Genomic DNA, 57,671 nt, shown 5'->3' on the forward strand with positions numbered 1-57,671 from the left:
CGCCCTGCGCATCCGCGCCGGTGACGGTTGTGGTAACTTCGACGTGGACATCCTCGAGTTCTGCGTGACGCCGGACAAGGCACCGACCCCGATCTGTATCCAGACGCTGACGGTCACGCTGATGCCCACAGGTTCGTCTGGGGAAGGGACCCCAGACGATACCTCCGGTGGCGGTATGGCGGCCATCTGGGCTACGGACTTCATCGCCTCTGACGTCACGGACTGCTTCGGCAACGTGATCGACAAGTACAGCATCTACACCGAAGAAGAAGCTACGGAAGCTGGATTCGCTCCTGCCGTTGGCCGCATCGGTATCGACCTGACGTGTGAGGACTTCGGTGAGGACGTGAACGTACGGGTGTACGCCATCGACAACGCGGGCAACGCCGACTACTGTTCGGTAGTACTCGAAGTCCAGGCCTTCCAGGACGGACTGTGTGACGGTAACAGCGGAATGCTTACCGGTGCCGTTGCCACCCAGGACGACGATCTGATGGGCGGTGTTGAAGTAACCGTAACGGGGGCTAACGACATGGACGAAATGGTCGTAACCAACGCGAATGGTCAGTATGCATTCTCCAACCTCGAGTTGGGTGGAGACTACACCGCGCAGCCGGCCTATAATGCCGCCTTCGATTACGGCGAAGTAACCGTAACGGACATTGTCGCGATCACCAGTCACATCCTTGGCACCGCCGAATTGCAGACGGGATATGACTACGTGGCGGCGGACGTAACGCTGGACTCCGACGTGAATATCTTCGACCTGGTGGCCATCCGCCGGGTAATTCTCGGATTGGATGATGAGCTGAATGCCCTGGGACTCACCTGGCGCTTCGTGGAAGCGGACTACAACCTGACGCCGGGTAACTGGATGACGGTATTCCCGGAGGTGTACAACGTGAACAACCTGCAGGGTAACGTCACGGATGCGGACTTCGTAGGTGTTGAGCTGGGTAACGTACTTCGTTCCGGCGGCCGTGCGGCCCTGGAGCTGACGGTAGACGACGCCCAACTGGCCGCGGGCCAGGCGCACACGATTGAGCTGAGCAACGGCGAGCTGGCGGGCTTCCAGGGTACCCTGGAACTGGCCGCAGGACTCGAGCTTTTGAACGTAACCTACGAAGGCGAAGGCGCTCTGAACCTGAACCGCGCCGGTGAAGGAATGATCGCCATGGCCTTTACCGGACGTACGCAGATCAACCTGGAAGTACGGGCCACCGAAGACTTGCGCTTAAGTGAGGTACTCCGGATGACGGATGCCATCACCTACCGGGAGGGTACGGCCGCCAACGGCGGCGCGGGCGAACTAAGCCTGCACTTCGGGGTAGACTTGGCACCTGCGTCCGCGCAAAACAAGTTACTACAGAACACGCCCAACCCGGTTTCTGAAACCACCGTAATCCGTTTTGAGTTGGCCCAGGCGGGCCCCGCAACCCTGACGCTACGGGATGCGGCCGGACGCCGGTTGCTGGTGCGAGAAATTGATGCCGTGGCGGGAAGCAACCAGCTGGAGCTGTCGCGCAAGGACCTTGGTGCCAGTGGGGTAGTGACCTATACCCTGGAGTCGGGCGACTTTACGGCCACGAAGAAGATGGTGATTCAGAAATAGGTCCCGATTTCGGGGCGCAATTTTTGCTCACCACCACCCTAATTATTTAGGTCAATGTTTACATGAGTAGCATTGGGCGGCACCAGTTTTGGTGCCGCCTTTTTTTGTCCCAAAAGCTAAATGACTGTCGTGCGAACATTCGTCCAAAGGATTTTAGGACTCACTCGGGCATCCCGGTTTATCGTCGGATGAGGGGGAGAAGAACTATGCTGTTATCAGCATGCGAGGGGTAAATCATGGCCGGGTATATTCCGAAACCGCAGTTGGTAAACCGACTCACTTCCCGCATCTTTGCGCAAAACTACGCGGATACTGTGGCAACACCCCAAGTGATCATTATTGGCGCCGGCGTCGCCGGCCTGACGGCCGCCATTGAACTGGAACGAGCCGGCCACCGTCCGCTGATCCTCGAGGCGGACGACCGCCCCGGCGGCCGACTGAAAACCGACCAGCACGAGGGCTTCCTCCTCGACCGTGGTTTCCAGGTGCTGCTGACGGACTACCCAGAAGTGCAACGGTATCTGGACCTCAAGGCGCTGGATATCGGCACCTTCCGTCCTGGCGGACACGTACACACCCGCCAGCAACGGTTCCGGTTTGCCGATCCCCTGCGGGAACCCGCCCAGCTCTTCCGCTCCACGCTTTCCCCGATCGGGACCCTTTCGGACAAGACCAAACTGGCCCAGCTGTCCCTTTCGTTACGGGCGACGAGCAACGAGGATTGCTTTCGGGGATACGAAGAAAAACCCACTCAGGATTACCTCTGGGAGCTTGGCTTCAGTGAACAGATCGTAGAGCGCTTTTTCCGCCCCTTCTTCGGCGGCATTTTTCTGGAGCTGGATCTGAGCACTCCCGCCGGCCTTTTTCGCTACATCTTCAAGATGTTCAGCCAGGGAAGCGCCGCCCTGCCCGCCGGGGGCATCGAAGCGATCGTGCACCAGCTGGTTGGAAAGCTGGAACACACCGAGATTCGTTGTGGTGTCGGAGTGACCGCGGTGAACGGGGATACAGTAACGCTGGACGACGGCAGTACGATTGCCGCACCGGGTGGCATCATCGTCGCTTGTCCCCCAACGAAGGTGCTTCCGCGCCTGGCGGGAAGCCCGGTGGAATGGAAGTCAACCACCAATTTGTACTTCTACAGCAGTCGGCGCCTCCGCGAAAACCGCCTGATTAACCTCGTCTCCGATCCGACCAGTCTGATCAATACCTTTTGCGTACTGGATGAAGTCGCCCCCAGCTACAAGATGGAAGGGCAGGGAGGTTCCCTCATTTCCGTCACCCTCCGCAGGCCACTGGACCGGGAATCCTCCATCGGCCAGGCCGAACAGGATCTCCTTCGACATAGCCGCTTGCCCAACGACGCCCTGCGCTTCCTGAAGCGGTATGACGTCCGGCAGGCCCTACCGGACCTCTCCCGGGTCGCCTTCCGCCAGGACCCCACCCACGGACGGGTGATGGACCGCATTTTCCTGGCCGGCGATCACCAGCTCAACGGCTCCCTGGATGCGGCCATGCGCAGCGGCCGCCTGGCGGCCGAGGGCTTATTGCGGGTGTAATCTGCACTACCGCAACGGGCAGACACTGCAATCAGTAGATCATGGCACCTGCACCGGCTGAGCCGAGTATTCTGCTTTGCACCTGCGCTCCGTCGCCATAGTTTCAAATTGTTCCGCGATACATCGGATGACCCTTCGCTTTACTCAGGAGACAGCCGATGAACGCTACTTCCTTCTTCTCTCTTCCTTCTTTATTCTTCCTCCCCCTTTACCTCCTACCCACGATCCCCTAATTCCTCCTCCGTCTCCTTAAATTTCGCGACCGGCCTGCGGAGCAGACCTCTTCCGGAAACTCCGGTTCTTGGCCTATATCCTTAGTCCTTAATCCTACGGCCTAATTCCGTATCTTCCCTCCATGGCTACCACCTGGATACGCACGGATTTTGGAACATTCCGGCTGTCGGCTTCTCACCGCGGACTTACCGAGTTGCGGCTGACGGAGAAACTGCCACCACAAAATTTGGTGTCTACGAATAATGAGCATTTGGCCACCGCCGTGACGCAGCTTCAGGAATATTTTGCCGGGAAGCGCGAGCAGTTTACGGTGGCCTTTGACTGGTCCGAAGCGACGGAATTTCACCGCGGGGTATGGAGCGAGCTGGTCAAAATCCCCTACGCCCGTACGGTAAGCTACCAGTACATCGCCGAGCGGCTGGGCGATAAAAACGCCATCCGGGCCGTGGGACAGGCCAACCGCCGCAACCCGATCGCCATCATGGTGCCCTGCCATCGGGTCATCGCGAAGTCGGGGGACCTGCAGGGCTATTTTTATGGCCTGGATTTTAAGCGTCGGCTGCTTGCCCTGGAAAATCCCCGGAGTTTCGGGGAGCAGGGCAGCCTTTTTTGAAGGAGCGGAGGTGGGCGCGGAGCGCAGGTGCAGTGAAGACTGGTGATGCAACCCTTTTCCGTTTTTTTCATTCTGTCGGGGAATACCGTAACATTGTTGCTGCCTAACCAAGATTTCCTCATGCTACGTGATGAATTTCATCTGCCCCCGACGGGCATCTATCTCTGCGGAAACAGCCTGGGTCCCCAGCCGAAGGCCGCCGTCACTAAACTGGAAACCGAGCTGACCTCCTGGCGGGAGCGCGCCGTTGAGGGTTGGTGGAAGGGACCGGACGGGGGCTGGTTGGGCTTTCACCGCCGACTGGAAAGCGATCTGGCGGGGATCGTCGGCGCCCGTCCCGCGGAGGTGACCGTGGCCAATGCCCTCACGGTAAACCTGCACCTGCTGATGGTTTCCTTCTTTCGCCCGGAAGGTAAGCGGCGAAAGATCATCATGGAGAAGGGAGCCTTCCCCAGCGACCAGCACGCCATCATCGCCCAGCTGAAATTCCACGGTTTGGACCCCGCAACGGACCTCATCGAAGTTGGCCCGCCGGAGGGAGAATCCGCCATCCGGACGGAGGATGTCCTGGCCGCCATCCACAAGGCCGGCGATTCGCTGGCCCTGGTGTTGTGGAGTGGGGTGCACTACTATACCGGACAGTTTTTTGACCTACCCGCCATCGCTGCCGCCGGCCGGGAGGTAGGGGCCCGGGTGGGTTTTGACCTGGCGCACGCGGTGGGTAACGTGCCGCTTTCCCTGCACGACTGGGGGGCAGATTTTGCCGTTTGGTGCTCCTACAAGTACCTCAACGGCGGTCCCGGAGCACCGGGAGGAATGTTCGTCCACGAGCGTCATCACGGGAACGAGGATTTGCCCCGCTTCGCCGGATGGTGGGGGCACCGGGAGAGCGACCGCTTTTTGATGCGCCGCGAGTTTCGCCCCGAGGCCGGCGCTGCGGGGTGGCAGGTGTCTACCGTACCGGTCTTGGGCATGGCGCCCCTGCTGGCTTCCCTGCCCATGTTCACCAGGGTAGGGGGGATGAAGGCGCTGCGGAGCCGGAGCGAGGAACTGACCGCCGCGCTGGCTTCCGATTTGGCTGAATTGCGGGTGGATGGCGCTCCCCTGCGTATCCTGACGCCTGCGGATCCGTCCGCCCGGGGAGCCCAGTTATCCATCTACGTGCCCGGCCACCGGCCGGAACTGGAGGGAGCGCTTTCCGAGGCCGGTCTCATCTGTGACTACCGGGAGGATAACCTGGGGGGAAGCGCCGGTGGTGTGCTGCGGGTTGCCCCGGCCCCGCTCTACACGGAGTTGGAGGAAGTGAAGCGGGTGCCCGAAATTTTAGCAAAAGTTTTGAAATAAGGGAGGGAACTTCATCGTAACAATTAGGGTTATACCAGCATAAACTCATAAATCCCTATCCCATGTTACTCTTCGTCCTTGGCCTCATTTTTGCCTACGTCGTTTACGTCATGAGTCAGACCCCCGCCCGTCGCTAGGCGGATTCGGCTCCTGCATTAACCCTAATCCTATATGCGTTTATTGATTTTCGGGAGCCTTCTTTTACTGGCTGGCTGCGCTTCCGTGCCCAAACTTCCGGAAGGAAATACCCTGCGTACCCCCGCCGCCCCCGACTACGCCCAGGAGCAAAACTGGGCCGCCCTGCCCTTCCGGGATGATGGTGCCGACCGCACCCCCGGAGATGATTTAGAGGACGGACAGCTTGCCGCCCGGGCGGATGTTTTTTACCTGCATCCCACCATTTATTCCGATACCCGCAGGGGCAACCAATACTGGAACGCCAACCTCCGCGACGAAAAACTCAACGCTTCCGTAGACAACCTGACCCTCCCCAACCACGCGGCCATCTTCAACGCCGCCGCAAAAGTATACGCCCCCCGCTACCGGCAGGCGCACCTTAAGGTTTTTTATCCGGCCGGCCGCAGCGTAGCGGAGCAGGCCCTGGATACGGCCTACCAGGACGTCCTGGTGGCCTTCGACTATTACCTGGAAAACTACAACCGGGGGCGGCCCATCATCATCGCCAGCCACAGCCAGGGAACCACTCACGCAAAACGCCTGATGGCGGACCGCTTTGACGGCAAGCCCCTCCGAAAGCAACTGGTGGCTGCTTATCTGGTGGGCATGCCGGTGAGCAAACGGGCGTACGAAACCATTCCGGTTTGTGATCGCCCTACCCAAACGGGCTGCTTCGTCAGTTGGAGAACCTACCGCGACGACTTCAAGCCAGACGCCGATTACCGCGATACGGTGCCGGATATTGCCGTGGTCAATCCCCTCAGCTGGACGACCGGGCCGGAGAAAATACCCGCCGAAGAAAACCTGGGGGGAGTGCTTTACAATTATGAAGCCGGACTATTGCCGGAATTGGTGTGGGCGCAAGTCCGCGGAGCGGGACTCTTTACGAATAAGCCCAAATTCTTTGGCGACATTCTCTTCAATACCAGGAACTATCACGTCGGAGACTACAACCTGTTCTGGATGAACATCCGGAAAAATGCGGTGGACCGGGTGGAGGCCTTCCTGGAGGAAGGCAGGGAAGGGGCACCCCCGACGACGGAGTAATCCTTACGGTTAACCCATTTCCGGGTTTACGTACATGCATCCACTAGCCACCAATTTTCCCGCCAACCACCGGGCCTAAAAGTCGTACCCCAGCGATAAGTGCAGTTTGGGGTCCTGGCGGATGTCGGTTTCTACGCCCCAGGCGTAGTCCACCCGGATATAGTAACCAAACAGGGTCGTGCGGGCACCAAACCCGTAACCGTAGACGATGGGTTCCCGGAAGCGCCGCACCCGTACGGTAACCGGTCCGCGTTCCACCTGTCCGGGGTCGGGGTAGGTGGTGATGTTAACCGGATTGTCTTCGTCGAAGGGGTCGGAGCCGGACCAGGCGGTGCCCACGTCAAAGAAGCTGACCAGTTGGAAGTTACGGAGCAGGTTGGAGCGCAGGTTCCGGAAGAAGTAGTTGAAGATGGGGACCCGCAGTTCGGTGTTGTGCAAAAGGTAGGTTCCGCCGTTCCGGATGTTGATGTCGAAGCCCCGCAGGGGGTTGGCCAAATCCTGAAAGACGAAGTTGCCCTCCGTTGGGGTGGGAATGGTCTGGTTGAAAGTATTCAGCACGCTCTGGTCGGCTCCCCCCAGGTAGAAGAGAATGCGCTGGCCACCAAAATTGGTGGCACCGGCCAGGCGGAAGGCCAGGATGCTACGTTTGTCGATGCGGTGGTAATGGCGGGCATCAAAGCCGAGGATGCCAAGGAAACCGGGCTCGAAGCCGGTGTCTCCATCGCCACTCAGGCTGATGTTGAAGCTTTTGTAGAAGTCGGCAAACACCTTGTAGCGCGTTCCCATCCGGAGATTCGTGGCCAGGTCCAGGGTGTTGTCAAAAACGTATTCCAGGCGAGCTCCGATGCGTTGCTGGTTGTCCGGACTGGACTGCAGGGCCGCAATTTCGGTGGGTAATTCCTGCACGCGATCGCGGCGGATGGTGGCCGTAGCCCGCAGCGAGGTAAAGATGTCCAGGGGGTAACGGACCCCAAACTGGGCCAGGAGGGTGTTTTCCTCCACGATCCGGGGAATGTTCGGACGAAGGTTATTGAAGAAGCCCTCCTCCTGACGGCGGTTACGCCGGTAGACGCTGAAAATTTTATCCAGGCGACGCTTACGGTCCTGGTAGGTGGCAAAGTATTCCGTACCGTTGAAACTGGTAGGAATCCGGACGCCACCCTCCACGGAATAATCCTCGAAAAGGTCCATCACATTCCCCTTGAAGAGGATGCCCATGGGCTGCTGGGTGAAGCCGTTAGGGTTCGCCGAAAAGGAGTTGAGACCGGCAAAGAGCGGGTCATTATTTGCCTCCGTTTTGAGGTAGTTGATACGGAAGGTGAGGCGGTAGGGCGTAATTCTACCCGGGCGGAAACGATAGGTTCGATTGAGCTCCGCAACGGGCCGCTCCCCCTGCAGCAGGGGGTTCACCGGGCGGTCTGCTCCCGGATTGACGGGAGGGGGAGTGACCACGGTCAGGTTGGGGCGATCGGAGCTGGCGGGCGTAGGGGGCGCCTCACTGGTGGCGGGTTCCTGAAGGAGAATATTTTCTACGGCAGGGGCCTCTTCGGACTGGTTTTCTTCCCGCGGGTTGATGTCTTCAAAACGCGTTTGGAAAAGATATTGCTCGTCGACCTGGTTGGGGGCCGGTTCGGAGGGGTTGATGGCATTCGGACGCATCAACTGATCGTCGACGAGGTCTTCCGCGCTATTGAAATTTGGTACTGCTTGCCCTACGGCACGATAACTTGACCGCCGGAAGGACGTGGGATCCAACCGTACGTTCAGGGTGGTGTCAAACTGGAACTTCTGTAGGATGGGGCCGTCCGTAGTGATGTAGCGGGCTACCCCCACGGGTAACCGGCCACTGGCGTCGATGGCGTCGATACTGAGGTTTTGCCGGGTAACGGCCTCCGTTACCGCCCGCTCCTTGATGACCGGAAAGACGTTGATGGAGTCAATCAGGGTGGTGTCCAGGCTCGTCAGACTGCTGTCGGCGTGCAGGGTGATTTCGCTGCCGTCGTTCAGGTAAATGGTCTGTTCGTAGTGGTCAATGTAGTCTTCCAGGTGGGCCTGGAAGCGGGTGACGATACCACTCAGGTCGCTGAGGTAGCCGAAGTGTTGGTCGTCAATGACGACCGGGTTGCGTTCGTTAGCCAGGGGAGTGTTGGTGATGCGGACGTACTCTCCGGGTTTTCCCTCCAGGTCGTAGTAGAACAGGTCAAAGTTGTTGATGGGCAGAATGGTGTCGAGTCGGGCGGCTTCTACCTTGGTGGTTTGGCGATTACTCGCAAAGACGACACCCTGGCGCCCGCGAATTTTGACGGGCATGGCGTCCAGATCGTCCCAGAAGTCGTTGGTGATCTTCACCGAGGTCCGGTTGGCGGGGTAGTAGTAATACACGTCCGTCGCGCCGAAGGCGCTGGCGGTAATGATCATGGAACCCGGATCGACGTAGGCCATACTGAATACCCGATCGAGCTGAATGCCAAAATCTTTGGTGACGTCGTCTCCGGTGTTGATGTCGTATTGCATCAGGCGGGGCCGGTCTCGCTTTTCATAGAGAATGGCGAGCTCCTGGTTGGAGGGAGACCAGTCCAGCATGGGATAGTTGTAGTCCGTCGCCTGGAGGAGGTTCCGCTGACCTCCCTTGAGGACCAGTTCCCGTTCCCCGGTAGCGACGTCCTGCAGATAGACCTTATACCGGCCAATTTCGTTGAGGACGTAGGCAATTTTGGTGCCGTCGGGACTGACGGCCATACTCGTCATCGGGAGTTGCTTCTTGTTCTTAACCGGAATGGCTTCTCCCGCCGGTGCCGGCAGGCCGTTGAGGTCTTCCTCGTAGCGGGTACGGTAGAATTCCCGCCAGTTGAACAGCACGTTGTCGTAATTGCTTCCCAGTACGTAGAGGAAACCGTTTTCAACCGACCGGTTGATGCGGGTCAGGTAAAGGAGGTTAGACACCGTGGACTTGCCGAAATTTTCCGAGACGTAGTACCAGAAGGAATGGCCGGCCAAACGGGGGTAATCCGTAGCCAGGTCTTCGTAGGTTTCGTATTCTCCGCTTCTTAAAATCTGGCGAAGTTGCTCGTCGTGGGTGGTGTTCCAGTCTTCCCCGAGGAAGGCGATGAGACCGGACTTAAACCAGGGCGGCAAGTTGAGCAAAACGGCGTTTTGCACGACTTCCTGAACGGAAGATCCGTAGAGCATGTGCTCGATGTAGACGCTGGCCATGGCTTCCCGGACCTGGCGGCGCAGGTCGGTGTGGTCGCCGGTGAAGTAGACAAACGCCTTGTTGCCCAGGAATTTTGCCTGGGTGGCGGAAATGAAGCTGGTGCTCCGGCCGAGATTCTGGGTGCCGGGAAGGTTAAAAACCTCCTCGCTGCCGATGTTACTTTGCTTCAGGTCCGTTACGTCCCGGTAGACGATCAGTTGCACCTTCTCGTTCATGCGGTGCTCCAGCATTTTCTGGATGTAGCCAAAGTCATATTCGGCCATCTGCACGACGGACTGCCCAAGGTTCCTTCCCTCGCCGTACCAGTAGGTGACGAAGTTGTCGGACTCGTACTTCTCCCAATCCTCAAAATCCTTGTGGTACTGAACCCGGTTTTTCCCGAATTCAACCTGAGAGGTTTGCGCACCGAGGGCCGCGGAGAAAAGCAGAACGACGAGGGGTAGGAAATGACGCATGCAGAAATCAAATTAGGCGGGTGGAAGCTGAATACTTAGCTAAAGCATACCGTAAGATAACGGTAAGATGCCCGGAAGGTTATGCAATTCATACGTCTCCGGCCAACTTATTTGTCGTCAGCACGCCCGGAAGGCAGAAGGATGTGCGGCAGAAGGGTAGGCTAAGGCTGAGGAGAAGGCTAAGGCTGAGGGAAAACCACCGGAAAAGGTTTGCTCCGCAAGCCGGTCGTCGAGGGTAAGGATGAGGCTAGGCTGGAGAGAAGGAAGAGAGAAGAAGGAAGAATGAAAAGACGTTAGGCTGCACCTCGAAGTGTGCCGGCCTGACGCAGTCGGACGGTTCCTTTGAGCGTGCTTTGGGCAATTTAAAGAAGGAGGAGCAGCAAGAAAGAGAAGCTCGTCCGCCCAGGCGCGAGGCACGAGCTGACTGGCCGGCCGAGCGTACCAGCGTGAATAAGGCGTGAACTAAAGAAATGCACCTAACTATTCTACAGTACTAAAGAACGAACGAACTCCCCCTGCACCTGCGCCCCGTCGCATTCCATAAGAATCGACGGTCCCGACGAGTTACGGAACTCGGGGTCGTAGCCCGCATATTTAATCCTTTATCCCCACGAGCTAACCCGGGCTTCTCGCTCAATCACCTACTCCTCCAGATAACTGGAGACCATTTCCTGGACGACGTCCTTCAAGTAGATGCCGCGTTCCTTGGCCTGGGCCTTGAGGATGGCCAGGTGCTCCTTGTTGAAGATAAGGGTTACCCGCTTGGTATCGGCGGTATTGCCGCCGCGTTCCTGGTCAGGATCGTTTTCCCGTACGGTGGACCGAATGAGATAATCCAGGCCGCTGCGCTTTCGGCCCCGGCGGCGGGAAGTGGGACGGGGACTGGGGGTGCGCGGCGATTGCCCGGCCGATACTTCGGGGGCCGTCGAGGATGCCTGCTCCTGATCGAAGGAATCGTTGAGGAAGGCGTCCAGGTCGGCCGTGAACTTCTTACTGCTCAGTTTACGCTTGGCGCGGGAGGTTTGCACGGGAACGGATACTTCAACCTCTTCTTCCTCCTGCTGGCTGGGCACGGCATCCTCCTGCCGTTCCGCCCCGGTGTTTTTGGGGTCTTCGAACAGCTCGAAAAGATCATCGGTGAAGCGCTTTTTTGCCATGCCTTTGCTTTACTTGGCGGGAGTCTTTTTATCAGAACGTTCCCGTAGGTGAATTGGGTGCTTGGTCCGCTCAATTATTTCCTTACAGACGGCCAGGTAGTCTTCCGCTCCGTTGGAACTCGGGGCGTACTCGAAAATGTCCTGCCGGCTGGCGGGAGCCTCGGCCAGGGCGACGTTGTCGCGGATGTAGGTCTCCAGCAGCAGCGGACCGAAGTACTTCTGGATGGTCTCCACCACGTCCCGGTTGAGCACCTTCCGCTGGTCGTACATCGTGGCCAGTACGCCGCTGATGTGCAGCTCCTTGTTCAGCCGCAGCTTGACCTTCTGGATGACCTGCTTGATCTTGGCCAGCCCCTGCAGGGCCAGGAACTCCGTTTGCAGCGGAATGATGACCTGCTGGCTGCTCGTCAGGGCGTTCAGCGTCAGCAGCCCGAGGCTGGGCGGACAGTCGATGATGATGAAATCGTAGTCTTCGTCTACTCCGGCGAAGAGCTCCCGGAGGATGAACTCCCGTCCCGCTTCGTTGACGAGTTCCATCTCGGCGCTGGACAGGTCCAGACTCGACGTAATGACGTGCAGACCGGCTTTGGCTTCGTAGGGAGAAAGATCACTCTCGCCCATGAGGCTCTCGTAAATCGTGACGGATTGCCGGGGAATACCCAGGGAAAGGGTGAGGTTGGCCTGGGGGTCCAGGTCGACGAGCAAGACGCGTTGGCCAAGTTCTACGAGGCCGGCGCCAATGTTGATCGCGCTGGTCGTCTTGCCAACGCCGCCTTTGTGGTTCAGTAAGCTAATTACGGTTGCCATGTGCAATGGGCCTTAGTTGGGGCGCGAAGGTAATCAACCAGGCGCTTGGATGAAAGGTAAGAAAAAAACCTTTGACGGATTTAATAACCATCTCCCGAAATGGTGGAGACGACAGAGTAGGTGTCGATAGTAATGCTATCACAGTATTGTCAGTATTTAGACTTAATAAAAATAAAGTCGGCGAAACGCTTGTTTTGCGGCAAAGCGGAGGATATGTTTGCGCTATATTTAATTAGATCAAATCTAAACAATGAAGCACTTTTTACCTCTCCTCCTGGTTTTTGTGACCCCCTTTACGCTTACTGCTCAGTTTCTGGAAGTCAACCAGGGACCAGGTTACGCCAACGCTGTTTACCTGGATTTGGCCACGAATACCACGACCGAGGTCGCACTGGACGCCTGGGATATTGCCTTTGCCGTTGGCGGACGTTCCTCCGGCGTGCTGGTCAATGAGGGCGTAGCCTCTTCCCGAACCGAAGCAACCCCCGAAGTAGAACTCTACCTGACTTCATCTACGGATTTTGCGACGGCAGATACGTCGATGATCATCGGGCGCATTTACAATGGGGAAGCGAGTTGGGAAGACGGCGCCTTTAATTCGGTTGCCTCCCCCGGCGATCCCTTTGATCTGGGCTGGGGCAGCTACAGTCCGGCGACCCAAGCGGTGTTGGGAACGCGCGTTTTTTACGTGCTTACCCGGGATGGAGCATACCATAAAGTGATGGTGTCTTCCCTGGCGGGAGGTGAGTATACTTTTGTCTACGAGACCCTAACGGATGGAGAGGGAGTTGATGTCTCCACGGATACTGTCCGGATTAATAAGTCAGACTACGTTGGAAAAACCCTGGTGTATTTCTCCTTCGCCGAAGGCCTGAAGGATCTGGAGCCGGAAAATTGGGATCTACTCTTCTCCCGCTACACCACGCCGCTAGATGACGGCGAGGGTAATATCCTGGAATACACCGTTACCGGTGTCCTGCAGAATGAAGGCATCAGCGTCGCTGAATTATCGGGGGTGGATCCCGCCACCGCGGCCCCACCCGCAGAGGGTACCTTTAGCGACTCCCTGACCACCATCGGCCACGACTGGAAACTATTCGACCTCAACACTTTCCAGTACGTGATCCCCGACGACCTCGTGTATTTCGTACGCACGGCCGATTCGCTTTACCGGATTCAATTCATTGACTTCACGGGGGCTTCCATGGGTATATCTACCCTTGAGATGAACAATGAGGGAGCACTGACCAACGTGTCTGAGCTGCCCGTGGCCGTAGAATCGAGCAGACTTTTCCCTAATCCTACCCCGGGGGTAGCTATGCTGGAAGTTGATCTGAAGGAAGCTGCCAACCAGGCCCGATTAGACATTTTTGACGTCAACGGTCGCCTGGTCTCTACTACCTCATTGTCCGGGTTAAACGCCGGACGCAATCGCATTGAGGTGCCTAGCCTTGACCTTCCGAGGGGGAATTACCTCATCAGGCTTACGGCTAGTGTCGGAACCCTAACGCATCATCTGGTGAAGCAATAACTGCCCTTGCCAGACTGAGTCATCTTTTTGCCAACGATCAATCGTCCCCCAATGAAAAACCTCATATTCTTTTCCTTTCTGTTTTGCCTCCTTACGCTAACCAGCTGCGCTTCAGAGGGTACTCAAACGTCCGAAGCCACGGTAAGTGAAACCAATCCAGTGCGGATTATTTCCCTCAGCGGGACCCTCACCGAGATACTGTATGCTCTTGACTACGGAGATCAGATCGTTGGGGTTGACGTGACGAGCTCTTATCCCGCCGAAGCGCGGTCGAAGCCACAAATGGGCCACATCAGTCAACTCAACGTGGAAGGTCTGCTGGCCGCCCAGCCCGATATCATTTTTGTAGACGCGGAGCAAGCCGACAACCAGGCTTTAAACACCGTAAAGGAGGCGGGAGTAAATGTTGTGGCGGTCCCAATGCGTTCCACGCTGGACAATGCGGTATACGCTACCGAGGCCATTGCGGAGGTGCTGGAAGTACCGGAAACCGCCAAAAGCAAAATCGAAAATCAGGTCAAAGAGGGTAGTGCGGCGCTGGCCGAGCTGGTGGCTGGACGGCAGGAGCGACCACGCGTACTCTTTATCTACGCCCGGGGTGCCGGCCGGATCATGGTCGCCGGAAAAAACACGGATGCGGCGGCCATCATCGAAATTGCCGGGGGGCAGAACGCGATCACCTCCTTCGAAGACTTCAAACCCCTAACGCCGGAAGCCCTGGTGGAAGCCGCACCGGAAGTAATCCTGATGTTCACCAGCGGACTGGAAAGTCTGGACGGGAAGGCCGGACTGGCCAGTATTCCGGGCATCGCCGAAACTCCGGCCTACAAGCAAGACCGCATCATCGCCATGGATGGTCACTACCTGATCAGCTTCGGTCCCCGGCAGGCGGAAGCCGCCCAGGAGCTGGCCAAAAGATTATTTCCTAACGTCAGCAAGTAATCGCCATGTCGCTTGATCGAAAGTTATTGCTGGGGCTGAGCTTGTTGTTGGTTGCGCTATTGGGGCTGGGCATTTTTGCCGGAGCTTACGATCTGGACGCCGCCAGCTTGTGGAACGCCCTGTTGGGACGCGGGGAACGTCTGGAGCAGTTTCTCGTTTGGGAAGTTCGCATTCCCCGTTTGTTGTTGGCGGCCATCGTCGGTGGAGGACTGGCCATTACCGGAGCGGCTACGCAGGGCCTATTCCGCAATCCCCTGGCCGAACCCACCCTGATCGGCGTGACGAGCGGCGCCATGTTGTTCGCCGTCATCATGCTGGTATTGAGTGCCGTACTACTCCCCGCTATGCCCAAATGGGTGCAGCAGGCGGGCGTGAGCATCGCCGCCTTTGTGGGGGCGCTGTCTACGACCGCCATTGTGTACCGATTAGCGGCAGGCCGTAGCCGACTCAACGTGGCGACCATGCTTCTGGCCGGGATCGCCGTAGCGGCGCTTGCCGGGGCCATCACCGGATTACTGATCTATCAGTCCAGTGACAGCCAACTGCGGGACATTACCTTCTGGACCCTCGGTAGCCTGGGCGGTGCCAACTGGACTCAAGTAGTCGTCGCCCTTCCCGTCGTGGTGATAGGAGGGTACTTCCTCTGCCGGGATGCCCTTGCGTTGAATGCCTTTTTGCTGGGAGAGAAAGAAGCCGAGAAGCTGGGTTTTCGCGTCGACCGCATCAAACGACGGGTGATCATCTGGACGGCCCTGCTGGTGGGCGTCTGCATTTCCCTGACGGGCCTGATCGGGTTTGTCGGTCTCATTATCCCTCATCTGCTACGGCTGTGGTTGGGTACGGATTACCGGCGTTTACTACTGTTTTCTGGCCTTCTGGGCGCCAGTTTTCTGTTGGCGGCGGATACGCTTGCGCGCACGGTGGTCGCTCCCGCGGAACTGCCCATCGGCATCCTCACCGCGCTGGTGGGGGCGCCTTTCTTCTTGTGGTTATTGCTGCGGGAGCGGAGCAAAAATTTCCTTTCCCTATGATGCAGGCACGAAACATCACTTTACGGTTGGGTGGTCGGGACATCCTGAAGGAGGTCTCCTGTCGGGTACGGCCGGGCCGGGTGACGGTCATCATGGGGAAAAATGGGGCCGGAAAAAGTACGCTGCTGAACTGTATGGCCGGTAGTTTGGGCGCGGACGCAGGTGCCGTGTACCTGGACGGGCAAAGTCTTCAGGAACTTTCCCCGGAAGAATTGTCTCGAAGGAGGGCGGTACTAGCCCAATCCTACTCCCTGGGTTTTCCTATTTCGGTAGCCGAGGTGGTCGAAATGGGCTGTTACGGCCGCTACTACAGCTACACCGCCAGGGAACGGAAAAACCTGGTGAGAGAATATCTGCAACTGCTCGATCTGGAGCCTTTTGCCCACCGGGCATTCCCCACTTTGTCCGGTGGGGAGCAGAAAAGGGTCATGCTGGCCAAGTGCTTACTTCAGCTGGATGAAGGTCAGGAAGATGCGCCAAAACATCGATACCTACTGCTGGATGAGCCCACCGCAGCCCTGGATGTCGAGCAACAGTTTCGCTTCGTGGACCTGGCCACTAAGCTGGCCCGCCAACGTGGTCTTGGCGTACTGGCCGTATTACACGACCTCAATATTGCGGCCCGCTTTGCCGACGAAATCCTCTTCCTGAGAGAAGGCCAAACGGTGACCATGGGCCCGACTAAAGAATTGCTAAACAAAAAAACGATCAAAGCCACCTTCGACGTGGATTGCTTAATCCAGGATCACCCGTACTTCGGGGGTCCGCTAATCACCACATTGCCTTATGGAGCATCAATTATCCGATCTACGCCAACGACTGAATCAGTTGCTTGAAACCGAACCCCGCCTACGCGCCCGCGATCAGGCCCCCCGGCTGGGAGTGTCTGAAGCGGAATTGCTCTCTTTGAAAACTGGCGAAGACGTCATTCGCCTGGAAGGAGACTTGAAGGCACTGCTCAAGGACATCAAAACAATGGGCTTCGTCATGGCCCTGACCCGCAACGATAACGTGGTCCACGAACGTAAAGGAGTGTACGACAACATTACTTTCTACGAGGGACCCCACAATATGGGGGTTGCCGTGAACGAAGACATTGACCTGCGGCTATTCATGAACGAATGGGTGTACGCCATGGCCGTCATCATGCGGCGGGAAAAAGGAGGGGACCTGCACGGGTTTCAGTTCTTCAACGCCCGCGGCGAAGCGGTTCACAAAATTTACTCCACCCCCAAAAGTGAGCTCAGTGGCTGGGCGGCCATCGTGGAGGCGTACCGGGGAACGCAGGAACCCATCATGATTTCTGATCGTTCTCGCCCCGAGCGCGACGCTGAGATCCCCGACACCGAGGTAGACGTAGCCACTTTCCAGGAGGAGTGGCGCGACCTGAAAGACACCCATCACTTCTTCGGGATGCTCCGGAAGCACGGGCTCAGCCGCACCCAGGCGTTGCGCCTGGCACCCGAGGGCATGGTGACGCCCGTGGATAAACTATCGGTGGAAAAGGTGCTGGATCGCGCCGCAAAGGAGGAGGTACCCATTATGTGCTTTGTCCACAGCTCCGGATGCATCCAAATTCATACCGGACGGGTGAAAAACCTGAAGTGGATGGGCAAATGGTACAACGTACTGGACCCGGCCTTTAACCTCCATCTGGATACGGAGGCCATTGACTCGGCCTACGTGGTGCGTAAGCCCACCACCGACGGAATCGTAACGAGCCTTGAGTTGTTCGACGTCAATGGGGAGATGATCACTTACTTCTTTGGTGCCCGGAAGCCCGGCAAGCCCGAGCTGAAGGCCTGGACCAGCATCTTGGAGGAACTCGCGGCGGACACCTCGGTACACGCTTAGTTATTTCATGGCCCCAAAACACCAACATGCTCCCCGGGTTCTTCACCATGACCGTCACGGTTATCTGGTCTGCTGCCCCGGTTGCAATTCTTTCCGTCTCGGGTTTGGAACCTTCTATCTAAAGCACTCCCTAGCGGAAATGAAGGCTTTTGCTTCCCTGATCAATCAGTACAATTTCCGACACCTGCAACGCAGGAACCGGACGGCCAGAGATATTCATATCGAGAGTCCCAATGGCTTTTTTGGGCTGTTGCTGTCGGCCTACGAGTTGGAAAAATTGAACACCATACTACAAAAAGGACTGCTGATCGTGGCTGCCCAAGACCCGGTTGCCCAGCAGTAAGTAGAAGAATCGTTCCCATGAGGTACTTCATATTGATCGTTTTACTGCAATTGTCCGTATCCATCTGTGCGCAGGTGGATACCTTTTTGCTCTCCGTGGACCTGGACGACGTGGTGGTGACGGCGCAGTATGCACCCACCGAGGCCCGCAACGCCGTCCATAAGGTAGACGTCATTAGCCAGGAAAGCTGGCGCGAGCAGGGGGTGAACGATCTGTCGGAATTGCTCCAGCGGCAGCTGACGATGAACGTCAATCCCGACCCCATTCTCGGGAACGGCCTGACCATTCAGGGCCTGGGGGGGCAGAACGTGCAGATCATGATCGACGGCGTCCCCGTAGTGGGCCGTCTGGGCGGTGAAATCGACCTCACACAACTCAATCTAGATCGCTTTTCTCGGGTGGAGATCATCACCGGGGCCATGTCCGCCCGCTACGGTAGTGACGCTGCGGGCGGCGTGATTAATCTGATCACCAGTAAGGAGTTGGAGCACAATTGGCGCTTTTCCGCCAACGGGCAGTACGAAACCGTTGGTCTTCACCGGCAACAATTCCGGGTGGGCCGCAAGCTCGGACACTTCCAGTTGGATGGCGGACTGAATTTGTACGACGCCCAGTTCGGACCCGAGGATAGTCTCCGCCAGGGAAGTACCCCCTGGAACCCCAAGGACCAAGTGGGCTACGACCTTAATTTCCGGTACCGACCCACGGATAGCCTGCAGTTGCACTATGGCTACCAAAGGTTCACCGAAGAATTGCGGTTGCTGGGGGAAGTGCGCCGTCCGCAGTTCCGTCCTTACGTGGTGGATCAGCTTTTCACCACCGTACGGGAGGATCATGCTTTGGGTGGTTCCTACTGGGTGTCACCCCGGGTGATTGCGGAATTGACGGCGGGCTGGAACACCTTTGACCGGGACAAGGCTACGGCTCGTCGGGATGTAGAACCGGATACGACCAGCCTCGTTCCCGGTGAGCAGGATACCACAAATTATTCTGGCCAGCTGGTCCGACTAAGTTTTGCCACGGTCACCGATCAACGCCTCAGTGGGCAGATCGGCGTGGAGTACCGGCGAGAAACGGGCTCCGGCGGCCGAATTCTGGACCCTGATACCCAGAACCGCGAGCCAGCGATGAGTAACCTTGCCGCCTGGGTCGGCTTGCGCTACGATCTGAGGGACCACCTCACCCTGGAGGCCACCACCCGATTCGGTCGCAACAACCGCTACGACCATCCGGTCGTTCCGGCCCTGCATCTGCTCTGGCGGCCGAGTGCTGCGTGGCGGTGGCGCGTTGGGTACGCGGCGGGCTTCCGGGCACCGAGCGTACAGGAGTTGTTTTTCAACTTTATCGACGTGAACCACTTTATCGTTGGCAATCAGGCCCTGCTGGCCGAACGCAGCCACAACCTGCAGGCCCACGGGCAGTGGACGAGCCCCCGCATTGCGGGGCTGGATGTGAGTGGTAGCCTTTTTTACAATCGGATCAGGAACCGCATCACCCTGGCGGACGTAGACGACGGCAGGTTCTCCTACGTCAACTTGGAAGAGTACGAAACCCACGGCCTGACCCTGCAACTGGCCTACGAGGTGGACGACCGCTTATTCCTCAACCTGGGAGGAGCCCTCACCAGACTCAGCAATCCCGCCGCCGAGCGGGCGGAATCTGCGGTGCCGCAATTCGTCAACCTAGGGGAAGTCAGGACGGAAATTTCCTACCGCATCCTAAAAACGAATACTACCCTTCGGCTGGATCATCGCTATGTTGGCCGGCGCGACCGCTACCAGATTGGGGCCGACGGTTCGGTTACCCAGGGTTTCGTGGGAGATTTTCACCTGCTGCACCTCACGGCCAATCAGCGATTGTGGGCCAACCGGATTACCCTGACCACCGGAGTGAAAAACCTCCTCAACCGGGACCGGGTGCCCGTAACGGGGGGTAACGGCGGTGGTGCCCACGCCGGTGGCGACGGTGGGCAGCTCATTGACTTCGGCCGTAGTGCCTTCTTGGGTATTCGGCTGGAGCTTTAGGGGCAACTAGCCAACTTTGCTTTTACGAAGGCTCCCGGCACCTGCACCCCGTTGCCCGGAATAAACGTTCCCTTGTTCATTGCCGTAGACGGGGGTATTCGGAGAGTCTGGAACTCATCTTTGAGCCCGCCGACTAGACTTTTGTCTTCCTTCCCAATACCGGCCGGCGGACCTTCGTTTGGAATTTTGCCGCACTTTCGGCTGCTATCTCCTGACTACTGCTTTTCTTTGCGGCTTCCTGAACGTCCCGAAAACCATTTTTTCATGCGCATGCGACTTATTTCGGCCCTTTTTGTGTTGTTCTTCCTTTCGTTTTTAACGCCGGTTTCGGCCCAACCCGGGAATCCGGCCCAGGCGGATACGGTCAGCTTGCGGGGACAGTTTGACGAGATGGTACGGGTTTCGAACCGCTACCAGCGGTTCCGGGTGGTTCGCCAGGATTTCCTCAATGCCTTCATGGCCAACGTGGCGGATACCATCGGTGGATTAACGGAGGAACTAGCGCTTCGCCAGGGAAAGATTGACGAACAGGCTACGGCCATCGGCGGACTGGAGACCGACGTGCAGGAGCGAGACGCCACGATCGAGCAACTCAATAAAGAAAAGGACGGCATCAGTGTTTTTGGCTTGCTGTTGTCCAAGGGAACCTACAACCTTATTATGTGGACACTGGCGATTGGTTTGCTGGCGGCACTGTTGTTTGCGCTGGCCCGGACGCGGGTAGCGGTGTCCACGAGCAAGGATCGCAAGGGACAAATAGAAAAGCTGACCTCCGAACTGGAAACGAGTCGGAAGCAACGCCTGAAGATCGAGCAGGACCTGCGGCGCCAGCTCCAGGATGAAATCAACAAACGGAATCAGGCCTGATGACCGAGAAGACCGATCACAATTCATCCCACCGCTTCTTTTCCGCCGCCCAACTGAGCGGCGCGGAGATGTACGGGATGCTGTCTACCGCGGTAGCCCCGCGGCCGATTGCCTTTGCGAGCACCATCAGTGCTGGGGGCACGGTTAACCTGAGCCCGTACAGTTTTTTTAACGTGGTGGGGTTTAATCCGCCCATGCTGGTATTTTGCCCCCTGCGGCGCGGACGGGACGGGACGCTGAAGGACACGGTGAACAACCTCCGGGAGGTTCCGGAAGTGATCGTCAACGTGGTGGAGCACGCCATCGTGGAGCAGGCATCCCTGGCCAGCACCAACTATCCTCCCGAAGTCGATGAATTCACCAAGGCCGGATTAACGCCGGTTCCCGTAGCGGGCTTCCGCCCACCCCGGGTGGCCGAGAGTGCCGTTTCTTTTGCCTGCCGGGTGCACGACATCATTGAAACCGGCACGGAGGGGGGCGGTGGCAGCCTGGTGATCGCCCGGGTGGAGGGTGTTTTCGTTCGTCCGGAGCTGCTGGACGCAGACGGCAAACTTGACCCGGATGCGCTGGATTTGGTGGGACGCATGGGGGGGAATTACTACGTGCGAGCGTCCGGAGCAGCATTTTTTGAAATTCCCAAGCCGCTGCGCCACCTGGGCATCGGCATTGATGCCTTGCCCCAAGGGGTACGGGAATCCGATCAACTTACGGGCAACCAACTGGCCCGACTTGGCAACCAGGAGAAGCTTCCTACGGCAGAAGAAACGCAGGCCATTGTGGCCTCCCTGGGAATCCGCTCGACCGCGGAGCAGATCAACAAGATTGCCGAATTGTTGGAGGCGGGAAGGGACCGCGAGGCCCTGGCCCTGGCCTTTCACCAGGCGAGGAAAAAAGCTTGAAATTTTAAGAATTATCACACAATAGGTCGGGGGAGAAACGGGTTTAACTCTCCGTGGACGCAGTCATCCCTCGTCTAGTGGTTATCTAGACCGTATATTTGCGGCCTCAAATTTTTGGAAACAACTCGGTTTACCTCAGATTTATGAAATACTGGCTTAACGCGCTGCCGATTCTTTGCCTAGCGGCCCTGCTTACCTCCTGCGGTAAGAATGAACGCTCCAGCACTACTAATTGGAAGTACAATGACGCTGATTGGGGCGGCTTTGAAAAGAAAGTGGACTATGCGGGTCAGGAGACCCCACCCAACATGGTGCTGATTCCCGGCGGTAGCTTCGTGATGGGATTCACCGAAGAAGATGTACCCTACGACTGGGATAACATCCCTCGTCGGGTTACGGTGTCCTCCTTCTACATGGACCAAACCGAAATGAGTAACCAGGACTACCTGGACTACCTGAGCTGGACCAAGCTGGCCTACGGCACGTCTTACCCCGAAGTGGTCGTGGCCGCACTGCCCGATACGCTGGTATGGCGTGACGAGCTGTCCTTTAACGAGCCCTTCGTGCAGAACTACCTGCGCCACCCCTCTTACCGCGATCATCCGGTGGTGGGTGTTTCCTGGCGTCAGGCGCGTGAGTACGCTCGCTGGCGGACCGACCGGGTAAACGAGGCCATCCTGATCGATAAGGGTATCCTTAACCCCAATCCCGCTCCTCAGGACGATGACGTATTCGTTACCGATTCTTACCTGGCCGCTCAGTACCAGGGCGATGTGCGCAAGGGACTCAAGGATCTGCGTACCGGAGGTGAGCGTCCCGTGAAACTGGAAGACGGTATCCTGCAGCCCGAATTCCGTCTGCCGACGGAAGCGGAATGGGAATACGCCGCGCTGGCGCTTCCCGGCCTCCAGGCCAACGAAAAAGACGAGAACTACACCGACCGCCGTATCTATCCCTGGAGTGGAACCAGCGTACGCTACCAGCGTCACGACCGGAACCAGGGTAAGATGTACGCCAACTACAAGCGCCGCGGTGGTGACTACATGGGTATTGCCGGTAAGCCGAACGACGGAGCTTCCGTGACGACCCACGTTTTTGACAACTACCCCAACGATTTCGGTCTGTACAACATGGCCGGTAACGTTAACGAATGGGTGCTGGACCTCTACCGTCCGCTGACCACGCAAACCCTGAACGACTTCGAAAACCACGAACTCAACTCCTTCCGGGGTAACGACTTCCGCGACATCGCTCGTGACGAAGACGGTGTGGCGCTGCCGAAAGACAGTCTCGGCCGCCTTCAGTACGAGTACGTGAAGGACGAGGATGCCGCTCAGCGCGATAACTACAAGCGTGGCCGCGTCTACAACTACCTGGACGGTGACGAGCAGAGTGAAGCTGCCTACGCAACCAACGAACACACCCTCATCAGTGACAAAGCCCGCGTGTACAAGGGTGGTAGCTGGGCCGACCGTGCCTACTGGCTCAGCCCCGGTACCCGTCGCTTCATGGACGAAGACAAAGCCAGCCGTACGGTAGGTTTCCGCTGCGCCATGATCCGCGTTGGTGGCGAGCTGGAAGCAGGCCGTGGTGGCCGCGGAATGGAGAACCGTTTTGGTGCCTCCCCCAAGAAGCGTCGCCGCACGCGCCGCTAAATTTTAGCGCGTGTTGAAAAGTCCCCGTCGGAATTTCCGGCGGGGACTTTTTTTGTTTCCTACATTTACAGCCTTGGTCAACTATCAAAGAGGATAGCCAGCCGGAAGCGTACCATTAGCTATTAGGATCAATTCAGGATATGGAACCTGCCTTTGCTACCGAAGAAGTGCTTTACGACGCCTATCTGGCCAACCCCAGGGTGTGCATTGATAGCCGTAAAATTCAGGCTGGTGATCTTTTCGTGGCCCTGGTGGGCTCCCGGGTGGACGGGAATCAGTTTGCCCGGACGGCACTTGAGGCGGGAGCAGCGAAGGTGATTGTTGACGATCCCGGGGTGGTGATTCCCGGCGACGACCGCTTCCTTTACGTCGACGACAGCCTCAACGCCCTGCAGACCATCGCCCGCCGTCATCGGATTAATCACCGCATGCCGGTGCTGGCGATCACGGGGAGTAACGGTAAAACCACCACCAAGGAACTTATCCGTGACGTAATGTCCCGCCAGTACCGGGTGCACGCTACCCCGGGGAACTACAATAATCACCTCGGGCTTCCGCTCACGATCCTCTCCGCGCCGGCGGATACGGAAATGATGATCCTGGAAATGGGCGCCAACGCCCAGCGGGAAATCGCTGCGCTGTGCAGCATCGGGCTGCCCACCCACGGCCTGGTCACGAACGTCGGAGACGCCCACCTGGAGGGCTTCGGTGGCCGTGAAGGCGTCATCAAAGGGAAGGGGGAACTGTACGACTACCTGGCGGACAACAAGGGCGTTGCCTTCGTCAACGCCGATGAGGAACACCTGGCCAACATGGCCCGGAACGTGGGGAGAATCATTCCCTATCAGGTCAGTGAGGCGCCTTCCCCAACGGTGGCGGCCATGGAAATCAAAGTCTTTGCCCTGCAGCCACAGCTGGAGGTCGGTTTTTTGGACGAATACGGCACCCTGATCCGTTGCCGGGTAGCCCTGAACGGGCGCCACAATTTGCAGAACGTGAAGGCCGCCATCGGGGTCGGTAAGTACTTCAAGGTGCCGGGTATCGAAATTGCGGCGGCGCTGTCTGCCTACCGATCCCAAAATCAGCGCAGCCAGGAATTGGAACACCGGGGCGTATCCTTTTACTGGGACGCCTACAATGCCAACCCCACGAGTATGGAGGCTTCCCTGACGGCCTTCGGGGCATCACATTCCCCCACCGAAGCGGTCATTGTACTCGGAGAGATGCTCGAACTGGGGGAGGTTGCCCCCGCCGCTCACCGCCGGATAGTCCTGCGGGCCGGACAACTGGCGGAGCAAGTAATACTCGTCGGAGCGGAAATGAAGGCCGCCGCCCGGGAATTCAATCGGCCGTGGTTTGAAGACTCCGGTCAGTTGTCGGCCTGGTTCTGGGAGCAGGATTGGTCTGGCAAAACCGTTTTCGTCAAGGGCAGCCGGGGGAATAAACTGGAGCGACTGCTGGCCGGATCATCGGATATAGGGTGATAAAAATCTACCGCCAAGATCAGGGTTAACCCGTGGTCGGAAGTCTGTTTCGCGAAGGCGTAGCCGAGTGAAATGGCATCCGAACACTATCTGATGCAATAGATCAACTGCCAAATTTTTATCATCGTACACCCCATGCTTAAATTGATCGGTGGGGTAAACCCGAGGTAGCCGTGCTTGTCCCGACGGGAAGGCCGCTCCGGGCCGGATGAAATGTAGGGCGGATAGCCTATCTTCGCCCTACCGATCGGTCTTTAAACACTTAAGCGCCCCAACTTGCAACGAACATTCTTTGAGTCATCCCTGAAGGACCCTGCCCCTCCCGAAAATTTTTCCATTTGCCTGGCTGCCCTGTGGTGGATCAGGAATAATCACTGGGAGAAGGCACATGATTTGGTCGACGGAGCGCCAGGAGCAGACGCCGCCTGGGTGCATGCCCTGCTACACCGAATCGAAGGGGATCAGTGGAACGCGAATTACTGGTACGCCAGATCCGGTAGGGAGGTGCCTTCCGGCACCATTCAACAGGAGATTGACCAGCAAATTGCCTACTTTCTGAACTGATTGGCCCGTTCGTTCTTTGCGGCTTTACTGGCCGTTTCGAGGATTCTTTTTTCTCTGGTTGCCGGGCGTTTGGCGTTGAAGATCCACTCCAGGATACCCCGTTTGACCGACCGGGGGAAGGCCTCCCAGTTTTTTCGCCCCTCGGGAGTGAAGGCCCGGGCAAGGTCTTCGGGAACCACCAGGTTTTCCACGTCGTTAAGGGCGTCCCAGCTGCCGTTCTCCTTGGCGATCCGTACCAGGGCTTCTCCGGCGGGGGCCATTCTTCCGGCGGCGCGCAGCGCCGCAACCCGTTTCTTGTTGACCCGACTCCAGTTGCTTTTTGGGTTGCGGCGGGCAAAAAAGAGGTAGTAACTGTCGTCGTCCCGTTTGTTCGGTTTGGAATCTACCCAGCCGAAGCAGAGCGCTTCGTCGCGTGCCTCCTCGTAGGTGATGGAAGCGACCCCGGTATCTTTCTTGAACAGTACCAGCCAGGTGTTGGTCAACTGATCTCCGTACGTAGCCAGGTAGCTACGCCAGGCTTCCAGGTCAGGAGCGTAAAATACGGGGAAACCATCTTCACGGGTGGACTCAATGGTGGGCATCTATCTTCGGAGCGTTGGTGGAGTTTTTGAAAAAGGTAGCGCGGCAGCAGTATTTTTTACCATGCCGCCGCGAGGCCTTGAGGTGCCTGGAAGTTGTACCTTGGAAGGCCAAGGTTCTTCCACTTAAAGATAGGGCGCCGATAAAAACATTATGGTTATGGGGATTCGGTTTATTGCAACCTGGCTGCTGGGCCTACTACTCTTATCTCCGGTATCCGCCCAGTGGGAGGAGGGCGCTGTTTACCGGGAATACATTTGGGTCACTCCGGAGGAGAACGAGTCATTCTTACGCGTGGGCGGACGGATGGGGTACCAGGCTAACCACGGCACCTTTCCGGCCAGCCTGCAGGACGGTAATGATTTGCTCCTGCCGGTTCCGGATTTGTGGGGGGCAATTCGGGCGGAGGTTGTCCTGGAAAAGGTCATGAGCCACGAAGACAGCCGGGATTTGAAATTGGTGGTGAACGGCCATCCTCCGATCAGCGTACCCGAGCCGGCCGCCATTCCTGAGCCCCAGACGGAATACATGTACCATACGGACATCATGGTTCCTCTGCCACTGGAGTTCCTAGATGGTGAAGATTCCATCCGGTTCCAGCTGTCTTTGGATACGGTCCAACGTTGGGGATGGCCACAAAATCTTTTTTACGCCATCACCTTCAGGATCTATTACGAAGAGGAAACACCCGCCGTGAGCATCGTGGCTGGTGAAAAGATTTCCTCCCGAAGTTTTGTGGGCCTTTCGGACGTTCCCCCGGAGGCGCAACAAGTAGACTACATTTTCATTGGGCGTGACGTGGATTGGAGCGGTCGCGGGGAACAAATGCGAAAACACTGGCAAACTCACCGGGGGCTACCGCATCGCATTATTGGCAGCAGCAGGGACGCTGCGCATAACTTTTTGACGGAGTGGAACACCGAGTGGCTACCGGATCAGCCGGAACCTTTCGCCATTCAGGCCCGGTGGTTGGGCGAGGATGGCAAATACCGTGTAGTGGCCCCAAAGGAAGGGCTCACCCTGGCCCCCAGACCTTATTCGGTGAAGTTGTACGCACCGGAGGCTGCTCCCCGGAATTGGGTGACCCGCAGCGGCTCGTTTTCGCAAGATATTCTGGTGCCCGATGAGATCAGTGGGGGGGAGGCTTACCGTTTGCACTGGGTGAGTTGGTCACCCTGTTACGGAAACGGACTCTTCCTGAACGACCACCTGCTCTGGACGAGGACGGAAGCATGCTACGTATATGTCTGCCACGATCCTGAGTTTTCTGGCTTGGCCAACAAGTTTCTGCAGCGTGGGAAAAATACTTTCCGCACGGCCCTCACGCCGCTTTATGGTGGTCAGATGGTGCACGGGATGGAAGTTCAGTGGCCGGGGATTCAGCTGAAGGTGCGTTACGGTAAGGGGGCGGCGGCTAACGAGCACTAAGTAGCCCCAAAGCCCGTTTTGCCGCCCAGCGGATCAAAATAACATGGTCAAAGAATCTATTTATTTACCTACCTTGGCAGTCCCCCACTTGCTAAACTACATGAATAACTTGTCTTTTTTGCGGGAAGCCCTGCGTAGTTTTCGGTCGACCGGTGCCATTGCCCGCTCGAGTCCGGCACTGGTACAGAAGCTGGTGGAGCCCCTGCCCCAAAACCGTCCGTTGAACATCGTGGAACTGGGGCCGGGCGACGGATGCGTTACGCGGGCAATCCTGGAAAAGGTGCACCCGCAAAGTAGGGTGACCGCCTTCGAAATCAATGAGGCCTTCGTAGCGCGACTGGCCAGCATTGAAGACGATCGGCTGCGGGTACTCGGGATTGGGGCGGACCAATTAACCCACCACTTCGCCCCGGCAAGCGTCGATTACGTCGTCTCCAGCCTGCCGCTGTCGATGATCGATAAGGCGACGAAGGCGGCCATTCTCCAGCAGGCCCAGACCGTCCTGCGCCCCAACGGTCGTTTCCTGCAGTTTCAGTACGCCCTGCAGGACTACGGCTTGCTCAAAGACTATTTCCACCGCGTTTCGGTGAGCTTCACGCTGGCCAATCTGCCGCCCGCCTTTATCTACAGCTGTTCTTTGGGGATGGTATAGCACGGCCGCAGGAATGGGCCTGGCACCTGCACTTGTTGCCCAAATTCTTATGCTCCCGGGCCGACGATCGCCCCGTTCTTCCTTACGAGCTCTCACCGCGTAATCAGGCCGTGGTCCTTATCTCCGACAAATTTGACCAAAAAGCCGCCGAAAAGGTGGTAAATACACAACAACGTCACAATTTGGAGCTTTCAAGAACCAAGTGTTGGCTTCAAACGTAGCCCATTAAATAACCCTGCTTGTTATGTTGCGTATTCTGTTGGTGGAGGATGAGGAAAACATCCGCGATACCGTAAAGCTGAACCTGGAAATGGAAGATTTTGAGGTGGTGACGGCCGAAGATGGTCGTCAGGCACTCAAGCACAGCCAGGAACAGCATTTTGACGTGATGATCGTCGACGTGATGCTGCCCGAGGTGAATGGATTCCAGGTAGTGGAGCAAATTCGCCTGACGGACCGGGAAACGCCCATCATCTTTCTGACGGCAAAGGATCAGGCCCAGGACCGCATTCAGGGCCTCAAGAAGGGCGCCGACGATTACCTCACCAAGCCCTTCGTTTTCGAAGAGTTACTGTTGCGGGTGCGTCGGTTAATTGAACGCACCAGCAAAAATCCGGAGGTACAGCCGGACCTGGTTTCCTTCGGAAATAACAAGGTCAACTTTGCCACCTACGAAGCTACGGGCAACCAGGGGATCTTTACCCTGACCAAAAAGGAAGCCATGTTGCTGAAGCTGCTCATCGACCGTAAGGGAGAAGTGGTGAGCCGACAGCAGATCCTACAGTCCGTTTGGGGATACGATGTGTACCCCAGTACCCGGACCATTGATAACTTCATTCTGTCCTTCCGGAAGTATTTCGAAGCAGACCCCAAGCACCCCAAACATTTCCTGAGCGTCAGGGGGGTGGGGTATAAGTTTGTAGACTAAGGCTGGCTCCACACCCTTGGTGAGGGACACGAAGAACCCGGTTAAAGTGGTATTACCGCCACACAAGCTTTCGCCCTCCCCCGGCGTTACCTACCTTAGCGCTCCATTTTAGCCCCAATGCAAAACCTCTCCTTCGAATACCCCGTCTGGTTCCTGATCTTTTGTGTAGCTGCCGGCCTGGCGGTTGCCCTGTTACTTTACTTCCGGGACAAGAGTTTTGAGGAGCAACCCACCTGGTTGCGCTGGTTGATGGGTGGGCTGCGTTGGCTGGGGTACAGCATCCTGGCGACGCTCTTACTGGCCCCCCTGCTGCGGTATCTGCAAACCGACCAGGAGGAACCCATCATCGTGCTGGCCCAGGACGTCAGTGAATCCGTCGGGATGGAAACGGATACGGCCGCCTACGCCCAGCGTTGGCGGGAGCTTTCCGCCTCCCTGGCGGAGCAGTACCAGGTCGTTAATTACACCTTCGGCGCCGAGGTGAGAACCGATGGCCCGATCAGCTTTGGCGACAAGCGCACCAACCTGGACGCCGTACTGACGGAAATCAGCGACGTCTACGGCAGCCAGAACCTCGGGGCCGTCGTGCTGGCCACGGACGGCATCTACAACGAAGGAACCAACCCGGCCTACCGTAACCTGCAGCTGAAGGCTCCGGTGTATACCGTCGGGCTGGGGGATACCACCCGCCGAAGAGATTTGATCGTCCGTAAGGTTTTTCACAACCGGATTGCCTACCTCGACGATCGTTTCTCGATTCAGGTGGACGTGGCGGCCCGCAACGCCGCCGGAGCGAACACTCAGCTCACGGTGAGTCGGGTGGGGGATAACGGCACCACCAGTCTGCATACGGAAGCTATTGCTATCGACAACAACGATTTTTTCACCACCCGGGAGGTAATTCTGGATGCGGATCAGGCCGGGGTGCAACGCTACCGGATTTCCCTGCGGGGCATCGGAGACGAACTCAGTGCGGCCAATAACCGCCGGGATATCTTCGTCGACGTGCTGGACGCCCGGCAGAAAATCTTACTCCTCGGAGCGGCCCCTCACCCCGACATTACCGCCATGCGCCAGGCCTTCGCGGCGGGAAAAAATAACGAAGTTGATATCGCCTACGCCAACAAGCTACAGGCCCGGCTACCGGACTACGACCTGGTGGTGTTGCACAACCTCCCCGCCCGGACCGACCTGATTCAGGACGTGCTTGCCCAGCTGGAGCGGGCGAAGGTGCCCACGCTCTTCATTATGGGGGAGGATGCACCGGCCGCCGCCGTCAATCGCGCCCAGGACTTGCTCTCGCTGAACGGAGGAGCCGGTGCCCGGGGCAACGATGTGGGGGCACGCCCGATGGCCAACTTCAGTCTCTTTACCCTCAGCGACGATTTGCGCCAGGCACTGCCCAAGTATCCACCGCTGACGGCCGCCTTCGGCGAGTTCGCGGCCGGACCCGGTAGTAGCGTGGTGCTGCGCCAGCGCATTGGCCGGGTGGAGACGGATTACCCTTTGCTGGTGGTGGGGGAGAGCCGTGGCGTACGGACCGGGGTGCTGGCCGGAACCGGACTGTGGCAGTGGCGACTGTTCGACTTTCTCGAATACGGAAACCACGACCGCTTTGACGAACTGATCACCCAGCTAGGGCAGTACCTGACGGTCCAGGAAGATAAACGGCGCTTTCGGGTGAGCCTGCCGGAAAATATTTTCGACGAGAATGAGCCCGTTTCGCTTGACGCAGAGCTGTACAACAGCAATTACGAGCTGATCAACGAGCCCGAGGCTACCGTCGTCATTACCGGGCCGGAGAACCGGGAGTACGTGTATGCCTTCACCCGGACCACCAACGCTTACACCCTCAACGCGGGCACCCTGCCCGTGGGGAATTATCGTTTCCGGGCCCGGACCAATACCGGCACGGAAGAACTCACCTACGATGGTCGCTTCAGCGTACAGGCCGTGGAAGTAGAGCGCTACGCGCTGGAAGCGGACCACGGATTGCTGCGGCAACTCAGTGACCGCTTTGGGGGAAGACTGCTCTTCCCCGATGACCTTGCCGGGCTGCCGGAGCAGCTGGCCGCATCCGGAACCGTGAAGCCCGTGCTTTACGAAACGGTCAATACCCGCTCGGTCATCCACCTGAAATGGATCTTCTTCCTCCTTTTGGGACTCTTTAGTGCGGAATGGATGCTCCGCCGCTATTTCGGTGGCTATTAAGGTGGCCTTTTTCTATCTTTGCCTCTCCATTCCAACCCGTTTTATTCCCTATGACCATCAACCGATCCGGTGGATTTCGGCTTAAGTCCAGCCCCATTTCGGGCACGGTTGACGATATGCACCTTCAGGACCGACGATGGTTTGCCGTGCGGACTTCCGCGCGCCACGAAAAGCGGGCGGCGGCGGCGCTGGCGAAACGGGAAATTACGACTTACCTCCCCCTGCGCGAGCGGGTTTGCCATTATCCCGGAAAGACGGTGAACCGACAGCTGCCCCTGTTGCCGGGTTACGTTTTCGTCTGGATTAAGAAGGCGGAAGAGTCCACGGTTTTTCATTGCCCCTACGTGGCCGGCTTCGTCCGGCTGGGCCGCGAACGGCGCTGCGTGGCGGAGGGGGAAATCGAGCTGCTGCGTCGCATCAGTACGGATCGCAGCATGGCGTGGGAGGCCGTAGAAAACCTGTATCAAATGCCGGTGGGCACCCCCGTGGAAATCATCAGAGGGCCACTGGCCGGATTTCGGGGGCATTACCTGCGGCAAAAAAATAAAAACTCCTTCGTGATCACCTTTGCCGGGCTTAACGCCCGGCTGGCCACCTGCGAGGTTGACCCCCATTATCTGGCGGCCCTGGACGGGACGCCACTCGGGGAGACCCAGGGGCTGGACAACGAAGGCCCGGAGGACCGAAAAACACTTTGGTAGAAGTGTGGATCGTAAAGGCTGAACGACTGACCGCCACGGGCGGTTGGGGCCAAGTGTCTTCGACGCATGGACGGCCTTGCCGTACCAAAAGCTATCCTAAATAATGATTTTACTTACCGGCGCAGCGGGATTCATCGGATACCACCTGGCCCTGGCTCTCGTAGCGGAAGGCCATCGGGTAGTTGGCGTGGATAACCTGAACGATTACTATGATCCCGAACTCAAGTGGGCCCGGCTGACTGCCGCCGGCTTTGATCGCGACGCTCTTGCCACCGCAGGAAAAGCCGAAAGCCGTCTGCACCCCGGATTGTTCTTTCAAAAGCTTGCCCTGGAGGACGGCGCAGCGATGGATGCGCTGTTTGCCGAACACCAGTTCTCGGTCGTTTGTAACCTGGCGGCCCAGGCTGGCGTCCGCTACAGCCTCTCCAACCCACAGGCCTACGTGGCCAGTAACGTTACGGGCTTCGTCAACGTGCTGGAAAATTCGCGGAAACACGGCGTGAAGCACCTTGTGTATGCCAGCAGCAGTAGCGTGTACGGGCTCAACGACAAGGTGCCCTTCGCGGAGACCGATGCCGTGGAACAACCCGCCAGTCTTTATGCGGCCACCAAGCGCAGTAACGAATTGCTGGCGCACGTTTACGCCCACCTTTACGGTCTGCCCACTACGGGGCTGCGGTTCTTCACCGTATATGGCCCCTGGGGACGACCCGATATGGCCTACTACCTGTTCAGCGACGCGATTTTGAACGACCGTCCGATCAAAATTTTTAACCACGGTCGGATGTCCCGCGACTTCACCTACGTTGACGACATCGTGGAGGGACTACGGCGCATCATTCTGCAGGAACGGCCGGCCCAGGAAGGCGTGCCGGCGCGGATTTACAACATCGGTGCCGGACGGCCGAGCAGCCTGCTGGATTTTGTGGAAACCCTGGAGCGCCACCTCGGCAAAGTGGCCGAGAAGGAATACCTGGGGATGCAGGCCGGTGACGTTGAGAAAACCTTCGCCGACACCACCGCACTGGAACGGGATTACGGCTACCGGGCCGACACCAGCCTGGACGAGGGAATCGCCGCATTCGTAAAGTGGTACCGGGAGTATAACCATCTTCCTTAGGGCGTCGCCGCGCAGGTGCCTTGCCCTCCCCGCAGAAGCAATGAAATTGGCTTCCACGAACAATACAAATCGCCGTCGGGTACTCATCATTTCCTACTACTGGGTACCCAGTGGGGGAATTACCGTGCAGCGCATCCTGAAGTTCACCAAGTACCTGCGGGATTACGGCTGGGAACCCGTGATGTTCACGGCCAAAGGAGCCCATTACCCGAGCATTGACCACAGCAACGAGAAGGACGTTCCGGAAGGCCTGGAGGTCATCCGGCAACCCATTTGGGAGCCCTACACGATCTACAAGAAATTCATGGGGAAACCCGCCGACGAAAACGTGAACAACGTCTTTATCGTCGACGAAAAGAAGAGCGACTGGCGGCACGAGCTGGCCGTTTGGGTGCGCAGCAATTTCTTCATCCCCGACGCAAGAGCGGGCTGGATCAGTGGCTCGGTGAAGTTCTTGGTGGACTACCTGAAAGATCATCCGGTAGACGCCATTTTCAGCAGTGGCCCGCCGCACACCAATAACCGAATCGCCACCCTGGTGAGTCAGAAAACCGGAATTCCCTGGTTGGCGAGTTTTCAGGACCCCTGGACACAGGTGGATTACTTCAAAACCCTCCCCCTCACCAGTTGGGGTCGGCGGAGGCACGAGCGATACGAGCAAGCGGTGTTCAAACAGGCGCGTAAAATTGTGATTGTGAGCCCCAGTTGGGCGAAGGATCTGGAGGCCATCGGGGCCGCGGAAGTTGGCGTCCTGACCAACGGCTTTGATCCGGAAGATTTCGACGGTGTCTCCCGTCAGTTGGACGATTCCTTCACCATTACCCACGTGGGCGTCATGGGGCAGGACCGACACCCCCAAAATCTGTTCGCGGCGCTGTCGCTGCTGAAGGAAAGGATTCCGGGCTTCGCCGAACACTGCCGCCTGCAACTGTACGGCCAGGTGAGTTACCGGATCCGGGAAAGTATCGAGGCGCACGGACTGCAGGATCAGTTGGTAGACGGAGGGAACGTTCCGCGGGCCGAAGCCCTGCGGTTAGTGATGAACAGTCAGGTACTGCTCCTGCTCCTCAACCAGCAGGACAACGCGAAGGGGCGCATCCCGGGCAAATTGTTTGAGTACCTGGCCGCCGAGCGGCCAATTCTCTGCTTCGGGGAAACGGACAGTGACGTTGCGGGTATCATACGGGAGACGGCCAGTGGTGAAACCCTGTCCTACGGTGCAACGGCCGAGGAGGTAGCTAACTCACTACGCCTTGCTTACGACCGCTTCGTGGCGGGGGAAGACTTCAGGCCAAATTTGAGTGCCGTCAACGCCTTCGCTTATCCCCGCCTCACCGAAAAACTGGCGGGGCTCTTGGATAGCATAACGGAAAAAGAAACCAGCCAATGAGTGCGATTGAAAAGACAATTTTGGTAACCGGAGGAGCCGGTTTCATCGGCTCGCACCTTTTGCGGCACCTGGTGCGCACCTACCCGCACTACAAGCTGATCAACCTGGACCTCCTGACCTACGCCGGGAACCTGGAAAACGTCCGGGACATTGAGGATGCGCCTAACTACAGTTTCCTCCGGGCCGACATTACCGATCTGGATGCCATGCGCTCCATCTTTGCGGTTTATCCCGTCGATACCGTCATTCACCTGGCGGCGGAGAGCCACGTAGACCGCAGCATTGATGACCCCCTGATTTTCGTGAAGACGAACCTCCTCGGGACGGCCACCCTGCTGCAGGCGGCGAAGGAAGCCTGGGATGGTAACATGGACGGTAAGCTGTTTTACCACGTCTCCACCGATGAGGTCTACGGCTCCCTGGGGGAGGACGGGCTCTTTACCGAAACCAGTCCCTATGACCCACGAAGCCCCTATTCGGCCTCCAAGGCGGGCAGCGACCAACTGGTGCGGGCCTGGGGCCATACTTACGGGCTGCCGGTGGTGCTGTCCAACTGCTCCAACAACTACGGACCGAATCAATTTCCCGAGAAGCTGATCCCCCTGTTCATCAACAACATCCGCCACCGCAAGGCGCTGCCGGTATACGGTAAAGGGGAAAACGTACGGGACTGGCTCTACGTAGAAGACCACGCCCGGGCCATTGACGTCATCCTGCACGAGGGGCAACTGGGGGAAACCTACAATATTGGCGGGCACAATGAATGGAAGAACATCGATCTGGTCCGCCTGATGTGTCGACTCGTGGATGAGAAACTTGGTCGGGCGGAGGGTTCCGCCGAAGCGCTGATCACCTACGTTACGGACCGGGCCGGACACGATATGCGGTACGCCATTGACGCCAGTAAGATTGAACGGGAGCTGGGCTGGAGGCCCAGCTTGCAGTTCGAGGAAGGCCTTAGCCGCACCATCGACTGGTACCTGGAAAATGAAACCTGGTTGGATCACGTAACGAGCGGGGCCTACCAGGAGTATTACGATAAAATGTACGGTCAGTAGTGTTGATGGAGGGGCAACCAATACCTGCGGCTGGTCTGAAGAATACTTTGCATCCTGCGCTCCGTCGCCCTGAGGTGCTCACGAGAATCCAAGAACGATGAAAGGAATTATCCTCGCCGGAGGAAGTGGCACGCGGCTGTATCCGATCACCAAGGGGGTCTGTAAACAACTGATGCCGGTCTACGACAAGCCGATGATCTATTATCCGCTGTCGATCTTGTTGCTGGCGGGCATCCGGGAGGTATTGATCATCACCACCCCGGAAGACCAGCAGGCTTTCCGGAACCTACTGGGTGACGGGCAGGAACTCGGTTGCCGTTTTGAATATGCCGTGCAGGAAGTACCCAATGGCCTGGCGCAGGCTTTCGTCATCGGCGAAAAATTCGTTGATGGAGGCCCGGCGGCCCTCATCCTGGGTGACAATATTTTCTACGGAGCGGGATTATCCCAGCTCCTGCAGGAAAGCGCCCGCCTGAAGCGTGGAGCACGGGTCTTTGCCTATCAGGTACACGATCCCGAGCGCTACGGGGTGGTCGAATTTGACGAACACAAACGGGCGGTTTCCATCGAGGAAAAGCCCAAAGCGCCGAGGTCCCGCTACGCCGTGCCGGGACTGTATTTCTACGATGAACGCGTGACGGAAATCGCCAAAAATATCCAGCCCAGCACCCGGGGCGAGTACGAGATTACCGACGTAAACCGGGTTTACCTGGAGATGGGAGAGCTCGAAGTTGGCGTGATGCAGCGGGGAACGGCCTGGCTGGACACCGGAACCTTTGAGAGCCTGCACGATGCCGCCGAGTTCGTGCGGGTGATTGAAAAGCGGCAGGACTTTAAAGTCGGCTGCATCGAAGAAGTAGCCTGGCGGATGGGCTACATTGATGACGAGCAATTGCGCAAAATCGCCGAACCCCTGAAGAAGAGTGGATACGGGCAGTATCTCGAAGGATTGATTTAGGTTCGGAGAGAAGGAAGCATTAGCAGTGATTAAATACTTCAAATTCTTTTACGGCTATCTGGGCAACGCGGTTTTCGTGGTGCTCCTGGCCAGTCTGTTCGTGGCCCTGCTGGACGGCGTGGGGCTGACGATGTTTCTGCCCCTGCTACAGTCGGTGGACAGCGGTGAAGGAGGGCAGGATTTGGGGAATCTGGTGATCATTATTGAATGGTTGCAGTCGGCCGGTCTGACGCTGTCCATCACGAATGTACTGGCCCTGATTTTTGTGTTCTTCACGCTGAAGGGAATCGCCCGATTCATTGCCGATCGTTACCGGGTGGTCCTGCAGCAGCGCTTCGCCAACCGGATGCGGCTTACCAACATGCGGTTGCTGGCCGGATACGATTACCAGGCCTTTACCGGAGCGGATTCTGGCCGGATCCAGAATACCCTCAGTGGGGAGGTGCTACGGGTAATGAAATCCTTCCGGAATTACTTTTTAGCGCTGCAGCACGGTATCATGCTGGTCGTTTACGTCGCGCTGGCCTTCATCGCCAACCCTCGCTTTGCGGTCATGGTAGCCCTGGGGGGATTGCTCTCCAACTTCATTTTCAGCCGGATTTACCGGGTGACCAAAAAGGCATCCGCTCAGATTACCCGGGATACGCACAGTTTTCAGGGTTTTCTCATCCAGAGCGTAAGCAGTTTTAAGTACCTCAAGGCCACCAACCTGATCAGCACCTACAAGGAGAAGGTTGATCAATCGGTACGGGACATTGAAAGCCAGAATAAACGGGTGGGCACGATGAATGCCCTAACCACGGCCATTCGGGAACCACTGGTCATGCTGATCATCGTGGTGGTTATTCTGGTGCAGGTGAACGTGTTTGGCGGCGGCATCGGGGCCGTGGTGCTGAGCCTACTCCTGCTCTACCGGGGCCTGAACTCCCTGAATGGTCTGCAGAGTAGCTACAACCTTTTCCTGGAGGGCATCGGGGCAATCGATAACATGGATGCCTTCACCCAGGAATTGAAGGCCCAACAGGAGCGTAGTGGGCGGGTCGCTTATCCGGGCCTGTCGGAGGACATCAGGGTGCAAAATTTAAGTTACGACTACGGAAAACCCCTACTGCAGCATCTTTCCTTCACGCTGAAGAAGAACGAAACGCTGGGAATTGTGGGGGAAAGCGGAACGGGGAAAACGACCCTGGTCAATATCCTTTGTGGCTTGCTTAAAGTCCCGGAGGACACCGTACTGGTGGACGGAGAGGACCTGAACCAGTATGACGTCGTCACCTACCGGGATCAGATTGGCTACGTCACACAAGAAGCCCACGTGTTCAGCGACACGGTATTCAATAACGTGACCTTTTGGGAGGCCAATACGCCCGAAAATCGTGACCGCGTGCAACGGGCCCTGACGCTGGCGCACGCCTGGTCCTTCGTGGAGGAAATGACCGACGGCATGGACACCGTCATTGGTATCAACGGGGTGACCCTCAGCGGCGGGCAGCGGCAACGCATCAGCATTGCCCGGGAACTCTACCGTAACGTGGAATTATTGATTCTGGACGAAGCGACTTCCGCACTGGATTCTCAGAGCGAGCAACTCATTCAGGAAAATATCGAGAGCCTGTCGGGGAAGTACACCATGCTGATCATCGCCCACCGGCTGTCGACCATCCGCAAGGCGGATAAAGTCCTGCACCTCCTCGGTGATGGTGCCTACGAAATTGGAACCTTTGACGAACTGCGGGAGCGATCTCCGGAGTTTCGGACCATGGTGGATTTACAGTCCATTGAACGATAAATTGTAAATGAAGAACGTACTCATTACCGGTGCCGCCGGTTTTCTCGGCTCCCATCTCTCGGATCGTTTCATCGCGGAAGGCTACCGGGTGATCGGGATGGACAACCTCATTACCGGCTCGATGGACAACATCGCCCACCTGATGCCGCGTAAGGAATTTGTCTTTCACCACCACGACGTGAGTAATTACGTACACGTGGCCGGCCCCCTGGATTACATCCTGCACTTTGCTTCGCCGGCCAGTCCGATCGACTACCTGAAAATGCCCATCCAGACGCTGAAGGTGGGTAGTCTGGGAACGCACAACCTCCTGGGCCTGGCCAAGGCAAAGGGGGCCCGGATGTTGATCGCCTCCACCAGTGAGGTTTACGGCGATCCGCTGGTGCACCCCCAGACGGAGGATTACTGGGGGAACGTCAACCCCGTCGGTCCGCGGGGAGTCTACGACGAAGCCAAACGGTTTCAGGAGGCGATGACCATGGCCTACCACACCTACCACGGACTGGAAACCCGGATCGTTCGCATCTTCAATACCTACGGCCCCCGGATGCGGATCAACGACGGCCGGGTATTGCCGGCCTTCATCAGTCAGGCCATCCGTGGGGAGGGCCTGACGGTCTTCGGCGACGGTAGCCAGACCCGGTCTTTCTGCTACGTGGACGATCTGGTGGAGGGGATTTATCGCCTGCTGATGAGTGATTATGCGCAGCCGGTCAACATTGGAAACACCGACGAAATCAGCATCATCGATTTCGCGAAGGAGGTACTGGAACTGGTCGGTAACCCCGACGCCCACCTTGACCAGCGACCGCTGCCGAAGGATGATCCCAAGGTGCGTCGGCCCGACATCAGTCTGGCCAGAAAAGTACTCGACTGGGAGCCGAAGATCAGCCGGGCGGAAGGCCTGAAACGGACCCTGCCGTACTTCCTCGAGGCCGTCCGGAAAAACGCCGGGTAACGACTCCGAGCACAAGATTTCCTACTTTTGCAGTCTATCCCAAGAACAGTTTAATATGAAATCCCTAAACGGTAGTAGCCACCGGATTGCTCCCGAGACCCTGTTGGGGGAACTGCGGGCCAAAGAGCGCGCCATTTCGGTCATTGGCCTCGGATACGTTGGCCTGCCATTGGCGCTGGAGCTGGCCAAAAAATTCCGGGTGATTGGTTTTGACATCAGCGAGCCCCGGGTGGAGATGATGAAGCGGGGGGAGGACCCCAGCGAGGAACTTGCCCCCGAGAACTTTGCCGCTCGGGATATTCACTTCACCTGCGACCCCGCCGAACTCCAAAATGCTTCCTTTCACATCGTGGCGGTCCCTACGCCGGTAGACGCCAGCCGCACGCCCAATCTGACGCCGCTGCTGAGCGCCACGGCTTCCGTTGGTCGGGCCCTGTCTCCCGGTGACGTTGCCGTCTTTGAATCGACGGTCTATCCGGGCTGTACGGAAGAAGATTGTGTGCCCATCCTGGAACGCGAAAGTGGCCTGACGTTCGGACAGGACTTCTCGGTGGGCTACTCGCCGGAACGGATCAACCCGGGCGATAAGGAGCATACGATCGACAAAATTCTGAAGATTGTTAGCGGAAGCGACGAAGAGACCTTAGAGGTCGTTGCCGGCGTTTACGGCGATATCATCACCGCCGGCATTTACCGGGCTAAGTCCATCAAGGTGGCCGAAGCGGCCAAGGTGATCGAAAACAGCCAGCGGGACGTCAACATCAGTTTTGTCAACGAGCTCAGCATCATCTTCAGCAAAATGGGCATCGACACCCAGGACGTGCTGGAGGCCGCGGGAACCAAGTGGAACTTCCTGCCCTTTCGCCCCGGATTGGTCGGCGGGCACTGCATCAGCGTGGACCCCTACTACCTGCTGCACAAAAGTGTGAAGATTGGCTACGACCCAATCGTCATCGCCAGTGGACGCAGAATCAACGATAAAATGCCGGCCTTCATCGCCAAGGAGTTGATCCAAAGCTTACTGCAGGCCGATAAAAATCCACGGGACTGTAAGGTGCTGACGATGGGGGTGACCTTTAAGGAAAACGTCGCCGATATCCGGAATTCCAAGGTGATTGACGTCGTGCGGGAACTGATGGATTTTGGAGTAAACGTCCACCTGTACGACCCCCACGCCAACCCGAATCAGGTGGCGCGGGAATACGGACTGACTATGGCGGAATCCGTCGGTAAAGATTATGATGCGATTATCGTGGCGGTTGCCCACGATGACTTGCGGGCCCTTTCGCTGGAATACTTCCGGGGAATTTCCCGGGATAAGCTCATTTTATTCGATCTTAAGGCAATCTACGATCGCAAGGAAGCGGAAGAAGATGAAGTGATCTGGCGCCTGTAGCGCTCTTCGGAGGCGTCTGCGCGCAGCGCAGCTCCTCCGAGGTGTCGTGGGTCAGCATCATGAAACAATATGCTTAGGATCAACAAAGTCTATCCCCACCGACACCTCGGAGCAGCAACCTCCCGGCTAGGCCGGTCGGAGACGGCTACGAGGAGCGGTAAAAAATTATGATTTGAAGCAAACATTCACCAAAATTCTACTGGCCCTGTGCCTGTTGCTAGCGGTACTACCGCTATCGGGCCAGACTACCCCCACCGAGGTGCAGCGCGAGCAGCTGGAGCAGGAGCTGGAACGGCGTGGCGTAGACCCGGAGGAAGCCAGGGCACGACTCCTGGCCCGGGGGATCGACGTTGATCAGCTGTCGGCCGAAGAGTTGGCGGCGCGACAGCCCGAAATCGAGGCGGTGATCGCGGAACTGGAAGCGGAGAATGCCGCGGAAGCGGAAACGACTCCTTCAACGGACCCCACTCCCGTACCTGCTGACCCTCCTCCGGTGGAGGAAGAAACACTGGGCACGCAGAACCTCCCGGAAAGTACCCTTTACGGACATCAGCTCTTTCGGAATAAAAGTCTGCAGGCCTACCGGGCGACGGACAACGTACGCCCTCCGGACAGCTACCCCCTCCAGGCCGGCGATGAGCTGGCCGTGACCATTTTTGGTGCCAGTCAGGGCGATTTCATTTTGCGCCTGGACGAGGATGGGTTTGTCACCCTGCCGGCCAATAACCTGAAGATTCAGCTGGGGGAAACTTCCCTGGGGGAGGCCCGCAACATCCTGCGGGCGCGGCTTCGGCAATTCTATGCTTTCCGCGAGGGGCAACTCAGCATCCGGATCCGGGGAGCCCGGGCCATCAACGTCAACATTTTTGGCGAAGTGGAAACAAGCGGTAGTTTCACCCTGTCCTCGGTCAACACCGCCTTCAACGCCCTGGTGGCGGCCGGCGGCCCAACGGATGCGGGGAGCGTACGCGAGATTCAACTCATTGACGGAGACGACCGGACCACAATCGACCTGTACGAGTTCCTGGCCAGCCCGGTACAAAAAACCGAGTTGTTCCTGTCGGATAATTCCATGATCTACGTGCCGCTGGCCGAACGCATCGTCACCGTGAGCGGTGGGGTGGTGCGCCCCCTGCGCTATGAGGTGCTGGCCGGGGAAGGCCTGGCAAAAGTACTCGATTTTGCCGGTGGGGTCTTGCCGCGGGCGGAGACCCGGCAGATTCGCGTTACCCGCTACGTGGCCGGACGCTTGAAGGTGATCAACGTGGACCTCGAGCGGGAGCCCGATTTTGCCCTGCAGCACGAAGACGTGGTGGACGTGCCCTTCGTGGAGAACCCCATCGACGACTTCGTGACGATCGAAGGGGCGGTTTTACTGCCGGGGAACTACGCCTTCGCCGATTCCATGCGGCTTTCCGACCTGGTGACCCTGGGGCGCCTGCGCCCGGGAGCGCGGCGGGACGCGGCCTTTTTGTTCCGCTCCAATGATGATGGCACGGAGCGTCTTCTGCGGGTAACCTTAGACGAGAATTCGGAAGAAGATTTAGGGCGACGGCGCGCAGGTGCAGCGAATAATCCCGAGTTGCAACGAGGTGACCGGTTGGTCGTTCTGGCGAAGGAACGCTTCCTCGATGCGGCTACCTTCACCGTGGAGGGGGCCGTGCGGGACACCGCCGTAACCCTGCCCTTTCCCCAGAGTGGTTCCCTGACCCTGGCCGAAGCCATTCTGCTGGCCGGAGGCACTACCCAGAATGCGGCCGCAGAAGCGATGCTCGTGCGCACTCCCCCGGACAACCGGGAGCGGCGCCTTTACCAAAGAGTAGCCCTGGAGGAGGCGGAATCTACGGCCCTCAATCCCTTTGACCGGGTCATCATCTATAACCAGGAAAGGTTTAGCGACCCCACGGAGGTGAGCGTCGCCGGCGCGGTGCGCCGGCCCGGGACCTTCGTCTACGACGAAAGCCTCTCTCTGCGGGACTTGCTCTACCTGGCCGGCGGACTCAAACCCGAAGCCGCCCGGGACCGGATCGAAATCTTCCGCCTGGTCGTCAACAGCGGGGGACAGACCAGGACCCTGGTGGAAACCCTCTCCGTCGACGAGAATGAGGAAGTACCCAGTGATTTCCGCCTGCAACCCAACGACGAGGTGGTGGTGAGAAGCTACGCGGACTACGAGCCCATTGAGGGCGTGTTCGTCAGTGGGGAAGTCCGCTACCCCGGTCCCTACGCACTCCTGAAGGACAACGAGCGCCTGAGCGAATTACTGCTGCGGGCCGGAGGACTGACCAACGAGGCCTTCGCCGCCGGAGCAACGCTCTACCGGGGGGACGAGGGAATCGGCTACGTGGTGCTCGACCTGGATCGTGTGCAACGGGATGCCAGCGATCCCGCCAATATGGTGCTACGGGCCGGAGACACCCTCTTCGTTCCGAAACGACAGGATCTCGTTACCATCTACACCCAGGGAACCCTGGCGGACCGTTTCGGACGGGATTCCACCACCGTTGACGGATCCATTCAGGTGGCCTTCCAGGGAGACCGGCCCGCCGACTGGTACATTGAACAGTACGCGGGAGGCTTCGATCCCAAGGCCGCGAAGCGGGGATGGACCACCGTCGAGTACGCCAACGGACAGGTTAAGGAAACAAATACCTTCCTGTTGACCAGAAAATATCCCCGCGTACGGCCGGGGGCCGCCATCCGCGTGGGCATCAAGCCCCCCAAACCGCCCCGGGATCCCGACAACCGTACCAACTGGGGCGAAATTGCCCAGGCTACCCTGGCCGGCGTCACCAGCCTGGTGACGATTCTGGTGCTGGCGGACCGATTGAACAACTAGTATGGAACCGCAGTCGCCACAGTACCCCTACGCCGACAATGAACTTACCCTGCGGGACGTCCTGCTGGGCATCATCAGCTACGCCAAATTGTTGTGGCGGCGCAAGTGGTGGATCCTCGGAGCCGGACTGCTCGGAGCCGCCATCTTCGGTTATTTGGCTACCCGGCAGCCCGTTACTTACCAGGGTAGCCTGACCTTCATGCTCAACGAGGAAGAGGGCGGTGGCGGCGGTTTGGCCTCCATTTTGGGGCAGGTCGGTCTGGGTGGCGGCGCCAGCTCGGAGTACAATCTGGAAAAGATCGTAGAGTTGAGTAAGTCCCAACTCATCATGCAGAGGGTACTGCTGGATACCATCAGCGTCGGGGGCACCGAAGACCGGCTGGCGCATCACCTGATGACCGTATACGACCTGCGCGCGCAGTGGCGGGAAAACGGGCGGGAGGACTGGGCCACCGTCCACTTCGCGCACGACAGCCTGGACGGATGGACCCGCACCGAGCGGAAGATTATTCAGGTCCTGCACAAAAAGCTGGTGGGGGGCGGCAGTGAAGCGGGTTTGCTCAACACCACCATCGATCCCAATACCAATATCCTCCGGATGCGGGGAGAAAGCCTCCACGAAGAATTTACCCAGCAAATCGTGGAGAAAGCCTATCAGCACCTGAGCGAATTTTACGTCGAAAAGGTAACGGCCGGCCCCCGCAGTACCTACCGGAAATTAAAGACCAGAACGGATTCCATCCAGGGAGCTTTACAAGCTAACGAAATTGCGCTGGCTTCCAGCCGGGATGCTTCCCTGGGCCTGATCCAGGCCCGTGACCGGGTAAAAATTGACCGCCTACAGCGAAAAAATCAGCTCCTGAACGTCATGTACGGGGAGGCAGTGAAAAACCTGGCCACCGCAGAATTTACGCTCTCCACCATGACCCCCTTTTTTGCGGTGGTGGACCGGCCGTTTTTGCCGTTGGGGAAAATTAATCCTTCTTGGTTTAATGCTGCTCTAAGGGCCGGTGTGATAGCCATATTTATAATCATGGGGGGGCTTGTTTGCTGGAGGATTATTCAAAAAACACTGGAGCAACCTAGGTAAGGGTTAAGTGAGCCAAGAAGATAGGACTGAGCCTTTAGTCTCGATAATTATCCCAACGTTTAATCGGGGAGAGTTACTTAAAGAGGCGATCAATTCCATTGCCGAACAGTCAAATTACTGGCATTGGGAGATTTTGGTAATGGACGATTGTTCTACGGATACTACTGCAGAAATCGTTGAGCAAATAAAGTTGCAAGAGCCTAGAGTACAATTTTTTAGGTCATCAGCCGGAATAAGAAAGGGGGCGAACTACTGTCGAAATAGGGGGGTGTCATTGGCACGTGGAGAATACGTAGTTTTTCTAGACTCCGATGATCTGTTTGTCAAGGACAAGCTTCGGCGGCAAATAGAATTACTGTCTGCCAATGAAAACCTTAATTGTTGTGTCTCTTTTGCTGAATTATTTTCAACGGATAATTCCGAAATTGTAGATAATGTCTGGGTCAATAAACCTCAGTCTTCTGACACCGCATTAGAAATTATTCGCAAAAATATTAGATGGCCTATTTCTGGTCCGATGTGGCGAAAGTCATTTTTGGGATTCGATCCGTTTGATGAAAGAATACAAGCTGGTCAGGATTTCGAATTTCACGTTAGGATGGCGTTGAAGATGCAAAAAGAGGAAATGGTTGTGCTAGACGCTGCCACCGTGCTGGTTCGAATTTCTAACACAAGTATCAGTCGAAACCGTAAATTGGATCGGTTTCTAGAATACATAAAGGGAAGGTGCCACTTAGTCGCAGAAGTCCCAATGAGTGTTGTCTACAAGAGAGAACTATTGAAGTCAGTAGAGAGTAGCTATATCAAATTGAAATTGGCTGGTTACCAATCAGTTGAACTTCAAAAATACGAAGATTATTATCGAGAAGTTAATGGAGGGAGGTTGTATAAAATGAAGGTGTTTCTTCGACTAAATCAAATAAGAAAAAAAATAAAAAATGCTCTTAAAAAGAATCATCAGAAAGATTCGAAACTATAATAAGCGAGAAAAACCCAGTCATGGGGTGGATTTTTTTCAGGATGTAGCTTGCTGGGGGCCTGAGTATTCTTTTGACGTCATTTTTGACGTCGGAGCAAATATTGGAAACTTTACTGCATACGCAAGAGAGCAATTCCCATTGGCTACCATTGTCTCCTTCGAGCCAATTCCCCCAACCTTTTCTCACCTACAGAAAAGGTTATCCAGCAATGAGCATCAGGTGTTAGAAAATCTTGCGGTCGGAGCCTCCAATTGCACAGTGGAAGTAGATTACTATGTTGATATGAAGCTGGCAGATAGGAATAGCCTGACGGGGGATGTACTCCTGCTTGAGGATGCTGAAAAAGCTCGGGCAACGGTTGAGGTCATAACTCTGGACTCATATTGTGCGGATCACAACGTCGATTCCATTGACTTTCTGAAAATTGATACGGAAGGCTTCGACTTAAAGGTCCTGCAGGGAGCTGATGGAATGTTGAAGCGTGGGAGTATTAAATTCTTGGAAGTGGAGGTAAGCATGAATCCCGAGAACGATTTTCATATTCCTTTTGGAACCATCATAGAGTATTTAAAACCCTATGGTTACAGACTTTTTGGGATATACGAGCAGCAGCCAGAGAAAAGAGTAACGGTTCCTATTTTAAGGCGTTCTAATATGGTTTTCATGATTGCGAGAAACTTTAAAAGAAGAAAGCAGTAAGTTGACCATCGCTTATCTTGCAAGAACAACCATCCCTTCCCGAGCGGCAAATAGTTTGCACATTATGAATATGTGTTCGGCGTTAGGGGATTGGGGGCATTCGGTAGAGTTGATCATTCCTACGAATAAGCGAATCAGAAAAGAAGAAGAAAGTGACGTCTCAGATGTATTTACGTTTTACGGTCTTCGGAAGAACTTCAAAATCAAGAAAGTATCGTTGCTTCCTTTCCCTGGAGGGCTGCTGTTGTATTTGGCTATGATAGTTGGTTGGCTAAAATTTAAAAGGCCAGAATTAGTTTATACAAGAGATAGTCATTTAGCTGGGCTTTGTTGTTTACTGGGAGTAGATGTGGTCTATGAATCGCATTATTTTAAAGTTCAGCGAAAACTTCCTTATTCGTTTCTCCAGAGTGTTTTAATTCGGTCGAAAAGGTGTGTCAAGGTAATTGCCATCACCAAAGCACTAGCCGATCAACTGGTAATTGCCGGTTATGATCAGCGTAAAATTGGAGTGTTTCCAGACGCAGCTAAGGCTCCATCAGCAGAGTCCAAAAAAATAAATCTATCCGGAAAATTCGTTGCTGGGTATCTAGGTCATCTATACCCAGGGAAAGGAATGGAAATAATATTCCCATTGGCTAAAAGATTACCAAGTGTATCTTTCCATGTTGTAGGAGGTAAGCAAGAGGATATAGACACTTGGAAAGTAAAAGGACTGCCTCAAAACTTAGTACTACATGGCTTCGTTGAGCCCGGTAAAGTCTCTGAATACCTCTATGATTTTGACTGTTGTTTATTACCCAATCAAAAGAAAGTAAAAACCTCCGGTGGAGGGATTATGGACATCGGAGCCGTTACCAGCCCATTGAAGATGTTTGACTACATGGCACATGGCAAACCCGTCATTTCCTCTGATCTGCCGGTCCTGAAGGAGGTTTTAACGGATGAAGTCGCGCTGTTCTGTGACCCCGAAAATGTTGATTCGTGGATCGAGGCCCTTCAACGGATCAAGGGAGATGGTGATTTAAGGATCGCAATGGGAATAGCCGCTAAAAAGCTATTTGAAGAAAAATATTCATGGAAAGAAAGAGCGCGCCGCATCCTTGAATTTATCCACAAAGACGTCAGTGCGGCTTAAAATGACCCTTGCCCATTATTAATTAGGTAAGGTTAGGATGAAAGTCATTAGCACATTAAAGAAGATTCTACTCTATGATCGCTTTAGTAGAGGAGTAGTTGTTTTAATCACCAGAACCCAATGAAGACCTTTATGAATCTTGCTCAATATGTTCACCCCATCACCAAAAAGCCAATAGTATTTTATGATAATTGGTTGCGAAACGGAGAAGGGGAAAAGTGTGCATTTTGGGATACCGAATACCGGCGCCTAGACTGGATCAAAGCACTTTCGTTCCCCGGGCTAGACGATCGTGTACTGAAGGAGATTTCAAAATATGATGATTGGGCGAGCGGTTCGTCAAACTCGAAATTCAACAAAGTTAACTTGGAAAGTTTTTCTATTGTTGAACAACCCATCTACAAAAATTCTGAGACGCTACGGAAAAGTGGACTTAATCTCCAGAAAACGGTAAAGGGTAAAAAAATCCTTGATATCGGTGGATCCTGCATCGATACCTGGCGATTCCTTGCCGCTGGAGCCAGTAGTGTCGAGCAAATTGAAGTTTCGGCGAACTCCCAAAAGCTTGGCTTCAACCGGATTCAAGGAAAGCTTGGAGAATCAGAAAGAATTACTTTTCACACCTGTCCCGCAGAATTTCTGCCGTTCAGGGACGAAAGCTTTGATCTAGTATTTTCTCGTTCTTCTATTCATCACACGATGAGATCACAATCTATCCCAGAAATTCACCGCGTCTTAAGGAAGAATGGGATGTTTTTATTTTTTGAGCCCACCCAGACTAGATTTTTCAATGCTTTGATGCATACCACCCGAAAAATCAGGCACGTTGATCGCGGAACGGATGATCCCCTGACGATTAAAGACTTTAGATTGCTCAAAAAGTTATTTCGTGATGTATCTATCTATCCTGAGTCAACGACTAGGCAAAGTTGGCAGGTAGCTATAAGCTGGGTCGGCTTATCAAAAAAACGGGCACCACAACCAATTCTTTTCGGATATAAGTAACGCTCTAGAGAAGCTCTTCTTCATTTGTTCTAGCGTTAATGATTATGCGAATGCTTATCCTCAAGACTAAAAGTTGAGCAAAGAAATAACGGTGCTCTATGTTTTCTTCCAGCTTCCCCAGAAAGCGAACGGGGGCATCAGTAGCCTGGTAGAAATAATAAAGGGGGATTCCGCTGACCAAAGTATAGTGGTTACCCAGCTGGAAACTCCCCTGAATGCACAATTGCGATCACTTGGGATTAAAGTGCTGGTGTTGCCTCAAGAATTTGTCGGGGGAGGAATTTGGCGAAAGATAAAATTTTCATTTCACCTAAAAAGAATATTAGGCGGCCAAAAAATATCGGTACTGCATACGAATGATATTGCCTCCTTTTTACACATTTTTCCGATTGCCATGCTGAAGCGATGGCGGATCGTCCATAATATCCGTGGTGTTAAAATTCCTTCTCAAAAGTATGGTTGGCATTGGGCCTTACTGAGCTTTAGTCAACGAATAGTTTCACTTAGTAATGAGATGGAAAAAGAGCTAAGGAACCGTTTGCCGATTCCTAGGTTTATGTCCGCTAAACAACTATTCTCTCATGTATACAGTATCGTCGATTTTACCCGGTTCTATCCGGTAGGAAGTCAGGAAAAAAAGGTAGCATTGAGAAGGCAGTTGGGGTTGTCCGAATCGGAAAGTATCGTGCTTTTCGTGGCAAGATTTTGGTCGCTCAAGCAGCAATTAGAATACTTGCGGGCATTAACAAATGAAGGTGCCAGGTTCGTAACTGTTTTTGTCGGTGATTTCCACCCCGACGAAGATGAGTATGCTAAAAAGTGCGCTGCAGTAATCGAGCAATTACCCGGTGGGCAATGTGTGACCGTCGGATTCGCCCAACGCGTAGAAGACTACTACCGCGCCGCCGACCTGGTGGTCGTGCCCACCGAACGAGAAGGCATGGCGCGTTGTATGATCGAGGGACTGGCCAGCGGTCTTCCCGTCGTCAGCTTCGATGTGTGTTCCGCCCGGGAAATCCTGGAAGGACATGACTGCGGTATCGTCATTGGGCAAGGGGACTACCCCGGACTCTTTTCGGCCCTGAACCGCCTGGCGGATGATGCTGGCTTACGCGCGGCCATGGGCAAAAGAGGTGCGGTCACGGCCCGACGATTATTCGATAAGGAAACAGCCCTGGCGGCCTACCGAAAACTCTACCACGAGCTAACCGAACGGAATGGATAGGGCCCTTCCCCGAAGCGTGACGGATAGTAATCCTTTTGTGGAAATCTCGGTCTGGACTCGCCTGCTCCTGGTGGGATACATTCTGTTGTACCGCGTCTGCTTGCCGGGGATCGAATACCTGGTCTACGATCAGCGGCCGCTGGTGATCCTCCGCTGGGGCAGCAATTTGCTTTTCGTCTTGCTGCTGTTCGGCCCGCTGCTGTTTTACCAGCGCGGTAAGTTAGGATGGCTCCATCCCTTTATCCTGCCCGGCTTAATCGGGATCGCCAGTTCACTGGCCAAGAACTTCTGGTCCCTTTTGACCCCATTCTACTTTCGGGTTCCGGAGTCTTTTTCGTTTGTGGGCCTCGAACACTTCTCCCAGACGGAACTGGCCTGGACGGTGGTCAGGCACGACTGGATCGCCATCATGGGGCTCGTGGCCTATTACCTGAGTTTCCTGCTGGCCCGGCGGCTAAAGGTTCCCAGGCTCCGCATCCTTCCGCCGTCCCGACTATCCCTCAGACTGTTCTTCGGGGGGCTGATCGGTTTGGCCGCCGCCTACCTGATCATCAGCCGAAATGGTGGCGTGGAAGCCACCATCCTGGGCCTGGCGGGTGGCCGCTTTCGCTTCCGGGAAAAAATTGGCGGGGGCCACCTCATCGTGTTGACGGAGTTTTTGAAGTACGCCTGGCTTATCTGGTTCGCTTACCGGCCCCGGGCCAGGTTCAACCCCCTGTTCTGGATGTACGTTTTGGGTAGCCTGGCCGTAATCTTCGTGGTCTCGGGATCCCGCTCCGGCATACTATTTCCCCTGATTTTTCTGGGACTGATTTACGTCATTCACACCAGAAAAATACCTACGCTGACCATTGGAGTGGCCGCTTTTGTCGGGGTCATCATGGTCGGCATACTGGGACAAATTCGTTCTGCAGGAAACCGAGGAGATGCGATTTCGCTGGAGCTGCTCACGGAAACCAGCATTTCGGAGAAGCTTGAATTGACCTCCGCTGAGGTTGAGGACCGGATCAATGGCAATATGATGGTGGTCGGAAAGGCCATGGACCAGGTGGGGCCGCTGTGGGGACGGACCTATCTGGCGGGAGTCTTCTTTTGGGTCCCCCGGGCCATCTGGAAAAACAAGCCCCGGGGTGCCGGGGCCTACGCGGGCAATATTCTGTACTACGGACGTTCGCTGGAAAGAAACAGCTTTGGCGGCGATGCCCTCGGTATTCCGGTTAGTGGTTACTACGAAGCCTACTGGAATTTCTGGTACCCGGGGGTGGTGCTGATCGCCGTACTGTTTGGACTGCTTCATCGGTTCTCTACCAACGTATTCCTGAAAAACCGGGGGAAGCCCCTGGTGTGGGTAGTGTACCTGCTTGTCGTAGGCTTTACGTCCATGGCCACCAGGTCAATCGTGGATTTCGCCCAGGGCATCAGCATTATAGTATTGATCGCCCTGTTGTGTTACCTGTGGCGGCCAGGGATAATTTATCAGGCTATTTCCCTTGATCGAAAATAACGATACCATTCCCCTGTTCCTCGGCGGTGCCCCCAAGTGCGGCACCAGCAGCCTGTTTGCGGCCCTGGCGGATCACCCCGAAATCACCGGCTCGGAACCCAAGGAAACCTTTTACTTTCTGGATGCGGGACACCCGCTCCTGGCGCGGGAGGGTAACGTGCATGCTGCGGGGCCTCTCGGTCATCAGCGGTACTTTTCCCCGCGCGGAAAGACCAGTTTTCTCCTGGATGGCACTACTCACCTGCTCTTCCAGCAGCACATGCCCGAAGTGTTGGCCGAAGCGTTTCCCTCGGCCCGGTTCCTGTTTATTCTCCGGAACCCCATCGAACGACTGCGGTCTTCCTTCGCCTACACGGAAAATAATCTGGGGCGCCTGCTGAAACCCATCAGTTTTGCGGAATTCGTCGGGCGCGCGCTCCGGGGGGAAGTAGCGGAGCTTGAGAAGATGCTGGCGCCGGGAGCTTCCCGTTACGTATTACCGCGGGATCTTTCCTACGGCCGCTACGATCATTACTTGGCTAATTGGTACGATCATTTTCCCCGAGAACAGATCAAATTGGTCACCTACGAGGCCTACCGGGAAGATTCCGTTGCGGTGGTTAAGGACATCATCCACTGGTTACAACTCGAAGATTCACTCCCCCAAAAGGAAGTTCCCCGGCGCAATCGCACGGTGACGATTCGGGCCAGGAGCCTGCACCGGTGGGTGACCAAGCTTTCTACGCTGGTCCCCGCTGGCGCCGTGAAAAGGCGCCTGAAATCGGCCTATCTGGCCCTCCAGGCGGCTCCCCCGACGGAATATCCGCTCCCGGAGGAACTCCGTGAACAACTCCGAACCTATTATTCCCCTACGGTCACGGCCCTGCGGGAAATGTACGGACTACAAACCAACTGGTCATGAGCGTGACCACAGAAGCTCGCCGCCGCATTGCCTTCGTGTGCTCCCGTTTCGGAGGGGGCGGCGCGGAAAAGCATCTGCTGCGCATCCTCAACGCCGCCGATCACCGTCGCTACGACGTTCATCTGATCCTGACGCGGGACGGAGGGAACTACGAGCAGTTTTTGCGGGATGACATCACCGTCCATCATTTGTCGCGGGGCATCGGTTCGTCTACCCTGGCCCTCGCGCTAGGGTACGGAAAGCTCTCCGGACTCGTCGCGAAAATCACCCCCGATCTGGTGGTTTCCTTCATGGACCGTCAGAACGTCATGGTGGCCAGGGCCCTGGGGAACGGTAAAATCCCCTTCGTGCTGTGCTGTCAGAACATGCCCTCGAAAAGCCTCGCGGACGGCGGCTGGATGGGGCGCTGGCATCTGCGGCAGTTGGCCAAATTGTATCCCCGTTGCGCGCGCCTGATTTGTATTTCCCGGGGGGTGCAACGGGATGTGCGTCGCCTGACGGGCATGCCCGATCACAAAACTCCGGTGGTCTACAATGCCGGGTATGACGAGGCGATCCATACGCTGCAATTTGAGGGTGAGGAACAGCCAAAAAACACAAATTTCCGGATGGTCGCCTGTGGCCGGCTGACGACGCAGAAGGGCTTTGATTTACTTTTACGGGCGCTAGCGCAGGTGCCGGGCATTACGGAAATGCGCCTGGATATTCTCGGGACGGGCCCCGACGAGGACGCCCTGAAGGAACTGCGGGATGACCTCGGACTCAGCCAGGTGGTCAATTTCCTGGGTTTTCAGTCCAACCCCTATCCCTTCTTTCGCCGGGCGGACCTCTTCGTGTTGTCCTCCCGCTGGGAGGGCTTCGGAAACGTCATCACCGAAGCGATGGCCTGCGGGACGCCAGTCTTGTCCACCAACTGCCCGGCGGGTCCCGACGAAATTATTACCCACGGGCACTCGGGCTGGTTGGTGGAAACGGAAAACGTGGCGGCCATTGCCGAAGGCATCCGCACCCTGGCCAGTGACCCGGAGCTGCGGGCAAAGCTGGGCCGAAACGGAAGCGTCCGCAGCGCCGACTTCTCTCCGGCGACCATCAGCCGGCAGTACTTTGATCAGTTTGACCAAATAATCAGCGGGGAGCAGGGATCTTGAAAATAGCCCACTTCTACGATCATACCTATTACCGGCACGGCTCCGCCGTGTACAGCAGTGGCGCCTTTACGGTTTCGTCCTGGTCCCGTTACCTTTCGGTATTTGACGGCCTGACGGTGGTGGCCAATCTGGGGGAAGAGACCACCGAAGTAGAACGCTTAAATCGGGTGGATGCTCCGGGCGTCAGCTTCCACTTCCTCCCGAACGCGCGCGACCCCCTCAATTTCCTGCGCTACCAGCTCGGTAGCGTAAGGGAGCTGCGGGACATCATCGAAGCGCACGACGTGGTGGCGGTCCGCCTCCCCAGTGAAATTGGCCTGTTCGCCATCCAGTACGCGAAGCGCATCGGTAAACCCTACGCCGTCGAGGTCGTCGGTTGCGTCTACGACGCCTACTGGAATCATGGCTCCCTGAAGGGAAAGATGATGGCCTGGCCCTCCTTCTGGGCGATGCGCCGGGCAATCCGTAACGCCCCCCACGCCATTTACGTGACGGAGCGCTTCCTGCAAAATCGCTACCCGACCAGGGGGCGGCAGGCCCACGCCTCCAACGTCGACTTAGCCGTAGATACCACCGGAACCGTGCTGGAACAGCGGCTACGGAAAATCCGATCGGGTAGGGGAGAAGTGCTGAATTTTGGCTTGATTGGTTCTTCCAATGTCCGTTTCAAGGGGCATAGGGAAGCCGTGCTTGCCCTGGCGGCCCTTGCTCGGAGAGGCGTTCGGGCGAAACTGCACCTGGTCGGTCCGGGAGAAACGGGTTGGCTCCGGGAAATTGCCCGGGCGCAGGGTGTCACGGACGCTTTGACGTTACACGGCAAGCTGCCCGCAGGTAAGCCCATCCTGGATTTCCTGGATGGGCTTGATCTATACGTTCACCCCTCCCGGCAGGAGGGCCTGCCCCGCACCGTAATTGAGGCCATGACCAGGGGACTCCCCGTGGTGGCCTCCTCCATCGCCGGGATTCCGGAATTGATTGAGCCGCAATTTCTGCATGAAGTCGGAGACGTGTCGGGGCTGGAGGAACTACTCCTGAAATACGCTGAAATGTCGACGGCGGAAGAGGAAGCCGTCGCCCGACGCAACTTCCAACATGCCACAAACTACGATCGTGACCAGTTAGAAGGACGAAGGATAGCGTTTTGGCGGGAAGTACGGAATACGGTAAACAGCCGATAATATTTAACGATTAAACAAAGTGCTCAAGCATGAAAATCCTGGTCACCGGCGGTGCCGGTTTTATTGGTAGCAACCTGGTCGCTTTCCTGCTTCGCCAGCCGGAAGTGGAACTGGTGCGGGTCCTGGACAATTTGTCCACCGGTAGCCGGGAAAATGTGGAGGAGTTCCTCGCGCACGAAAAGTATGAATTCCTTGAAGGAGACATTCGGAAATTTGAGGTCTGCCTGGAAGCCTGTCGGGGGATTGATCGCATTGCCCACCAGGCAGCGCTCGGTTCCGTCCCCAGGTCCCTGGAAAACCCCATGATGACCAATGAGGTCAACGTTGGCGGTACGGTCAATATATTCTACGCCGCCAAGGCGTCGGGGATTGACCGGGTGGTGTACGCCGCTTCTTCTTCCACCTACGGAGACTCCACGGAACTTCCGAAGGTGGAAGACCGGATCGGTAAACCACTCTCGCCCTACGCGGTGACCAAACTGGTTAACGAGCAGTACGCCGAAGTATTCAATATGGCCTACGGAACGGACTTCATTGGCCTACGCTACTTCAATGTCTTCGGTCCTCGCCAGAGTCCCCGTGGCGCCTACGCCGCGGTAATTCCCATTTTTTTCTCCCTGGCGCTCCGGGGCCAAAGCCCCACCATCAACGGCGATGGTTCCTTCAGTCGTGACTTTACCTTCATCGAGAATGTCGTCCAGGCCAATTACCTGGCGTTGACCACCAAAAATAAAGCTGCCCTCAACGAGGTGTACAATGTCGCCTTCGGTGCCCGCACGACGCTGAACGAACTCTGGGAAGGTATTCAGGAGGTTACCGGGACAACGGTTGGGGCAACTTATGGCCCGGAACGAAAGGGAGACATCCCCCACAGCCACGCCGATATTTCCAAGGCGAAAAGCTTGTTAGGCTACGCCCCCACTGTAGATATCCGTGAGGGACTAAGAAAGTCGCTGGAGTGGTACAAAAATTTATAGCTTACGCCGAGACCTACGAGCAGCATACCGGGCTTATGGCCCGGTATAGACGGCTCGGAGGACCGGCTATACTACCTTCTACAAAAGCGCTCCTCGGAGCTGTAGTGTTTACGCGACTAGTCTCGGCGACGGCGTGCAATGAGCTGCTCCGAGGTGTCGCGAAAGTTCTACCTGAACCGCCTACATCCAAAGGATATTCTTCCAAATATTAAGTCCGGCATGAGAATCGCACTCGTGGTCAATGCTGCCTGGAACGTGGTCAATTTCCGGATGCCCCTGTTGCGGGCCCTCCGGGATGCCGGGCATCAGTTGTTGGTCGTTTGTCCTGAAGACCCCGCCGTAGTGAGCATTAAACAGGAGGGCTTCCGGTTCCTACCCCTGACCACCCTCGAACGTAAGGGACAAAACCCCCTGACCGATATGCGCCTGCTGCGGGAACTCGCCCGCATATACCGTCAGGAGCAAATCGACCTGGCACTCCAGTATACCATTAAGCCCGTAATCTACGGCAGTCTTGCCGCCCCCCGCACCGGCACTCGGGTCATCAATACCATCACCGGGTTGGGCTATGCCTTCATCAATGACGGAATTACCCAAAAGATCGTCAAACGACTGTACCGCCTCGCGCTGGCCCGGGCTTATCGGACGTTCTTCCAAAACGAAGACGACCTGAACCTCTTTCAGCAACAGCGACTCATTGATCCCGGCAGCGCCCTGTTGGTGCCGGGTTCGGGGGTGAATACGCGCCACTTTGGGCTGACGGAAATCACCCCGGAACAGCAGCAAAGGGTACTCTTTATCGGGCGGTTGCTCGTGGATAAGGGCATTTATGAATTCGTGGAGGCCGCCTCCAGATTGAGAGAGAAGTATCCGGCACTGACCTTTACCGTTGTCGGGGCAATCGACCCTAATAATCCGGCGTCAGTGCCTTCGGCCGTTTTGGAACAATGGGTCAACGCGGGTATAATTGATTACCGGGGTCAGTTATCGGACGTTCGCACCGCGATTGCGGAAGCCGGTCTGGTGGTCTTGCCGAGCTACCGGGAGGGACTCCCCCGGGTATTGCTGGAAGCGGGAGCCATGGGGCGCCCCGTGGTAACCACCGACGTTCCGGGCTGCCGGGCGGTAGCCCGACCCGGCCTCAACGGTTGGATAGTGCCCCACAAACGAGCGGATAAACTGGCCGAAGCCATTGCCGTAGCCGTACAGCTGCCCCATTGGGAGTTCGTCCGCATCGGACTGAACGGTCGGAAGGTAATCGAAGATCACTATGCGGAGGAACACGTCATTGCGGTGTACCGGGAATTAATTGACGACCTGAACGCAGATTAGCGCGTGGCCTACCTTTTTCTGACCCAACGTTTTTCGTCAAGTACCGGAGTCGCTCACCGAAGGCTGAGCCATCTGGCCCGGGAAAAATCTCGTGAGGCGGAGGTCTTTGTTATCCATCCGGGTAAGGTAGAAGAAAACTACCCTCCCTCCATCCACCTGTGTGGCATTGAGGCCACCGATTTCCGGGGACTCATTCTTCACGACCCCCGGGGAATGATTGCCGCCGACCAAAAATCCCGCCCCCTCGTCCGCCACCTCCTGCGGTTGCGGCAGGCCTTTCCCTTTCTGTACCTGACCGATGATGGCGGCCCGATCTACCGGCGCCGGGCCTACGACCAGGCCTGCAAGTGGGTGGAAGCACACGGTATCCGGACCGTCTTTTCCTCCTTCCGGCCCTGGTCCGATCACCTGGTGGCGCGGCGCCTTAAGCGCCGCTACCCGCAGCTGCGGTGGATCGCCGATTTTCGCGACCTGCCCGTAGATCCGGTGCGCCAGGACGTCTGGTGGCCGGCACTGCAGCGTTGGTGGGGCAAGCGGATGATTGCTGCGGCGGACGAAGTATGGGTCGTCTCCTCAGGACAGGCCGCCCAGCTGCGGGGCTGGCACCCCCGGATCGAGGTGCACCGCAACGCCCTGCTGGAGCTCCCCCCGGAAAGGACGGCTCCCCGCACGGCCACCTTTGATATTGTCTACACCGGAAGCCTCTATCCGGGACTGCAAACCATCACGCCGCTCGTCGGGGCCATCAATCGCCTGGTGGAACAAAAAGAAGTGGAGGCCAGCGACCTCCGACTCGTGTACCGGGGCAAGGACGCGGCGGCCTGGACGGAATGGACCTCGGGGGTACCCTCCGGAGTGCTTTGCGATACGGCCGACATCATTGCACCCGCGTCCGCGCAAAAAATGCAACGTTCCGCTCAGGTCCTGTTGCTCCTCAACTGGGCTGCGCCGGGCTATTACGGGGTCCTGACCGCCAAACTTTGGGACTACCTGGCCACCGGTCGCCCCATCCTCGCCCTGGTGAATGGTCCGGCGGATCCGGAATTGGCGGATATTGTTCATGGCGCCAGCGCC

At 56.7% G+C, this 57,671-nt stretch carries 47 protein-coding genes (1 of these 47 running past the window's edge); 43 read left to right on the forward strand and 4 right to left on the reverse strand.

Features of this window, described 5'->3' with window-relative positions; all coding sequences use genetic code 11:
• From E1J53_RS19325 to E1J53_RS19345, 5 genes are all read left to right on the forward strand, one after another.
• Nucleotides 1-1,612, forward strand: a 1,612-nt coding sequence (locus E1J53_RS19325; protein WP_154640247.1) for a T9SS type A sorting domain-containing protein, incomplete at its 5' end; no start/stop codon positions are given.
• Between the two features lie 314 nt (nt 1,613-1,926).
• A complete protein-coding gene (locus tag E1J53_RS19330) occupies nt 1,927-3,171 on the forward strand; it encodes an NAD(P)/FAD-dependent oxidoreductase (RefSeq protein ID WP_173021565.1) in 1,245 nt (414 codons plus the stop codon).
• Between the two features lie 355 nt (nt 3,172-3,526).
• Nucleotides 3,527-4,018, forward strand: coding sequence for a methylated-DNA--[protein]-cysteine S-methyltransferase (locus E1J53_RS19335; protein WP_134274122.1), 492 nt, complete (start codon nt 3,527-3,529; stop codon nt 4,016-4,018).
• Nucleotides 4,019-4,138: 120 nt separating this feature from the next.
• Nucleotides 4,139-5,362 (forward strand): kynureninase, encoded by a 1,224-nt coding sequence (gene kynU, locus E1J53_RS19340; RefSeq protein ID WP_173021566.1) that lies wholly within the window; start codon nt 4,139-4,141, stop codon nt 5,360-5,362.
• A gap of 171 nt (nt 5,363-5,533) precedes the next feature.
• Nucleotides 5,534-6,586 carry a DUF3089 domain-containing protein gene (locus E1J53_RS19345; protein ID WP_134274118.1) on the forward strand — a complete coding sequence of 351 codons (1,053 nt, stop codon included), beginning with the start codon at nt 5,534-5,536 and terminating at the stop codon, nt 6,584-6,586.
• A 75-nt stretch (nt 6,587-6,661) separates the two neighbouring features.
• On the opposite strand, the gene E1J53_RS19350 is transcribed toward E1J53_RS19345, so the two are convergent.
• From E1J53_RS19350 to E1J53_RS19360, 3 genes are all read right to left on the reverse strand, one after another.
• Nucleotides 6,662-10,255 carry a hypothetical protein gene (locus E1J53_RS19350; RefSeq protein WP_134274116.1) on the reverse strand — a complete coding sequence of 1,198 codons (3,594 nt, stop codon included), beginning with the start codon at nt 10,253-10,255 and terminating at the stop codon, nt 6,662-6,664.
• Nucleotides 10,256-10,896: 641 nt separating this feature from the next.
• The gene (locus E1J53_RS19355) at nt 10,897-11,412 is read right to left on the reverse strand and encodes a hypothetical protein (RefSeq protein WP_134274114.1); all 516 of its coding nucleotides are present in this window, start codon (nt 11,410-11,412) and stop codon (nt 10,897-10,899) included.
• Nucleotides 11,413-11,421: 9 nt separating this feature from the next.
• The gene (locus E1J53_RS19360) at nt 11,422-12,219 is read right to left on the reverse strand and encodes a ParA family protein (RefSeq protein ID WP_134274112.1); all 798 of its coding nucleotides are present in this window, start codon (nt 12,217-12,219) and stop codon (nt 11,422-11,424) included.
• Between the two features lie 250 nt (nt 12,220-12,469).
• Between E1J53_RS19360 and E1J53_RS19365 the strand changes: the two genes are divergently transcribed.
• From E1J53_RS19365 to E1J53_RS19420, 12 genes are all read left to right on the forward strand, one after another.
• Nucleotides 12,470-13,750, forward strand: coding sequence for an HmuY family protein (locus E1J53_RS19365; protein WP_134274110.1), 1,281 nt, complete (start codon nt 12,470-12,472; stop codon nt 13,748-13,750).
• A 51-nt stretch (nt 13,751-13,801) separates the two neighbouring features.
• Nucleotides 13,802-14,692 (forward strand): hemin ABC transporter substrate-binding protein, encoded by an 891-nt coding sequence (locus E1J53_RS19370; RefSeq protein WP_134274108.1) that lies wholly within the window; start codon nt 13,802-13,804, stop codon nt 14,690-14,692.
• Nucleotides 14,693-14,697: 5 nt separating this feature from the next.
• Nucleotides 14,698-15,723, forward strand: a complete 1,026-nt coding sequence (locus tag E1J53_RS19375; RefSeq protein WP_134274106.1) for an iron ABC transporter permease — start codon at nt 14,698-14,700, stop codon at nt 15,721-15,723.
• The gene (locus E1J53_RS19380) at nt 15,720-16,559 is read left to right on the forward strand and encodes a heme ABC transporter ATP-binding protein (RefSeq protein ID WP_134274104.1); all 840 of its coding nucleotides are present in this window, start codon (nt 15,720-15,722) and stop codon (nt 16,557-16,559) included. Before E1J53_RS19375 ends, E1J53_RS19380 begins: the two co-directional genes overlap by 4 nt.
• Nucleotides 16,510-17,577, forward strand: coding sequence for a hemin-degrading factor (locus tag E1J53_RS19385; RefSeq protein ID WP_134274102.1), 1,068 nt, complete (start codon nt 16,510-16,512; stop codon nt 17,575-17,577). Before E1J53_RS19380 ends, E1J53_RS19385 begins: the two co-directional genes overlap by 50 nt.
• Nucleotides 17,578-17,584: 7 nt before the next feature.
• Nucleotides 17,585-17,920, forward strand: a complete 336-nt coding sequence (locus E1J53_RS24725; protein ID WP_368671765.1) for a DUF6686 family protein — start codon at nt 17,585-17,587, stop codon at nt 17,918-17,920.
• A gap of 17 nt (nt 17,921-17,937) precedes the next feature.
• Nucleotides 17,938-19,944, forward strand: coding sequence for a TonB-dependent siderophore receptor (locus tag E1J53_RS19395; RefSeq protein ID WP_134274098.1), 2,007 nt, complete (start codon nt 17,938-17,940; stop codon nt 19,942-19,944).
• Between the two features lie 264 nt (nt 19,945-20,208).
• Entirely contained in the window at nt 20,209-20,811 is a 603-nt protein-coding gene (locus E1J53_RS19400) for a hypothetical protein (protein ID WP_134274096.1), read from the forward strand.
• A complete protein-coding gene (locus E1J53_RS19405) occupies nt 20,811-21,710 on the forward strand; it encodes a flavin reductase family protein (protein ID WP_134274094.1) in 900 nt (299 codons plus the stop codon). The genes E1J53_RS19400 and E1J53_RS19405 overlap by 1 nt, the downstream gene beginning before the upstream one ends.
• Nucleotides 21,711-21,853: 143 nt before the next feature.
• On the forward strand, nt 21,854-23,365 hold the full coding sequence (locus tag E1J53_RS19410; RefSeq protein WP_134274092.1) for an SUMF1/EgtB/PvdO family nonheme iron enzyme: 1,512 nt from the start codon (nt 21,854-21,856) through the stop codon (nt 23,363-23,365).
• Nucleotides 23,366-23,505: 140 nt separating this feature from the next.
• Nucleotides 23,506-24,849: a UDP-N-acetylmuramoyl-tripeptide--D-alanyl-D-alanine ligase gene (murF, locus tag E1J53_RS19415; RefSeq protein ID WP_134274090.1), complete on the forward strand. Its 1,344-nt coding sequence runs from the start codon at nt 23,506-23,508 to the stop codon at nt 24,847-24,849.
• A 276-nt stretch (nt 24,850-25,125) separates the two neighbouring features.
• Nucleotides 25,126-25,413, forward strand: a complete 288-nt coding sequence (locus tag E1J53_RS19420; protein ID WP_134274088.1) for a hypothetical protein — start codon at nt 25,126-25,128, stop codon at nt 25,411-25,413.
• On the opposite strand, the gene E1J53_RS19425 is transcribed toward E1J53_RS19420, so the two are convergent.
• A complete protein-coding gene (locus E1J53_RS19425) occupies nt 25,398-25,994 on the reverse strand; it encodes a YdeI family protein (RefSeq protein ID WP_154640248.1) in 597 nt (198 codons plus the stop codon). The genes E1J53_RS19420 and E1J53_RS19425 overlap by 16 nt on opposite strands.
• 157 nt (nt 25,995-26,151) lie before the next feature.
• Between E1J53_RS19425 and E1J53_RS19430 the strand changes: the two genes are divergently transcribed.
• The 26 genes from E1J53_RS19430 to E1J53_RS19555 form a co-directional block, all read left to right on the forward strand.
• Nucleotides 26,152-27,420 (forward strand): hypothetical protein, encoded by a 1,269-nt coding sequence (locus E1J53_RS19430; protein WP_134274086.1) that lies wholly within the window; start codon nt 26,152-26,154, stop codon nt 27,418-27,420.
• 100 nt (nt 27,421-27,520) lie between these two features.
• The gene (locus E1J53_RS19435) at nt 27,521-28,072 is read left to right on the forward strand and encodes a class I SAM-dependent methyltransferase (protein WP_173021567.1); all 552 of its coding nucleotides are present in this window, start codon (nt 27,521-27,523) and stop codon (nt 28,070-28,072) included.
• Between the two features lie 244 nt (nt 28,073-28,316).
• Nucleotides 28,317-29,000, forward strand: coding sequence for a response regulator transcription factor (locus E1J53_RS19440; protein WP_134274082.1), 684 nt, complete (start codon nt 28,317-28,319; stop codon nt 28,998-29,000).
• A gap of 117 nt (nt 29,001-29,117) precedes the next feature.
• Nucleotides 29,118-31,211: a hypothetical protein gene (locus E1J53_RS19445; RefSeq protein WP_134274080.1), complete on the forward strand. Its 2,094-nt coding sequence runs from the start codon at nt 29,118-29,120 to the stop codon at nt 31,209-31,211.
• Nucleotides 31,212-31,261: 50 nt separating this feature from the next.
• The gene (locus E1J53_RS19450; protein ID WP_173021568.1) at nt 31,262-31,912 is read left to right on the forward strand and encodes a transcription termination/antitermination NusG family protein; all 651 of its coding nucleotides are present in this window, start codon (nt 31,262-31,264) and stop codon (nt 31,910-31,912) included.
• A 103-nt stretch (nt 31,913-32,015) separates the two neighbouring features.
• Nucleotides 32,016-33,032 carry an NAD-dependent epimerase/dehydratase family protein gene (locus E1J53_RS19455; RefSeq protein WP_134274076.1) on the forward strand — a complete coding sequence of 339 codons (1,017 nt, stop codon included), beginning with the start codon at nt 32,016-32,018 and terminating at the stop codon, nt 33,030-33,032.
• A gap of 40 nt (nt 33,033-33,072) precedes the next feature.
• Complete coding sequence (locus E1J53_RS19460) at nt 33,073-34,422, forward strand: glycosyltransferase (protein ID WP_134274074.1); 1,350 nt, start codon at nt 33,073-33,075, stop codon at nt 34,420-34,422.
• Nucleotides 34,419-35,480, forward strand: coding sequence for a dTDP-glucose 4,6-dehydratase (gene rfbB / locus E1J53_RS19465; RefSeq protein ID WP_154640249.1), 1,062 nt, complete (start codon nt 34,419-34,421; stop codon nt 35,478-35,480). The genes E1J53_RS19460 and rfbB overlap by 4 nt, the downstream gene beginning before the upstream one ends.
• Nucleotides 35,481-35,577: 97 nt before the next feature.
• Nucleotides 35,578-36,438, forward strand: coding sequence for a glucose-1-phosphate thymidylyltransferase RfbA (gene rfbA / locus E1J53_RS19470; protein WP_134274072.1), 861 nt, complete (start codon nt 35,578-35,580; stop codon nt 36,436-36,438).
• A gap of 25 nt (nt 36,439-36,463) precedes the next feature.
• Nucleotides 36,464-38,227 (forward strand): ABC transporter ATP-binding protein, encoded by a 1,764-nt coding sequence (locus tag E1J53_RS19475; protein WP_134274070.1) that lies wholly within the window; start codon nt 36,464-36,466, stop codon nt 38,225-38,227.
• Between the two features lie 7 nt (nt 38,228-38,234).
• The gene (locus tag E1J53_RS19480) at nt 38,235-39,185 is read left to right on the forward strand and encodes a UDP-glucuronic acid decarboxylase family protein (protein ID WP_134274068.1); all 951 of its coding nucleotides are present in this window, start codon (nt 38,235-38,237) and stop codon (nt 39,183-39,185) included.
• 55 nt (nt 39,186-39,240) lie between these two features.
• Nucleotides 39,241-40,581, forward strand: coding sequence for a nucleotide sugar dehydrogenase (locus E1J53_RS19485; protein WP_173021569.1), 1,341 nt, complete (start codon nt 39,241-39,243; stop codon nt 40,579-40,581).
• 172 nt (nt 40,582-40,753) lie between these two features.
• Nucleotides 40,754-43,420 carry an SLBB domain-containing protein gene (locus E1J53_RS19490; protein WP_134274066.1) on the forward strand — a complete coding sequence of 889 codons (2,667 nt, stop codon included), beginning with the start codon at nt 40,754-40,756 and terminating at the stop codon, nt 43,418-43,420.
• 1 nt (nt 43,421) lies between these two features.
• Entirely contained in the window at nt 43,422-44,510 is a 1,089-nt protein-coding gene (locus tag E1J53_RS19495; protein WP_134274064.1) for a hypothetical protein, read from the forward strand.
• 7 nt (nt 44,511-44,517) lie between these two features.
• Nucleotides 44,518-45,489 carry a glycosyltransferase family 2 protein gene (locus tag E1J53_RS19500; RefSeq protein WP_134274062.1) on the forward strand — a complete coding sequence of 324 codons (972 nt, stop codon included), beginning with the start codon at nt 44,518-44,520 and terminating at the stop codon, nt 45,487-45,489.
• 25 nt (nt 45,490-45,514) lie between these two features.
• Nucleotides 45,515-46,189, forward strand: a complete 675-nt coding sequence (locus tag E1J53_RS19505) for an FkbM family methyltransferase (RefSeq protein ID WP_173021570.1) — start codon at nt 45,515-45,517, stop codon at nt 46,187-46,189.
• Nucleotides 46,158-47,327, forward strand: coding sequence for a glycosyltransferase family 4 protein (locus E1J53_RS19510; RefSeq protein ID WP_134274058.1), 1,170 nt, complete (start codon nt 46,158-46,160; stop codon nt 47,325-47,327). The genes E1J53_RS19505 and E1J53_RS19510 overlap by 32 nt, the downstream gene beginning before the upstream one ends.
• 120 nt (nt 47,328-47,447) lie before the next feature.
• Nucleotides 47,448-48,332, forward strand: coding sequence for a class I SAM-dependent methyltransferase (locus tag E1J53_RS19515; RefSeq protein WP_134274056.1), 885 nt, complete (start codon nt 47,448-47,450; stop codon nt 48,330-48,332).
• A gap of 73 nt (nt 48,333-48,405) precedes the next feature.
• Nucleotides 48,406-49,557 carry a glycosyltransferase family 4 protein gene (locus tag E1J53_RS19520; protein ID WP_134274054.1) on the forward strand — a complete coding sequence of 384 codons (1,152 nt, stop codon included), beginning with the start codon at nt 48,406-48,408 and terminating at the stop codon, nt 49,555-49,557.
• Nucleotides 49,550-51,061, forward strand: coding sequence for an O-antigen polymerase (locus tag E1J53_RS19525; RefSeq protein WP_134274052.1), 1,512 nt, complete (start codon nt 49,550-49,552; stop codon nt 51,059-51,061). The genes E1J53_RS19520 and E1J53_RS19525 overlap by 8 nt, the downstream gene beginning before the upstream one ends.
• On the forward strand, nt 51,048-51,962 hold the full coding sequence (locus tag E1J53_RS19530) for a sulfotransferase (RefSeq protein WP_154640250.1): 915 nt from the start codon (nt 51,048-51,050) through the stop codon (nt 51,960-51,962). The genes E1J53_RS19525 and E1J53_RS19530 overlap by 14 nt, the downstream gene beginning before the upstream one ends.
• Nucleotides 51,959-53,110 carry a glycosyltransferase gene (locus E1J53_RS19535; protein WP_134274048.1) on the forward strand — a complete coding sequence of 384 codons (1,152 nt, stop codon included), beginning with the start codon at nt 51,959-51,961 and terminating at the stop codon, nt 53,108-53,110. The genes E1J53_RS19530 and E1J53_RS19535 overlap by 4 nt, the downstream gene beginning before the upstream one ends.
• Nucleotides 53,107-54,288 (forward strand): glycosyltransferase, encoded by a 1,182-nt coding sequence (locus E1J53_RS19540; protein ID WP_134274046.1) that lies wholly within the window; start codon nt 53,107-53,109, stop codon nt 54,286-54,288. Before E1J53_RS19535 ends, E1J53_RS19540 begins: the two co-directional genes overlap by 4 nt.
• Before the next feature lie 29 nt (nt 54,289-54,317).
• Nucleotides 54,318-55,265, forward strand: coding sequence for an SDR family oxidoreductase (locus E1J53_RS19545; RefSeq protein ID WP_134274044.1), 948 nt, complete (start codon nt 54,318-54,320; stop codon nt 55,263-55,265).
• A gap of 219 nt (nt 55,266-55,484) precedes the next feature.
• On the forward strand, nt 55,485-56,597 hold the full coding sequence (locus E1J53_RS19550; RefSeq protein WP_173021571.1) for a glycosyltransferase family 4 protein: 1,113 nt from the start codon (nt 55,485-55,487) through the stop codon (nt 56,595-56,597).
• A gap of 3 nt (nt 56,598-56,600) precedes the next feature.
• Nucleotides 56,601-57,671, forward strand: the 5' portion of a protein-coding gene (locus tag E1J53_RS19555; RefSeq protein ID WP_134274040.1) for a hypothetical protein. Its footprint extends 129 nt past the window's final position; 1,071 of the gene's 1,200 nt are visible here — the first part of the coding sequence; it begins with the start codon at nt 56,601-56,603; the stop codon falls past the right edge of the window.

Source organism: Lewinella sp. W8 (assembly GCF_004375085.3).
GTDB lineage: Bacteria > Bacteroidota > Bacteroidia > Chitinophagales > Saprospiraceae > Neolewinella.

Excerpts from the sequence above, each read along its gene's own strand:
- murF (WP_134274090.1), top strand. The coding sequence starts at position 23,506 with ATGGAACCTGCCTTTGCTACCGAAGAAGTGCTTTACGACGCCTATCTG.
- E1J53_RS19345 (WP_134274118.1), top strand. The coding sequence starts at position 5,534 with ATGCGTTTATTGATTTTCGGGAGCCTTCTTTTACTGGCTGGCTGCGCT.
- E1J53_RS19365 (WP_134274110.1), top strand. The coding sequence starts at position 12,470 with ATGAAGCACTTTTTACCTCTCCTCCTGGTTTTTGTGACCCCCTTTACG.
- E1J53_RS19535 (WP_134274048.1), top strand. The coding sequence starts at position 51,959 with ATGAGCGTGACCACAGAAGCTCGCCGCCGCATTGCCTTCGTGTGCTCC.
- E1J53_RS19375 (WP_134274106.1), top strand. The coding sequence starts at position 14,698 with ATGTCGCTTGATCGAAAGTTATTGCTGGGGCTGAGCTTGTTGTTGGTT.
- E1J53_RS19335 (WP_134274122.1), top strand. The coding sequence starts at position 3,527 with ATGGCTACCACCTGGATACGCACGGATTTTGGAACATTCCGGCTGTCG.
- E1J53_RS19525 (WP_134274052.1), top strand. The coding sequence starts at position 49,550 with ATGGATAGGGCCCTTCCCCGAAGCGTGACGGATAGTAATCCTTTTGTG.
- E1J53_RS19440 (WP_134274082.1), top strand. The coding sequence starts at position 28,317 with ATGTTGCGTATTCTGTTGGTGGAGGATGAGGAAAACATCCGCGATACC.
- E1J53_RS19385 (WP_134274102.1), top strand. The coding sequence starts at position 16,510 with ATGGAGCATCAATTATCCGATCTACGCCAACGACTGAATCAGTTGCTT.
- E1J53_RS19450 (WP_173021568.1), top strand. The coding sequence starts at position 31,262 with ATGACCATCAACCGATCCGGTGGATTTCGGCTTAAGTCCAGCCCCATT.
- rfbB (WP_154640249.1), top strand. The coding sequence starts at position 34,419 with ATGAGTGCGATTGAAAAGACAATTTTGGTAACCGGAGGAGCCGGTTTC.
- E1J53_RS19545 (WP_134274044.1), top strand. The coding sequence starts at position 54,318 with ATGAAAATCCTGGTCACCGGCGGTGCCGGTTTTATTGGTAGCAACCTG.
- E1J53_RS19485 (WP_173021569.1), top strand. The coding sequence starts at position 39,241 with ATGAAATCCCTAAACGGTAGTAGCCACCGGATTGCTCCCGAGACCCTG.
- E1J53_RS19350 (WP_134274116.1), bottom strand. The coding sequence starts at position 10,255 with ATGCGTCATTTCCTACCCCTCGTCGTTCTGCTTTTCTCCGCGGCCCTC.
- E1J53_RS19400 (WP_134274096.1), top strand. The coding sequence starts at position 20,209 with ATGCGCATGCGACTTATTTCGGCCCTTTTTGTGTTGTTCTTCCTTTCG.
- E1J53_RS19355 (WP_134274114.1), bottom strand. The coding sequence starts at position 11,412 with ATGGCAAAAAAGCGCTTCACCGATGATCTTTTCGAGCTGTTCGAAGAC.
- E1J53_RS19395 (WP_134274098.1), top strand. The coding sequence starts at position 17,938 with ATGAGGTACTTCATATTGATCGTTTTACTGCAATTGTCCGTATCCATC.
- E1J53_RS19480 (WP_134274068.1), top strand. The coding sequence starts at position 38,235 with ATGAAGAACGTACTCATTACCGGTGCCGCCGGTTTTCTCGGCTCCCAT.
- E1J53_RS19495 (WP_134274064.1), top strand. The coding sequence starts at position 43,422 with ATGGAACCGCAGTCGCCACAGTACCCCTACGCCGACAATGAACTTACC.
- E1J53_RS19550 (WP_173021571.1), top strand. The coding sequence starts at position 55,485 with ATGAGAATCGCACTCGTGGTCAATGCTGCCTGGAACGTGGTCAATTTC.
- E1J53_RS19435 (WP_173021567.1), top strand. The coding sequence starts at position 27,521 with ATGAATAACTTGTCTTTTTTGCGGGAAGCCCTGCGTAGTTTTCGGTCG.
- kynU (WP_173021566.1), top strand. The coding sequence starts at position 4,139 with ATGCTACGTGATGAATTTCATCTGCCCCCGACGGGCATCTATCTCTGC.
- E1J53_RS19445 (WP_134274080.1), top strand. The coding sequence starts at position 29,118 with ATGCAAAACCTCTCCTTCGAATACCCCGTCTGGTTCCTGATCTTTTGT.
- E1J53_RS19370 (WP_134274108.1), top strand. The coding sequence starts at position 13,802 with ATGAAAAACCTCATATTCTTTTCCTTTCTGTTTTGCCTCCTTACGCTA.
- E1J53_RS19460 (WP_134274074.1), top strand. The coding sequence starts at position 33,073 with ATGAAATTGGCTTCCACGAACAATACAAATCGCCGTCGGGTACTCATC.
- E1J53_RS19405 (WP_134274094.1), top strand. The coding sequence starts at position 20,811 with ATGACCGAGAAGACCGATCACAATTCATCCCACCGCTTCTTTTCCGCC.
- E1J53_RS19455 (WP_134274076.1), top strand. The coding sequence starts at position 32,016 with ATGATTTTACTTACCGGCGCAGCGGGATTCATCGGATACCACCTGGCC.
- rfbA (WP_134274072.1), top strand. The coding sequence starts at position 35,578 with ATGAAAGGAATTATCCTCGCCGGAGGAAGTGGCACGCGGCTGTATCCG.
- E1J53_RS19410 (WP_134274092.1), top strand. The coding sequence starts at position 21,854 with ATGAAATACTGGCTTAACGCGCTGCCGATTCTTTGCCTAGCGGCCCTG.
- E1J53_RS19360 (WP_134274112.1), bottom strand. The coding sequence starts at position 12,219 with ATGGCAACCGTAATTAGCTTACTGAACCACAAAGGCGGCGTTGGCAAG.
- E1J53_RS24725 (WP_368671765.1), top strand. The coding sequence starts at position 17,585 with ATGGCCCCAAAACACCAACATGCTCCCCGGGTTCTTCACCATGACCGT.
- E1J53_RS19380 (WP_134274104.1), top strand. The coding sequence starts at position 15,720 with ATGATGCAGGCACGAAACATCACTTTACGGTTGGGTGGTCGGGACATC.
- E1J53_RS19425 (WP_154640248.1), bottom strand. The coding sequence starts at position 25,994 with ATGCCCACCATTGAGTCCACCCGTGAAGATGGTTTCCCCGTATTTTAC.
- E1J53_RS19430 (WP_134274086.1), top strand. The coding sequence starts at position 26,152 with ATGGGGATTCGGTTTATTGCAACCTGGCTGCTGGGCCTACTACTCTTA.
- E1J53_RS19515 (WP_134274056.1), top strand. The coding sequence starts at position 47,448 with ATGAAGACCTTTATGAATCTTGCTCAATATGTTCACCCCATCACCAAA.